General features: G+C 70.3%; 52 protein-coding genes and 1 pseudogene (1 of these 53 running past the window's edge). 29 read left to right on the forward strand and 24 right to left on the reverse strand.

Going from position 1 to position 51,758, the window contains the following annotated elements:
- On the forward strand, positions 1-659 hold the 3' portion of the coding sequence (locus NCCP_RS06210) for an ABC transporter permease (RefSeq protein ID WP_149956383.1). The gene continues 190 nt to the left of window position 1, outside the view; the window shows 659 of its 849 coding nt (coding positions 191-849); its start codon lies off the left edge, out of view; the stop codon is at positions 657-659.
- A gap of 50 nt (positions 660-709) precedes the next feature.
- Positions 710-1,120, forward strand: coding sequence for an acyl-CoA thioesterase (locus NCCP_RS06215; RefSeq protein WP_225873711.1), 411 nt, complete (start codon positions 710-712; stop codon positions 1,118-1,120).
- Between the two features lie 81 nt (positions 1,121-1,201).
- On the opposite strand, the gene NCCP_RS06220 is transcribed toward NCCP_RS06215, so the two are convergent.
- Together NCCP_RS06220 and NCCP_RS06225 are read right to left on the reverse strand one after the other, a co-directional pair.
- On the reverse strand, positions 1,202-1,738 hold the full coding sequence (locus NCCP_RS06220; protein ID WP_216364671.1) for a metallophosphoesterase family protein: 537 nt from the start codon (positions 1,736-1,738) through the stop codon (positions 1,202-1,204).
- A 101-nt stretch (positions 1,739-1,839) separates the two neighbouring features.
- On the reverse strand, positions 1,840-2,502 hold the full coding sequence (locus NCCP_RS06225; protein ID WP_149956384.1) for a dTMP kinase: 663 nt from the start codon (positions 2,500-2,502) through the stop codon (positions 1,840-1,842).
- Positions 2,503-2,796: 294 nt separating this feature from the next.
- Here NCCP_RS06225 and NCCP_RS06230 point away from each other — a divergent pair, with 294 nt between their 5' ends.
- On the forward strand, positions 2,797-4,173 hold the full coding sequence (locus tag NCCP_RS06230) for a glutamyl-tRNA reductase (RefSeq protein ID WP_225873712.1): 1,377 nt from the start codon (positions 2,797-2,799) through the stop codon (positions 4,171-4,173).
- Positions 4,174-4,207: 34 nt separating this feature from the next.
- On the opposite strand, the gene NCCP_RS06235 is transcribed toward NCCP_RS06230, so the two are convergent.
- Positions 4,208-5,194 carry an Lrp/AsnC family transcriptional regulator gene (locus NCCP_RS06235; protein ID WP_149956385.1) on the reverse strand — a complete coding sequence of 329 codons (987 nt, stop codon included), beginning with the start codon at positions 5,192-5,194 and terminating at the stop codon, positions 4,208-4,210.
- Positions 5,195-5,313: 119 nt separating this feature from the next.
- Here NCCP_RS06235 and NCCP_RS06240 point away from each other — a divergent pair, with 119 nt between their 5' ends.
- Both NCCP_RS06240 and NCCP_RS06245 read left to right on the forward strand, forming a co-directional pair.
- On the forward strand, positions 5,314-6,570 hold the full coding sequence (locus NCCP_RS06240; protein ID WP_149956499.1) for a M20 metallopeptidase family protein: 1,257 nt from the start codon (positions 5,314-5,316) through the stop codon (positions 6,568-6,570).
- A gap of 57 nt (positions 6,571-6,627) precedes the next feature.
- Positions 6,628-8,010, forward strand: a complete 1,383-nt coding sequence (locus NCCP_RS06245) for an MFS transporter (protein ID WP_149956386.1) — start codon at positions 6,628-6,630, stop codon at positions 8,008-8,010.
- Positions 8,011-8,034: 24 nt separating this feature from the next.
- Here the strand turns inward: NCCP_RS06245 and NCCP_RS06250 are convergent, their stop codons facing one another.
- From NCCP_RS06250 to NCCP_RS06260, 3 genes are all read right to left on the reverse strand, one after another.
- Positions 8,035-9,849 (reverse strand): alkaline phosphatase D family protein, encoded by a 1,815-nt coding sequence (locus tag NCCP_RS06250; protein ID WP_225873713.1) that lies wholly within the window; start codon positions 9,847-9,849, stop codon positions 8,035-8,037.
- Positions 9,850-9,886: 37 nt separating this feature from the next.
- On the reverse strand, positions 9,887-11,218 hold the full coding sequence (locus tag NCCP_RS06255) for an MFS transporter (protein WP_149956387.1): 1,332 nt from the start codon (positions 11,216-11,218) through the stop codon (positions 9,887-9,889).
- 104 nt (positions 11,219-11,322) lie between these two features.
- Entirely contained in the window at positions 11,323-12,240 is a 918-nt protein-coding gene (locus NCCP_RS06260; protein ID WP_172627318.1) for a LysR family transcriptional regulator, read from the reverse strand.
- 121 nt (positions 12,241-12,361) lie between these two features.
- Here NCCP_RS06260 and NCCP_RS06265 point away from each other — a divergent pair, with 121 nt between their 5' ends.
- The 8 genes from NCCP_RS06265 (at position 12,362) to NCCP_RS06300 (ending at position 20,491) form a co-directional block, all read left to right on the forward strand.
- Positions 12,362-13,216: an ABC transporter permease gene (locus tag NCCP_RS06265; RefSeq protein ID WP_225873714.1), complete on the forward strand. Its 855-nt coding sequence runs from the start codon at positions 12,362-12,364 to the stop codon at positions 13,214-13,216.
- Positions 13,213-13,998, forward strand: a complete 786-nt coding sequence (locus NCCP_RS06270; protein WP_149956390.1) for an ABC transporter permease — start codon at positions 13,213-13,215, stop codon at positions 13,996-13,998. The genes NCCP_RS06265 and NCCP_RS06270 overlap by 4 nt, the downstream gene beginning before the upstream one ends.
- Positions 13,999-14,000: 2 nt before the next feature.
- Positions 14,001-14,843, forward strand: a complete 843-nt coding sequence (locus NCCP_RS06275; RefSeq protein ID WP_149956391.1) for an ABC transporter ATP-binding protein — start codon at positions 14,001-14,003, stop codon at positions 14,841-14,843.
- 38 nt (positions 14,844-14,881) lie between these two features.
- Positions 14,882-15,856, forward strand: coding sequence for an ABC transporter substrate-binding protein (locus NCCP_RS06280; protein WP_149956392.1), 975 nt, complete (start codon positions 14,882-14,884; stop codon positions 15,854-15,856).
- A 102-nt stretch (positions 15,857-15,958) separates the two neighbouring features.
- Positions 15,959-16,747, forward strand: a complete 789-nt coding sequence (locus NCCP_RS06285; protein WP_149956393.1) for an IclR family transcriptional regulator — start codon at positions 15,959-15,961, stop codon at positions 16,745-16,747.
- A 167-nt stretch (positions 16,748-16,914) separates the two neighbouring features.
- Positions 16,915-17,895, forward strand: coding sequence for a PDR/VanB family oxidoreductase (locus NCCP_RS06290; protein ID WP_225873715.1), 981 nt, complete (start codon positions 16,915-16,917; stop codon positions 17,893-17,895).
- 17 nt (positions 17,896-17,912) lie between these two features.
- Complete coding sequence (locus tag NCCP_RS06295) at positions 17,913-19,112, forward strand: cytochrome P450 (RefSeq protein WP_149956394.1); 1,200 nt, start codon at positions 17,913-17,915, stop codon at positions 19,110-19,112.
- Between the two features lie 8 nt (positions 19,113-19,120).
- On the forward strand, positions 19,121-20,491 hold the full coding sequence (locus NCCP_RS06300) for an MFS transporter (RefSeq protein WP_149956395.1): 1,371 nt from the start codon (positions 19,121-19,123) through the stop codon (positions 20,489-20,491).
- A 387-nt stretch (positions 20,492-20,878) separates the two neighbouring features.
- On the opposite strand, the gene NCCP_RS06305 is transcribed toward NCCP_RS06300, so the two are convergent.
- Positions 20,879-21,811 (reverse strand): MBL fold metallo-hydrolase, encoded by a 933-nt coding sequence (locus NCCP_RS06305; RefSeq protein ID WP_149956396.1) that lies wholly within the window; start codon positions 21,809-21,811, stop codon positions 20,879-20,881.
- A gap of 43 nt (positions 21,812-21,854) precedes the next feature.
- A complete protein-coding gene (locus tag NCCP_RS06310) occupies positions 21,855-23,234 on the reverse strand; it encodes an aldehyde dehydrogenase family protein (RefSeq protein ID WP_149956397.1) in 1,380 nt (459 codons plus the stop codon).
- A gap of 181 nt (positions 23,235-23,415) precedes the next feature.
- On the opposite strand from NCCP_RS06310, the gene NCCP_RS06315 reads away from it, so the two are divergent.
- Positions 23,416-24,213 carry an SDR family oxidoreductase gene (locus NCCP_RS06315; RefSeq protein ID WP_149956398.1) on the forward strand — a complete coding sequence of 266 codons (798 nt, stop codon included), beginning with the start codon at positions 23,416-23,418 and terminating at the stop codon, positions 24,211-24,213.
- A 52-nt stretch (positions 24,214-24,265) separates the two neighbouring features.
- Here the strand turns inward: NCCP_RS06315 and NCCP_RS06320 are convergent, their stop codons facing one another.
- On the reverse strand, positions 24,266-24,556 hold the full coding sequence (locus tag NCCP_RS06320; protein WP_149956399.1) for a hypothetical protein: 291 nt from the start codon (positions 24,554-24,556) through the stop codon (positions 24,266-24,268).
- Positions 24,537-25,247: a TetR/AcrR family transcriptional regulator gene (locus NCCP_RS06325; RefSeq protein ID WP_225873716.1), complete on the reverse strand. Its 711-nt coding sequence runs from the start codon at positions 25,245-25,247 to the stop codon at positions 24,537-24,539. The genes NCCP_RS06320 and NCCP_RS06325 overlap by 20 nt, the downstream gene beginning before the upstream one ends.
- A 220-nt stretch (positions 25,248-25,467) precedes the next feature.
- On the opposite strand from NCCP_RS06325, the gene NCCP_RS06330 reads away from it, so the two are divergent.
- Positions 25,468-26,571 (forward strand): NAD(P)-dependent alcohol dehydrogenase, encoded by a 1,104-nt coding sequence (locus tag NCCP_RS06330; protein ID WP_225873717.1) that lies wholly within the window; start codon positions 25,468-25,470, stop codon positions 26,569-26,571.
- Positions 26,572-26,616: 45 nt separating this feature from the next.
- Entirely contained in the window at positions 26,617-26,802 is a 186-nt protein-coding gene (locus tag NCCP_RS15545) for a PaaX family transcriptional regulator C-terminal domain-containing protein (protein WP_149956401.1), read from the forward strand.
- Here NCCP_RS15545 and NCCP_RS06340 read toward each other — a convergent pair.
- The 3 genes from NCCP_RS06340 to NCCP_RS06350 form a co-directional block, all read right to left on the reverse strand.
- Positions 26,799-27,173, reverse strand: coding sequence for a PH domain-containing protein (locus NCCP_RS06340; RefSeq protein WP_149956402.1), 375 nt, complete (start codon positions 27,171-27,173; stop codon positions 26,799-26,801). The two genes, NCCP_RS15545 and NCCP_RS06340, sit on opposite strands and share 4 nt — an antisense overlap.
- Positions 27,174-27,280: 107 nt before the next feature.
- The gene (locus tag NCCP_RS06345; RefSeq protein ID WP_149956403.1) at positions 27,281-27,487 is read right to left on the reverse strand and encodes a helix-turn-helix domain-containing protein; all 207 of its coding nucleotides are present in this window, start codon (positions 27,485-27,487) and stop codon (positions 27,281-27,283) included.
- Positions 27,487-27,960, reverse strand: a complete 474-nt coding sequence (locus tag NCCP_RS06350) for a DUF2975 domain-containing protein (RefSeq protein WP_225873718.1) — start codon at positions 27,958-27,960, stop codon at positions 27,487-27,489. Before NCCP_RS06350 ends, NCCP_RS06345 begins: the two co-directional genes overlap by 1 nt.
- A gap of 211 nt (positions 27,961-28,171) precedes the next feature.
- Between NCCP_RS06350 and NCCP_RS06355 the strand changes: the two genes are divergently transcribed.
- Positions 28,172-28,663, forward strand: coding sequence for a hypothetical protein (locus NCCP_RS06355; protein ID WP_149956405.1), 492 nt, complete (start codon positions 28,172-28,174; stop codon positions 28,661-28,663).
- 77 nt (positions 28,664-28,740) lie between these two features.
- Here NCCP_RS06355 and NCCP_RS06360 read toward each other — a convergent pair whose 3' ends face one another.
- A complete protein-coding gene (locus NCCP_RS06360) occupies positions 28,741-29,373 on the reverse strand; it encodes a uracil-DNA glycosylase family protein (RefSeq protein ID WP_149956406.1) in 633 nt (210 codons plus the stop codon).
- Between the two features lie 345 nt (positions 29,374-29,718).
- Here NCCP_RS06360 and NCCP_RS06365 point away from each other — a divergent pair, with 345 nt between their 5' ends.
- Complete coding sequence (locus NCCP_RS06365) at positions 29,719-30,168, forward strand: TIGR00725 family protein (RefSeq protein ID WP_149956407.1); 450 nt, start codon at positions 29,719-29,721, stop codon at positions 30,166-30,168.
- A 12-nt stretch (positions 30,169-30,180) separates the two neighbouring features.
- On the opposite strand, the gene NCCP_RS06370 is transcribed toward NCCP_RS06365, so the two are convergent.
- Positions 30,181-30,744 (reverse strand): TetR/AcrR family transcriptional regulator, encoded by a 564-nt coding sequence (locus NCCP_RS06370; protein ID WP_225873719.1) that lies wholly within the window; start codon positions 30,742-30,744, stop codon positions 30,181-30,183.
- A gap of 167 nt (positions 30,745-30,911) precedes the next feature.
- Here NCCP_RS06370 and NCCP_RS06375 point away from each other — a divergent pair, with 167 nt between their 5' ends.
- Entirely contained in the window at positions 30,912-31,652 is a 741-nt protein-coding gene (locus tag NCCP_RS06375; RefSeq protein WP_149956409.1) for an SDR family NAD(P)-dependent oxidoreductase, read from the forward strand.
- A gap of 130 nt (positions 31,653-31,782) precedes the next feature.
- Here NCCP_RS06375 and NCCP_RS06380 read toward each other — a convergent pair whose 3' ends face one another.
- Both NCCP_RS06380 and NCCP_RS06385 read right to left on the reverse strand, forming a co-directional pair.
- Positions 31,783-32,451: an alpha/beta hydrolase family protein gene (locus NCCP_RS06380; protein WP_149956410.1), complete on the reverse strand. Its 669-nt coding sequence runs from the start codon at positions 32,449-32,451 to the stop codon at positions 31,783-31,785.
- A 213-nt stretch (positions 32,452-32,664) separates the two neighbouring features.
- Positions 32,665-33,591: an NAD-dependent epimerase/dehydratase family protein gene (locus NCCP_RS06385; protein ID WP_149956411.1), complete on the reverse strand. Its 927-nt coding sequence runs from the start codon at positions 33,589-33,591 to the stop codon at positions 32,665-32,667.
- 161 nt (positions 33,592-33,752) lie between these two features.
- Here NCCP_RS06385 and NCCP_RS06390 point away from each other — a divergent pair, with 161 nt between their 5' ends.
- The 3 genes and pseudogenes from NCCP_RS06390 (at position 33,753) to NCCP_RS06400 (ending at position 37,801) form a co-directional block, all read left to right on the forward strand.
- Complete coding sequence (locus NCCP_RS06390; protein WP_149956412.1) at positions 33,753-36,080, forward strand: S8 family serine peptidase; 2,328 nt, start codon at positions 33,753-33,755, stop codon at positions 36,078-36,080.
- 91 nt (positions 36,081-36,171) lie between these two features.
- Complete coding sequence (locus NCCP_RS06395; RefSeq protein WP_149956413.1) at positions 36,172-36,558, forward strand: VOC family protein; 387 nt, start codon at positions 36,172-36,174, stop codon at positions 36,556-36,558.
- Positions 36,559-36,872: 314 nt separating this feature from the next.
- Positions 36,873-37,801 (forward strand): annotated as a pseudogene (locus NCCP_RS06400) (formylglycine-generating enzyme family protein).
- 92 nt (positions 37,802-37,893) lie between these two features.
- On the opposite strand, the gene NCCP_RS06405 reads toward NCCP_RS06400, so the two are convergent.
- Positions 37,894-38,931: a metallophosphoesterase family protein gene (locus NCCP_RS06405; protein ID WP_149956414.1), complete on the reverse strand. Its 1,038-nt coding sequence runs from the start codon at positions 38,929-38,931 to the stop codon at positions 37,894-37,896.
- Positions 38,932-39,117: 186 nt separating this feature from the next.
- A complete protein-coding gene (locus NCCP_RS06410; protein ID WP_225873720.1) occupies positions 39,118-39,915 on the reverse strand; it encodes a matrixin family metalloprotease in 798 nt (265 codons plus the stop codon).
- Between the two features lie 549 nt (positions 39,916-40,464).
- Here NCCP_RS06410 and NCCP_RS06415 point away from each other — a divergent pair.
- The 4 genes from NCCP_RS06415 (at position 40,465) to NCCP_RS06430 (ending at position 43,015) form a co-directional block, all read left to right on the forward strand.
- Positions 40,465-40,833: a YidH family protein gene (locus NCCP_RS06415; protein ID WP_149956416.1), complete on the forward strand. Its 369-nt coding sequence runs from the start codon at positions 40,465-40,467 to the stop codon at positions 40,831-40,833.
- On the forward strand, positions 40,833-41,180 hold the full coding sequence (locus tag NCCP_RS06420; protein ID WP_149956417.1) for a DUF202 domain-containing protein: 348 nt from the start codon (positions 40,833-40,835) through the stop codon (positions 41,178-41,180). Before NCCP_RS06415 ends, NCCP_RS06420 begins: the two co-directional genes overlap by 1 nt.
- Before the next feature lie 358 nt (positions 41,181-41,538).
- Positions 41,539-41,787, forward strand: coding sequence for an SCO4226 family nickel-binding protein (locus NCCP_RS06425; protein ID WP_149956418.1), 249 nt, complete (start codon positions 41,539-41,541; stop codon positions 41,785-41,787).
- Between the two features lie 229 nt (positions 41,788-42,016).
- A complete protein-coding gene (locus NCCP_RS06430) occupies positions 42,017-43,015 on the forward strand; it encodes a YeiH family protein (protein WP_149956419.1) in 999 nt (332 codons plus the stop codon).
- Positions 43,016-43,198: 183 nt separating this feature from the next.
- Here NCCP_RS06430 and NCCP_RS06435 read toward each other — a convergent pair whose 3' ends face one another.
- From NCCP_RS06435 to NCCP_RS06455, 5 genes are all read right to left on the reverse strand, one after another.
- Complete coding sequence (locus NCCP_RS06435; RefSeq protein ID WP_149956420.1) at positions 43,199-43,417, reverse strand: hypothetical protein; 219 nt, start codon at positions 43,415-43,417, stop codon at positions 43,199-43,201.
- Positions 43,418-43,499: 82 nt separating this feature from the next.
- Positions 43,500-44,549: an NAD-dependent epimerase/dehydratase family protein gene (locus NCCP_RS06440; protein WP_149956421.1), complete on the reverse strand. Its 1,050-nt coding sequence runs from the start codon at positions 44,547-44,549 to the stop codon at positions 43,500-43,502.
- Positions 44,550-44,583: 34 nt separating this feature from the next.
- Entirely contained in the window at positions 44,584-47,904 is a 3,321-nt protein-coding gene (locus tag NCCP_RS06445) for a S8 family serine peptidase (protein WP_149956422.1), read from the reverse strand.
- Between the two features lie 279 nt (positions 47,905-48,183).
- A complete protein-coding gene (locus NCCP_RS06450; protein WP_149956423.1) occupies positions 48,184-49,008 on the reverse strand; it encodes a hydroxymethylpyrimidine/phosphomethylpyrimidine kinase in 825 nt (274 codons plus the stop codon).
- A 9-nt stretch (positions 49,009-49,017) separates the two neighbouring features.
- Positions 49,018-49,650, reverse strand: coding sequence for a TetR/AcrR family transcriptional regulator (locus tag NCCP_RS06455; protein WP_149956424.1), 633 nt, complete (start codon positions 49,648-49,650; stop codon positions 49,018-49,020).
- Positions 49,651-49,901: 251 nt separating this feature from the next.
- On the opposite strand from NCCP_RS06455, the gene NCCP_RS06460 reads away from it, so the two are divergent.
- The 3 genes from NCCP_RS06460 (at position 49,902) to NCCP_RS06470 (ending at position 51,656) form a co-directional block, all read left to right on the forward strand.
- Entirely contained in the window at positions 49,902-50,624 is a 723-nt protein-coding gene (locus NCCP_RS06460) for a queuosine precursor transporter (RefSeq protein ID WP_149956425.1), read from the forward strand.
- A 294-nt stretch (positions 50,625-50,918) separates the two neighbouring features.
- Positions 50,919-51,269 (forward strand): hypothetical protein, encoded by a 351-nt coding sequence (locus tag NCCP_RS06465; RefSeq protein ID WP_172627319.1) that lies wholly within the window; start codon positions 50,919-50,921, stop codon positions 51,267-51,269.
- 126 nt (positions 51,270-51,395) lie between these two features.
- A complete protein-coding gene (locus NCCP_RS06470) occupies positions 51,396-51,656 on the forward strand; it encodes a GlsB/YeaQ/YmgE family stress response membrane protein (RefSeq protein WP_149956427.1) in 261 nt (86 codons plus the stop codon).
- The last annotated feature ends 102 nt before the right edge of the window (positions 51,657-51,758 follow it).

A 51,758-nucleotide genomic window follows, 5' to 3' on the forward strand; every position in this document is an offset into this window, starting at 1 on the left:
TGGACCGGGTCGCCGGCAACGGGCTGTTCGTCGCGCTCGTGGGGATGCTGGTGAGCATTCCCCTGTTCCTGCCGCTGACGGTCGCCGTCGTCGCCGGGGACACCATCGCGGGGGAGGCCGGCAACGGCACGCTGCGCTACCTGCTGCTGGCACCGGCCTCGCGGGCGCGGCTGCTCCTGATCAAGTACGCGGCGGCGGCGGCCTTTTGCGTGGCGGCGACCGCCATGGTGGCGCTGTGCGGCGTGGGCATCGGGCTGCTGCTCTTCCCGGCCGGTCCGGTCGCGCTGCTTTCGGGGGACACGATCCCGCTGGGCGAATCGTTCCTCCGGCTGGGCCTGGTGACCGCCTACGCCGCAGTATCCCTGCTGGGTCTCGCGGCGGTGGGGCTGTTCGTCTCCACCCTGACCGATGTCCCGGTGGGGGCGATGGCGGCCACGGCGGTGCTCTCCGTCGCCGCCCAGATCATGGGCCAGCTGCCGCAGCTGGACTGGTTGCACCCCTGGCTGTTCACCGAGCATTGGATGGGGTTCGCCGACCTGCTGCGCCAGCCGGTCCTGTGGGATTCGTTCGGGGAGAACGCGGCGCTGCAGGCCGGTTACGTCCTGCTCTTCGGCGGGTTGGCCTGGGCCAGGTTCGCCACCAAGGACATCCTGTCCTGAAGCCGTTCCCGGCCCGGGACCGGACGCCGCTGCGCCGTAGGATCGGAACCGTGAGCCACACCGACATCACTGTTGCCCTGCGCTGGTCCGACCAGGACGCCAACGGCCACCTGAACAACGCCCGCATCGTCACGCTGATGGAGGAGGCACGCGTCCGCTGGACCCGGGCCCAGCCCGAGCTGGCCGGATTCCGTGGCGGCATCGTGGTCGCCTCGCTCAGCGTCGACTACCTCGCCCAAGCCGACTACCGGCCGGAGATGGTGGTTGCCGTGGGCATCGAGCGGATCGGCACCAAGTCCTTCACCGTCCGGCACGTGGGCTACCAGGGGGATACGGCCGTGTTCGACGGCCGGGCGGTGATCGTTCCCATGGCGGAGGACGGCCGGTCTTCCCGCGCGCTCACCGACGCCGAACGCGGCCGGCTGGAGGCCAGCCGCTTCATCCAGGCCCCCGGGACCTGACGGGAAAGGTTCCCGGCGCCCCGGGCGGGAAGCGTGCCTGCGCGTGCGGGCCGTGAGGCCGCGGGCGGGTGCACCGCGCGCTTATGGATCTGCCGGCGGGCGCCCGGAGGCCGGGGCCTGCCCCAGCGGCACCAGCACCACGTCCCGCAACCCGCCGTCCCCGATGGTCCCGGTCATGTACGTGCAGGCCGGCTGGCGGCGGCGGTCGGTGGGCGAGCCGGGATTGAGCAGGCGCAAGCCGTTTGGCGCTGCGGTGTCCCACGGAATGTGGCTGTGCCCGAACACCAGCACGTCGGCGTCGGGGAACCGCGCCGCGCACCGCTTTTCGCGGCCCTGCGCGGAACCGGTCTCATGGACCATTGCGAAGCGGACGCCGCCGATCTCCACCCGGGCCACCTCAGGCAGCCTCGCCCGCAGGTCCGGTCCGTCATTGTTGCCCCAGACGCCCACCAGCCGCCGCGACCGCCGCTCCAGTTCGTCCAGCAGCGCGGCGTCCACCCAGTCGCCGGCGTGGAACACCACGTCCGCCGCCTCGATGGCCTCCCACAGCTCCGGACGCAGGGCCCGGGCACGCTTGGGCACGTGGGTATCGGCAAGGAACAGCAGGCGCACGCTCATGCGGGAATCCTGCCATACTGCGCTTTCTCCACCGTGCCTTTCCCCGTATCTTGGCCACCATGCCCGCGGGCACCTGCCCTGAGGCTGCCCTCCCGCGGTCCCTACCGGAGGATGGCGCGCAGCCCCTGGACCACCTGTTCCGGCGTTCCGGATCCGTCCACCACGTGCCATCCCTCGGCTGCGGCCAGCTTCAGGTACGCGGTGCGGGCGGCCCGCAGGTATGCCAGCGACTCGTGGTCCTCCCCGCGCGCGTGGATCCGCGCGTAGGCCTCCTCCGCGGGCACGTCCAGCAGCACGACGTCGTCCGGGGCAGGCAGCAATCCCTCCAGCCAGGCCAGGGACCACCCCTGCGGCAACCCGCGGACCTCCCGCAGCGCCAGCTGGCAGGCCAGGTGGCGGTCCATGACCACCAGTCCGCCGGGCTTTCCGCCGGCGCGGGTCTTCCGGCCGAACAGGGCCCCCCGGAGGTGGGCCACCAGCACGTTCACGCTGCGCACCACGGTCTCGAAACGGTCAGCCAAGAGCGCCGGCACGGCCACGCCCAGCCGGTCGGCCACCCGCGTCAGCCAGCGCCGCCCGGCCGGGTTGCGGACCAGGACCGCCGGCCGCCCCGCCATCCGCTCGGCAGCGACCAGGGCCAGTGCGGCCGTCGTCTTCCCGGCGCCGTCGATCCCGAGCACGACGAGGGTGCGCGCTTTCCGCGCCCCGGGGGCGGGGTCCTGGGTGCGGTGCAGCGGGGCGGCCGGGTCGGGGTCGTCAGGCATGGGTCCCTTCAGGAGATCGGTGGCCCTGCGGCATGTAGCCGCGCGGGTTCAACTACAGAGTCCAACGTACGGGACCTTCAAATCGATGCCGCACAGAAATCAATGCCGCACACTGCTCCGGGCCTGCCGGCGGCGGGTGCCGGGCGGCGACTACAGGTGTCCTGAAGATTTTCCAAAGGTGGCCGGATGATCCTGTAGCCAGGCATTGCGTCCGGATGGCTGTACGGGCGGCAGATGCCGGGCAACTTCTGAGCAGGAAGTTCTGAGCAAGAAGTTTTGAGCAAGGAGGCAGTGTTGTCTGAATATCCTGGTTCCGCCTCTCCCTTGCCCGGCTTCCAGGCAAGGGAACCGGTGCTCCTTGCCCTGGTTGCGACCCACCGGAACACGGGCCTGGAAATCCTGGCCCGGCTCCGGGCGGGGCCCACGCACCTTGCATCATCAGTGGATGCCGCGGCCCGTGCGGCGATCCGCGGAACCGTGGTGCTGGCCACCTGCAACCGCTTCGAAATCTACTGCGAGGTCGCCTCCGCCCAGGACACCGATGCTGTGTTTTCCGCGCTGGCAGCCCACATCCGGGAGCATTCGGGGCCGTTGCCGTCGGATGTCCTGCCATCGTTTGTCCGCCATACCGGACCAGCGGTGGCCGAGCACCTTTTTGCCGTGGCGGCCGGGCTCGATTCCGCTGTTGCGGGGGAGCGGGAGATCGCCGGCCAGGTCAGGCGGGCCCTCATCCAGGCCCAGGCGGCAGGAACCGCCTGCGGCACCCTGGTCCGCCTGTTCCAGGCGGCCTCCCGTACCGCCAAGGACATCTGCGCCCGGACCGACCTGGGGGGTGCCGGCCGCTCCATCATCGCCGTAGCCATTGAACGGGCCATCAGCGGTTCCCGGCATGCCGACCTGTCTGCTGCGTCCGCCGTAGTGATGGGCACGGGAGCCTATGCCGGCTGCACCATAGCCGCGCTCAAAGCGCGGCGGTGTTCAAATATCTCCGTCTACTCCCGCTCAGGCCGTGCAGAGGAGTTCGCGGCCGCCCGCGGCGCCAGGGCATTGACCCGCGCTGACCTGCCGGCGGCAATCGGCGGGGCCGACGTCGTTGTCGGCTGCAGCGGAGCCGGTCCGCGCATCGACGCTGCCGCCCTGGAAGAATTCAGGGCGGGAGCACCGCGCCGCCTGGCCATCATCGACCTGGCCCTGGACCACGACTTCGATCCCGACGTGCGGACCCTGCCGGAAGTCGAGCTGATCACCCTCGATTCCGTAAGGCTCGCGGCGCCCCGCGAAGAGGCGGAGCAGTTTATGCTCGCCAGCGACATGGTCCGGCAAGCCGCCCGCTGCTTTGAGGAGCAGCAGAAGCTGCGTGCCGTCGATGCGGCCGTGGTGGCCCTGCGCGGCTATATTCAGCAGGTCCTCGCCCTGGAAATGTCGCGCGTGAGGGACCGGCATGGGTGCACGGCCACCGCCGAGGAAGTGCAGTTTGCCCTCCGGCGCATGGTTCGGCAGCTGCTTCACGTGCCCAGTGTCCGGGCCAGGGAACTGGCCGCGGCAGGACGGCAGGATCAGTACATAGAGGCTTTGGAGGTCCTTTTCGGCCTCAGCCTGCAACCTGTTGCGGACGAAAGCTCCGACCCCCACCTGCCGGGCTTTCCGGAAACATCGGCCCAGACCGGCTGACGGGAGCGGCCCGGGTTGCCGGCCCGGCAGCCGCTCAGATGACCACTTCTCCGGTCGCCGTCGAATCCTCCCGCAGCATCCAGGCCATGCGCTTGTGGGTCCGCACGCCGACGTCGGATTCGACCACCTGGACCCCGCTCGCGGCGGACTGCAGGCCTGCTTCGATCTCGACGATGTCCGACGGCGTGCGCAGCCACAGGAAGAACGTCAGGTTCGAGTCGCCCGTGGTCGAGGCGCACAGGCGCAGGGTCCGGTACGTGCGCAGGTACTGCACGGCCGCCTCCAGCTGCGCCGGGGGAACCCGCACGTACCACTGGCACGCCACCGGATAGCCCGAGTGTTCCTGCGCCAGTTCGCAGCGCAGCCCCACCAGCCCGGTCTCGATGGCCTCGCGCAGGTGCCGGGCCGCCGTGGTGGGGTGGGTGCCGGCCGCCTCCGCAATCTCCGCCGCGGAGGCCCGCCCGTCGCGGGCGAGCACGGCCAGCATGCGGTCCAGGCGGGGCGGGGTGGCCCCGGGGGGCCGCGTGATGCCCGTGCGCAACGCCGTGACGCGGCGCTGCTGCTCGGGCGAGAGGACGTCCAGCCGCCAGTTGCCGCCGATCGCGTACAGTCGCGTGGCGACCGTGACCTGCGTGCGCAGGATCGCCGCGTCGGACCGCACCCGGGGCACCACCTCGCGCGTCAGCTGTTGCCAGCTGGTGGAGACCACGGTCAGGCGCAGGTCCCACGCGCGGGCCGATTCCTCCACGGTGGCGATGCCGGGGTCCGCGCACAGCCGCTCCAGCACCTCGGCCCGCTGGCCGGGACGGCATTCGACGCCGATGAACGCGGTGTGCCCCTGGGCGCCCGTGGTCCCCAAGTGCGCGGTCACCCAAGCGATACCGTCGCCGCGGAGCCGCTCCCACCGGGCGGCGAGCGTGGTGGGGTGACGGCCCAGTGCGGCCCCCAGTTGCGTCCAGCTGGCGCGCGGTGCAATTTGCAGGGCATGGAGCAGTTCCAAGTCGTGGAGGGGCAGCTCCATGCAGGATCCTTCGCTTTTTCACAGGCTAAGTGCAGTTTTCCAAGGATATGCCCTCCGGGTGATCCACGTCACGGCACTCTCTTGGTAAGACTCCGCAACTGAAAGGACAGCACGTGGCCCTGCCTGCTTCCTCCGCCGACCTGACCGTTTCCCTCCTGGACGATGCGCGCGCCCTTGCAGGCGACATCGCAGACCTGCGCCACCGGCTGCACCGGGAGCCGGAGATCGGGCTGGAGCTGCCGCGCACGCAGGAGAAGGTCCTCGCCGCGCTGGACGGCCTCGGCTACGAGGTTTCCACCGGCGTGGACACCACCTCCGTCACCGCCGTCCTGCGCGGGACCGGCGCGGACGCCGGGGGCGGCGGGGACGCCGGGGAGCGGCCCGTGGTCCTGCTCCGCGGCGACATGGACGCCCTGCCCGTCCAGGAGAAGACCGGCGTCCACTATGCGTCCCGGACCGAGGGGGCGATGCACGCGTGCGGACATGACCTGCACACGTCCATGCTTGTCGGTGCCGCAAACCTGCTCGCTGCCCGCCGCGACCAGCTTGCCGGCGACGTCGTGCTGATGTTCCAGCCTGGCGAGGAAGGCTTCGACGGGGCCGGCGTCATGCTCCGCGAGGGCGTCCTGGACGCGGCCGGGCGCCGGCCCGCCGCGGCCTATGGGCTGCACGTCATGAGTTCCATGGCCGCCGGCGGGACGGTCATGTCCCGCCCCGGAGCGGTGATGAGCTCCTCCGACGGCCTGTTCGTCACCGTCCACGGCGCCGGCGGTCACGGTTCCGCCCCGTTCGCGGCCAAGGACCCGGTGACGGTCGCGGCGGAAATGGTCATGGCCCTGCAGTCCATGGTCACCCGCCAGTTCGATGTCTTCGACCCGGTGGTCGTCACCGTTGGCATGCTCCAGGCCGGGACCAAGCGCAACGTCATCCCCGAAACCGCCCGCCTGGAGGCGACCATCCGATCGTTCTCCCCGGAGGCCAAGGCCCGGCTCAAGGCCTCCGTGCCGCGGCTGCTGGAATCCATAGCCGCCGCCCACGGGCTCGCCGCCACGGTGGACTATTGCGAGGAGTACCCGCTGACCGTCAATGACGGGGCGGAGTCCGCCTTTGCCCGCCGCGCCGTCGACGAGCTCCTGGGAGCCGGGCGCTACCGCGAGCTGGCGAACCCGCTGGCCGGCTCGGAGGACTTTTCCCGGGTCCTGGCGGAAGTGCCCGGGGCCTTCCTGTTCCTCTCCGCCGTCCCGGACGGGACCGACCACGCTGAGGCCGCCTACAACCACTCCCCGTATGCGCTGTTCGACGACGCTGTGCTGCCTGAGGGTACGGCCCTCTACGCGCGGCTGGCGCTCGAGCGCCTCGCCGCCACCCGCCCCTAGGGGCACCTGCTTTGCCTGCCCGCGACTCCGACCCCCCGACACACCCAGGAGACCCCCATGGCCACCACCCTCAACTCCGCACCGTCCGGGCTCCCTGCCGGAGCGGCGCCCGGCACCCCGCGGCGCAACGGCGTCCTCAAGACGCTCCTCGGCACCGGGGCCGGCAACGCCGTCGAATGGTACGACTGGGCCGTCTACGCGACCTTCGCCTCGTTCATCTCCACGCAGCTGTTCAGCAAGCAGGACCCTTCCAGCGCGTTCCTTGCGACGCTGGCGATCTTCGCCGTCGGCTTTGTCGCGAGGCCGTTTGGCGGATTCGTGTTCGGGTGGATTGGGGACCGGGTGGGGCGCAAGGCGTCCATGACCCTGTGCGTGGGACTGGCTTCGCTCGGGTCATTGGCGATTGGCCTCACGCCGTCGTACGAATCTATTGGCGCCGGCGCGTCCCTGATGCTGCTCATTGCCCGCCTGATCCAGGGCCTGGCCCACGGTGGTGAGCTGCCCAGTGCCCAGACCTACCTCTCGGAGATGGCCCCGGCCTCCCGACGCGGGTACTGGGCGTCGCTGATCTACGTTTCCGGCACCGCCGGAATCCTGTTCGGCACCCTGCTGGGCGCGGTGCTCTCCACCCTGCTGGCCAAGAGCCAGATGGCGGAATTCGGCTGGCGCATCCCGTTCCTGCTGGGCGCGGTGCTGGGCCTGGTGGCACTGCTCATGCGCTCCCGCATGGACGAGTCCGAGGTCTTCGAGGCCAGGAAGGCGGCGGAGCAGGCTCCGGCCGCGGCGCACGACGGCGTCGTGGCGGGCCATGCTGCTCCGGCCCGCGGCGGTCTGTTCGCCGACCTGGCCCGGCACTGGCGCCAGGCCCTGCAGGTGATCGGCCTCACTGTGGGCATGACGGTGGTCTACTACGTCTGGGGCGTCTCCACCCCGGCCTACGCCATCAACATCCTGGGCATCGACGCGGCGGGGGCGCTGTGGGCCGGGGTCTGCGCGAACCTTGTGTTCATCGTCGCGCTGCCGCTGTGGGGCCGGCTCTCGGACCGGATCGGCCGCAAGCCCGTGCTGCTCATCAGTGCCCTCGGTGCCGCCGCCGTCTTCTTCCCTGCCACTTGGTTCGTCCGCGACTCCGCCTGGCAGCTGGGCGCGGCGATGGCCGCCATGCTGGTCTTCATCGCCGGATCCGCCTCGATCGTTCCGGCCGTGTACGCCGAGCTGTTCCCGACCTCCGTGCGCACGATCGGGGTGGCCGTGCCCTACGCGATCTGCGTGGCGGCCTTCGGCGGGAGCGCCGCCTACCTGCAGGCCGGCTTCGGCCTGTGGTTTGGGGCCGCCGGAACCACCGTCTTCGGGGTATATACGGTGCTCCTGCTGCTGGTGACTGCCGCAACCGTGCTGGGGCTGCGCGAATCCCGCGGACTGGACCTCGGCGGCAAGTAGCCCCGGGCCCGCTTGCCTCCGGCGTCAGCGCCGGGCCCGCTTTCCGGCCACGGAGTGCCTGGGGCTCCGTGGGGAACGCGGGGCCCCCAGCACCAGCTCGGCCACCGTCTCCAGCCGCGGCTGCCAATGCCGCCCCTCGTCCACGACGCCGGTGTGCCACTTGACCAGCAGCCCATCGGGCACCTCCTCCAGCACGGCCAGGTTGTTGTCGAACCAAGGCCCCTTGACCTTGTGCCACGCGAAGGGCGGGTCGGGGACCTTCGCCGAGTGGGCCAGCCGGGCGCCCACCGCCGCGGCCGGCCCGTAGGACATGAGCGCGGAGAAGAACCGCAGCCAGCGCGGCAGGGGGTTGCGCACCGGCGAGCACACCGCCTGCAGGATGCGGCTGGGCGCACCTTCGGTGCTGCCGGCCCCCTCCCCGCTGGCGCCGGCCGCCTGGCCGCCTCCTGCCGCGTCCTCCCGCTCCACTTCCGCCACGTAGGAGTAGTGCACGTCCCCGGACAGGAAGGTGACGGTCTCCGGGGCCGGCCCGCGCTGGCCGCTGGCCAGCTCCACCACCATGGACGCGACCCGCTGGAAGCTGCGCTCGAACGCCGCCCAGTGCTCCAGGTCGAACGTCTGGCGCAGCCACTCGCCGGCCACCGCCGGTCCGCGGCCCCAGCGTCCGTTGCAGAGCGCCTCGTTCCACGCCTCCAGGTTGTGCAGCCCGGTTGGCAGCAGGAAGGGCAGCGAGCTGCCGATCAGCAGATGCCGCACCCCGCCGCGCAGCTGCCCGTCCAGCCACTGCATTGCCGCGGCGTCCAGCAGGCCCCGCTGCTCTGGTTCCAGCTGGCGCGAGGCCCGGGTGTCCAGCATCACCAGGCGCACGTCCCCGATGTCGTACCGGTAGCTCCAGTGGTAGCTGGCCGGTTCCTTGTCCGCGTGGTCGGCAAACGCGTCCAACTCCCCGGTCAGGTCCAGTTCCCCGGGCCCGTCGTGCGCGGCGACCATCTGCCACAAAGGGTCCTCGGCCCGCGCGGCGGGGGAGAGGTTGCCCAAATGCTGGTACACCCAGTACGTGCCCAGCCCGGCCACCACCCGGTCCTGCCACCAGCCGGTCGCTTCCATCTTGCGCTTCCAGGACAGGGAAGCGTTCCAGTCATCGCGGAGGTCGTGATCGTCGAAGAGCATGGCAGTGGGCAGGGTGGAGAGCAGCCACCGGTTCGCCGGGTCGGACCAGGCCAACCGGTACAGGTGCGCGTACTCCTCGTAGTCCTTCAGTTCCTTCCCGGGGGGCTCGCGCAGGCTGCGGCGGGAGGCAATGAAGTCCCGCATCTGGCTGCTGGTGGAATCCGCATACACCTGGTCGCCCAGGAACAGGGCCAGGTCCGGCCGCGGAGCCCGCGGGTCCGCGGCCAGGTGCAGCGCGAACGCGCGCAGCGAGTCCACCCCGTGGGTGCGGTTCCCCCCGGGATCGTGCGGGACGCTGGTGCGGCAGGACCCGAATGCCAGCCGCAGCGGCCGGCCGGGATCCAGCGTGGCGATGGACGATGGCGGGAACCCGCTCCCGTTGGGCCACACGCGCTCGCCGTTGACATCCACCGTGTAGGCGCGCACGCTGCCCGGCGCCAGCCCGTCAATCCCTACGAGCGCGTAGTGGTGGCCGTGCGCGGCGAACGTGCGTGCGGACCATTCGTCCTGGCCGGAGCGCACGATGACCTCGGCCGCATCCCGGGTCTCCACCCAGATGGTGGCGCTGGTTGCGTCCACATGGCGCAGCATCGGGCCGAGGATGAGGGCCGGATCCGTGGTGCGGGAGGGGGATGAGGGGATGGTCGAGGTGCTGGGGCGCGGGGCCATGGGAACCTCCTGCGGGCGTGCCGGTGCGGTGTGTTCCCTAGCGTGGCGCAGGAGCGGGCGCGGCGGAAGGGCGGGCATCGACCTCCGCCGGGTTCCTGGGAAGCAGCCACGCCAAGGCGCATCCGAGCAGCCCAAAGCCGCACGTCATCCACCATGTAGACTGCCACCCGCCGGTGAGCGTTGCGATGGCCGCCAGCAGCGGTGGGCCCACGAAGTTGCCGACGTTGAAAATCTGCTGCATCAAACCGATCACGGCGGGCACGGAGCCATCCGGCGGCGGGAGGTCGACGGCCACCCGGGTCAGGACCGCCGGCGCCATGCCGCCTACCAGCGAGAAGGCGACGGCGGCGGCGAACTGTCCGGCGACTCCGGCGGCACCGGCGGGCCAGGGGACGGCGAAAACCACCACGGACGAGGCGGCCATCGTGGCAAAGGTGGCCAACAGCAGTCCGCGGGCCCGATAACCGCGTTGCATCAGCACGCCGGACGCGAGCGCACCCAGAGCGTTCACCCCGCCCACCACCGCGGAGAGCAGGCCGGGCCACGGCCCCTGCAGGCCGGCTGAGGCGTAGACCGTGGGCAGGAAGCCCATGATCGCCATCCACTGCACCGTGTAGGCGGCAAAGACGGCCCCGGCGATCCACGGGCCGGGGTGGCGCAGGGTCGTGAGCATGCGCTCCCCGGTCTGGCGTACCGAATCCATGGCGGTCCGCCGATCCGCCGGAACCCAGCACAGCACCGGGGCCATCGGGGCCAAGGCCACGGCGGCCATGACGATCCACCATCCCCGCCAGCCCATGGTTCCCAGTGCCAGGGCGGCGCTCGCAAAGCCCAGCAGCGTCGCGGTTCCCTGGAAGGCGCCCCAGCTTGCCATCGCGATGTTGGTTCGTTCGGGGCGGCAGGTGCGCTGGATCAACGGCGGAGCCAGCACCGTGCAGAGCAGGAACCCGACACCTTCGACGGCGCGGGATGCCATAAGCATCCCCGCGGTCGGGGCGGCCGCTCCCAGCAGTGATCCCGCGGAAAGCAGCGCCAGGCCTGCCACAAGCAGTCGGCGCAGGCCGAACAGTTCCCCGGACCAGGCAACCAGCAGCCCCCCGGCCATGCTGGCGACCTGGATGATACCCATCAGGAGTCCAGCCTCCACGAGCGTGAACCCCAGCTCGGACTGGATGACCGCGAGCGCGTTGGGCAGTTTCCATATGTGCATGGCCGCCGCGATTCCGGAAAGGACGACGACGATCCACCCGATGTCCTGGTGCAGTCCCGGGCTGGTTTCCGCAGCGGCCCGCGGGGCGCCTCCCCCGGCGGCCGATGCGCCCTTCCCGTCGGCCGGGGGGCTGCCCTGGGGCGAGGGACCTGGCGGCATGGCGGGACTCCTTGGGGCGGCTTCCATCCAGCCTGCCCGGCAGAAGGGCGCTTGCGTCCCTCCCTTTCCATCCAATGGAAGGAAAGGTCCGGTTGCGGCACCTGTCAGGGAGTCGCGCCCAGGCCTCCCTCGCGCAGGCAGGCGAGGAACGATTCGACCGCCCTGCTGGGCGGACGCTCGCTGGACCAGATTGCGGCGGCCTGCAGCGGCGGCACGTCCTCGGCCAGGCTGCGCAACACGACCGGCGTCGTGCCCATGCTCCGGACCGACTCCGGCACCAGGGAAATCCCCATCCCCGACGCCACGAGCGGGATGGCCGTCTGGAGCGTGGCCACCCGCCGGATGGTGGGTGGGGTGAGTCCCAGACGCTCCCAAAGCGCGTCGAAGAGTTCGGGGAGGCCCCGGATGCGCAGCGAGCGCCGGGGCATGATCCACGTTTGGGCGTGCAGGTCCGCCAGGCTAAGCGGCTCCGGCGCGTCGGAGAACGACGGCGGCAGCGCCAGCAGCATCCGCAGGTCGCCGGCATGCAGGACATTGAGGGACGAGCGGTAGGACTCCTGCAGCTGGCTCCAGCTGGGGGTGGCGATCAGTCCGACGTCCGCCTCGTGGCCCAGCACCATTTCGATGACCTTGGCCGGCGGCGGGTCAGCGACGGTGACGTCGGTGGCAGGCGACTCCGCTATGAACCTGCGCAGCAGTTGCGGCAACAGGAACCAGGTGATGGTGGGTACCGAGGCGAGGGAGAGTCGGCCCGCGGTGCCGACGGCGTCGTTGCGCATGTCCTCGCGCAGCTGCTGGATGTCCTGCAGGATCCGCTCGGCCTGTTCGGCGAAATGCGCGCCGGCTTCCGTCAGCCTGACGCCCCGGGACTCGCGGGAAAGCAGGGGGCGCCCAAGCTCGGCCTCCAGCTTGGCGATCGAGATGGACAGCGGCGGTTGGGTCATGTGCAGCGATTCGGCGGCCCGGGAGATCGAGCCCTCCGAGGCCACGCGCAGAAAGTACTCGAGCTGACGCAATTCCATACAAGAAATATATGGCACGCCCTTTAAAAAGATAATGGACGAATGCCTGAGGCGCGCATCACACTGATCACTGCAAGACGTACGGGGATCTGTCCCCGCCGCACCCACCGAAGGACATGCAGTGACTCTCTCTGTTGCCGACAGCGCTCCGCAACGCCCTGCGGGCCGGCGTCGAAGCCTCGCCCCGGGTCTGGGCGCCCTGCCACTGCGCCGGCTGCGCTGGCGCGGCGCCGCGACCGTCGCCGTTCTCCTGCTGGCGTGGGAGGGCGCATCGCGCACGGGCCTGTTGCCGGCGGCGTCCATGCCGCCCGCGAGCCAGGTGCTCTCCGCATGGGCCGCCTTCGCCGCCGACGCGGCCTTTTGGACCGCCGTCGGTTACACGCTCTCAAGCGCCCTGACCGGCTTGGGCCTCGTGGTCCTCGTGGCGGTGCCGCTGGCCCTGGCGATCGGCCTGTCCAGGGCCGTGCGGGAATCGACGTGGTTCATCATTGAATTCCTCAAGCCCATCCCGCCGGTGGCCATGATCCCGCTGGGCCTGCTGCTGTGGGGGCCTTCCGAGACGATGAAACTGGCGCTCATCGCCTTCGGCGCCCTGTGGCCGTTCCTCACCCAGATGGTGTACGGGATCGGACAGGTGGACCACGTCGCCTTGGACATGGCCCGCAGCTACCGGCTGCGCGGATGGCTGACCGCCAGCCGGGTGGTCGTGCCGGGCCTGCTGCCGTTCGCGGCCACCGGGCTGCGCGTGTCGGCGTCAATCGCCCTCGTCGTTTCCGTGGTAACGGAACTCATTGGCGGCGCGGCCGGGCTGGGCCGGGAGATCGTTATCGCCCAATCCGCGGGAAACCTGCCCGGCATGTACGCGCTCATCCTCACCACCGGCGTGCTGGGCCTGCTGATCAACGGGGCCTTCGCCGCCGCGGAACGCCCCCTGCTCTTCTGGCATCCCTCCCAGCGAAAGGACACCCAGGCATGAACCGCGCGCTTCCGCTCCTGCGGACCGCCGCCCTGCGGCTGTGGCTTCCGGTCCTGCTGGCCATCGTGTGGTGGTACGCCTCCGCCGGCAGCCAGAACATCTACTTCCCGCCGCTGTCGACCATCCTGGAAACGTTCGCGGCAGACTGGCTGGGAAGCCGGGCGGCGACGGACCTGGTGCCCTCGCTGGGCAAGTTTGTCCTGGGCTTCCTGATCTCCGCCGCCGGCGGCATCGCGCTTGGCACCTGGCTGGGCCTCTCGCCCGCCGCGCGGGAGGCCGCGGAACCGGTGGTCCAGTTCCTGAGGTCGCTGCCACCGCCGGTTCTGCTGCCGATCGGGCTGCTGCTCTTTGGCATCACCGGAACCATGAACGTGGCAATCATCGTCATGGGAGCCATCTGGCCCACCGTCCTGAACACGGCCGATGGCATCCGAAGCCTCGACGGCCAAGTCGCCGACATGAGCCGCAGCTACCGGCTCACCTTCGCCCAGCGGCTCTTCTCCGTGGCGCTGCCCAACGCCGCTCCGCAGGTCTTCGCGGGCCTGCGCACCACGCTGCAGCTGTCCATCATTCTCATTGTCGTCAGCGAAATGGTCGCCGCCGCCAGCGGGGTCGGCTACTACGTCCTCAACTCCCAGCAGACCTTCGCCGTGGCCCAGACCTGGGCCGGGACCCTGGTGCTGGGCCTGATCGGATACTTGTCCACCCTCGTCTTCCTTGCTGTGGAGAAGCGGGTCCTGAACTGGCAGCACGGCATGCGCCGCGCGGCAGAAGGAGCATAACCATGCAACAGTCCATCATCGAAACCCGGACCGGGGACGCTCCGGCCGGCGAGGCCGTCGTCGAACTGGTCGACCTGCGCAAGTCGTACGGCACCGGCCCGTCCGCGGTCCAGATCCTGGACGGGGTGAACTTCGAGGTCCGGCGGGGGGAGTTCGTCTGCGTCGTCGGGCCCTCCGGGTCGGGCAAGACCACCCTGCTCAAGTGCATCGCCGGCCTGCTCAAGCCCTCCGGCGGCCGGACCGACTTCGAGGGCCAGGAGGTCACCGAACCGCCCGCCAAGCTGGCTGTCGTCTTCCAGGACTACAGCCGCAGCCTGCTGCCGTGGATGACCGTCCGCGCCAACATCGCGCTGCCTCTGCGGAACAAGTTCCCCAAGCAGGAGCGCCAGGCCCGGATCGACGAGGCGCTGGAGAGCGTGGGCCTGGCCGGGAAGGGGCACCTGTACCCCTGGCAGATGTCCGGGGGCATGCAGCAGCGGGCGGCGATCGCCCGCGGCCTGGCCTACCAGCCCGACGTGCTTCTCATGGACGAACCGTTCGCCGCCGTCGATGCCCAGACCCGGATCGACCTGGAGGACCTGGTCCTCGAGGTGCGGGACAGGTACGACACCACGGTCCTGTTCGTGACGCACGACATCGATGAGGCGGTCTACCTCGCCGACCGGGTGATCGTCCTCTCTGGCGCGCCCACCACGGTCAGCCACAACATCACCGTGGACCTGCCCCATCCGCGCCACCAGGTTGACACCAAGCGCGAGCCGCGGTTCGCCGAACTGCGCGCCTTCGTCTTCGAGCAGATCCAGGCCGCGAAGTCCAACACCGTCCGCAACCGCGCCGACGCGTGAACTCGCCCCGTCAGACCCCACTGAGAGGAACACTTCCCATGCGAGGAACCAAGACCACGTTCGCGGCCGCGGCCGCGCTGTCCCTGATGCTGGCCGGCTGCGGCTCATCCACGCCCGCAGCGGCGCCATCCGCCCCGGCCGCGGGCCCCGCCGCACTCAAGGTCGGACTCATCCCCGTCGCCGAATTTTTCCCCGTGTACGTCGCGGAGGACCAAGGCTTCTTCGACGCGGCCGGACTGGATGTGACCGTGGAGTCCATGTCCAACGCCGCTTCGATTGTCCCGTCCGTGCTCAACGGGCAGCTCACCATTGGAACGGCGGCCACACCGCCGTTCCTGACGGCGGTCGAAAAGAAGATTCCCGTGGCCGCCGTGGCCAGCGCCGGCAACACCTCGGCCGCCAAGGGCGAAGACACCGGCGCGTTCGTGGTGGGGGCCGACAGCGGCATCTCCTCCCCCAGCGAGCTGGAAGGCAAGAAGGTGGCCGTCAACGCGCTGAGTTCGCTTCCGCACGTCGCCGCCGCCGCGCGCATCGCGGCCGACGGCGGCGATCCGTCGGCGGTGCAGTTCGTGGCCATGCCGTTCGCGGATATGCAGGCGGCCCTGGAACAGAAGCGGGTGGACGCGATCCTGCCGGTCGAGCCGTTCATGTCACAGAACCTGAAGGGTGGGGCCAAGAGCATCTCGCCGCTGTACACCGACGTCTACCCGGCGGGAACCACGCACACCCTGTACTTCGCCTCCCGGCAGTTCGCCGCCCAGAACCCGGATGCGATCGCCAAGTTCCGCGAGGCCATCGCCAAGGCCAACGAACTTGTCGCGAAGGACCCCTCAGTGCTGCGCAAGGCCCTCGTGGAGCATGGCGGCATGGCGGAAGATGTCGCGGAGTCCGTGAACCTTCCCGCCTACAACACCGATTTCAACGTGGCCGGCATGAAGGACATGGCCGCTAAGATGAAGGAAAACGGCTTCCTGACCACCGACATGGATGTTGAGGGCGCGATCCTCAAGTAGCGGCCCTTCCGGGCCGGGTGCCAAAGGGGTCCGGCCCGGAAGGGCTCCTGCCGGCAAGCGGTCCGCTGGGACGTTATCGGGACGCCGTCCGGAGGAGGACCCATGGCCAACCCGCATCCGCGCCAGCCCAAGGCGGAAGGGGAGACGGCGCCCCAGAGCACTGTCACGGCCAAGGCGCTGGCCATGCTCGGTGCCTTCGACGCCGATCACAGCAGGCTCTCGCTCAGTGCCATGGCCCGCAGGGCGGGGCTGCCCGTGGCCACCGCGCACCGGCTTGCCGGCGAATTGCTGGCGTGGGGCGCCTTGGAGCGGGTTGGCGGTACTTTCGTGGTGGGGCACCGGATCTGGCAGCTGGGAATGTTGGCGCCGGTCCGGCAGAACATCGCCGAACTGGCCGCCCCCTACATGCAGGACGTCCTGTTCGTGACCCAGAACGTGGTCAACCTCTTCATCCTCGACGACGGCGAGGCGCTGCTGCTCGAGCGCATTTCCGGAACGCGGGCTGGCCTGCCCTTCCGCCGGGTCGGGGCCCGGATGCCACTGCACGCCAGCGCCGCGGGGAAGGTCCTGCTGGCTTTCGGGCCCCCGGCAATGCTGGAACTCGCCCTGGGCCGCCTCGAGAGGCTCACTCCGCACACCATCACCGACCCACAGGTCTTGGTGACGGAGATCGAGCAGGTCAGGTCCCGCGGCTACGCAACCACGAGCGAAGAGGCCGGCCTGGACAACTTCGCCCTCGCGGTGCCGGTTCTCCTTTCCAACGGCACCTGCCCGGCCGCGGTCGGTGTGGTCACACAGGGTCGGCCCCCCGCCGTCGGCACCGTGGTGCCGGTGCTGCGTATCGCGGCCCGAAGCATCGCCCGCCGCTTGGCAGCAGGCGCCTCCTACTAGCGTCACCACCCGAGGGTCTGCCGGGGTCCCGTCCCATCGAACACCCCGTTCTTTCCATTGGACGGAAGGACGGGAGGGTCGTGTGGCGCCTGACACCTAGCATGGTGAGCACGGCCGCACCATTCCCCCGGTGATGGCGAACCCCTGAGTACTAGGAGCGGTCAAGCATGACAACCACTGCCCCAGTGATGGCCCCCGCGATCATCGACACCACCGTGCACGCGGTGGAGCACGTCGCTGAAGGTGTCGTGTCCCTGGTGCTGCGCCGGGCCGACGGCCGGGACTTCCCCGCGTGGGGGCCGGGCGCGCACATCGACGTGCACTTGGGCGAGGACCTGGTTCGCCAGTACTCGCTGTGTTCCGCTCCCAGCGACCTGTCCACCCTGCGCATTGGCGTGCTCCGCGTGCCGGATTCGCGCGGCGGCTCGAAGCACGTGCATCAGGAGCTTGCCGTCGGTTCGTCTCTGGCAGTCTCGGCGCCCCGCAACAACTTCCCGCTTGCGGACTCGCGCAAGTACCTCTTCCTTGCCGGCGGTATCGGCATCACGCCGATCATCCCGATGATCGAGGCCGCCGAGGCGGCCGGGCGCGAATGGACCCTCCACTACGGCGGGCGCAGCCGTTCCACGATGGCCTTCGCCGATGCCCTGGTCGCCCGGTACGGGGAGGAACGCGTGCGCATCCTCGCGGAGGACACCGAGGGGCGCATGGACCTGCAGGGAATCCTGGGGATGCCGCGCGCCCACATGCAGGTCTATGCCTGCGGTCCGGGCGGGATGCTGAGCGCGGTGGAGGACTTTTGCATGGGCTGGCCCCCGGGTGCGCTGCACACCGAACGTTTCGTCGCCGATGCCCTCGGCGCCGGCGCCAACTCCGAGCCGTTCGAGGTGGAACTGGCCCGCACCGGCGGCACTGTCACCGTCGACACCAACCAGACCATCCTCGAGGCGGTCGAACAGGTGGGCGCGCGCGTGCTGTCCAGTTGCCGCGCGGGACTGTGCGGTACCTGCGAAACCCGGATCGTCTCCGGGGAGCCCGAGCACCGCGATGCCGTCCTTACCCGGGAGGACAAGGAGTCCGGGGAAATCATGCTGGTGTGCGTCTCCCGCGCCGCCGCCGGCTGCAGCCGTCTTGTTCTCGACCTCTGATCCCTCCAGGAGCAACCATGACCACCAGCACGCATGAGCCGGCCGTCCTCGCCGAGGATCCGTTCGACCCGGCCATCATTGCCAATCCCTATCCCTTCCTGGCGCGCCTTCGGGACGCGGGGCCCGTCTCCTGGCTCGAGGCCACGGGAAGCTACGCCGTCGCCGGCTACGAGGAGGTCTACGAGGTCCTCACCGACTTCGAGACCTACTGCTCCTCCGGGGGACTCGGGCCCCGCGACATTCGCAAGGACGCCGGATGGCGCCCGCCCAGCATCCTGGAATCGGACCCGCCCATTCACACGGTAATGCGCCGCGCACTTACCGGCGTCATCAACCCAGGTACCGTGCGCGCCCTGCGCGGCCCCTTCACCCCGCCGGCCGTGGAACTGACCACCGAACTGGCCGGCCGCCCCGGCTTCGACGTCATCAAGGACCTGGCGGAAAAGTACCCGCTGCGCGTCTTCCCGGATGCCGTCGGGATCCCGGACGAGGGGCGCGAGCACCTGCTGCCCTACGGCAACATGGTCTTCAACGCGTTCGGCCCGGAGAACTACATCTTCCAGCAGGCCTTCGCCCACGGCGACGAGCACGCCGCGGCGGTCATGAAGAGCTGCGCCCGCGAGTCGCTGGACGACGCCGGCTTCGGTGCCCGCATCTGGGACAAGGTGGGGGAGGGGTTGATCACCGAACAGCAGGCCACGCTGCTGGTGCGGGCCCTGCTCTCCGCGGGCGTGGACACCACGGTGTTCGGCATCGGCAACACGCTTTCCGTCCTGTCCCGCAACCCCCAAGCCTGGGCCCGGCTGCGCGAGAACCCGACCCTGGCCAAGTTCGCCGTCGACGAAGCCCTGCGGCTGGAGTCGCCGTTCCAAAAGTTCCACCGCACCGTCACGGTGGACACCACCCTAGGCGGCGTGCGGATCCCGGCCGGCTCCAAGGTCCTGCTGTTCATCGGCGCCGCGAACCGGGACCCGCGCAAGTGGGGGGACGACGCCGACACGTTCAGCTTCGAGCGCAGTTCCTCCGGCCACGTGGCCTTCGGGATGGGACTACACCAGTGCGTCGGCCAGCCGATCGCCCGCCTCGAGATGGAGATCGTCCTGCAGGAGCTGCTGCCGCGCATCGCCACGATTGAGCCCGCGGGCGAGCCCGTGCCGATCATCCACAACGTCCTGCGCGGCTTCGAATCCGTACCCGTGCGTATCACCGCCGCCTGAGGAACCCCATGGCTATCGACGCAACTCCACGCCCCGTGAAGGCCCTTCGACCCGCAGACGACCCCGCCGGCTGGTCCCCGCGCAAGCGTTCCGCCTATGGGTGGACTATCACCGTCATGCTGCTGCTGCTGATGATGGTCAGCTGGGCGGATAAGGCGATCCTCGGCATCGTCGCGATGCCGATCATGACCGAACTGAAGATCACCCCCCAGCAGTTCGGCCTGCTCGGCAGTGCCGTCTTCATGCTTTTCGGCATCGCCCAATTCGTTGCCGCGCCCATCGCCAACAAGGTCAAGTCTAAGTGGATCCTGCTGGCCCTGTGCCTGATCTGGTCCGTCGCGCAGGTCCCGATCTTCGTCTTCGCCTCGCTGCCGGCCCTGTGGTTCAGCCGCCTGCTGCTCGGCGCGGGCGAAGGGCCGCTGGCCCCGATCACCATGCATTCGATCTACAAGTGGTTCCCCTCGAAGAAGTCGGCCACCCCGGCCGCCGTCGCGACCTCCGGCGTCACCCTGGGCATTGTCGCCTTTGCCCCGGTCCTGGCCTGGATCAGTGCCGACTTCGGGTGGAGGTCCACGTTCGTCTTCCTGGCAGTGATCGGCGTGGTGTGGTCCCTGCTGTGGGTCTTCATCGGCAAAGAGGGCCCATACTCCTCCATGCAGGTCGAGCGCGAGATCGAGGGCATTACCGAATTTGACGAAGCGGCCGCGGCCGCGGCTGACACCCAGGTCGCCTACCGCAAGTCCTTCGCTACTCCGAGCTGGATCCTTGCCGTGCTGTGCTCCTTCCTGGGCTACTGGACGTTCACGGTGGCGACCACTTGGCTGCCGGCGTACTACCAGACCGTGATGGGAGCCAGCACCCAGCAGGCCGGCTCGCTGATCGCACTGCCCGCCGTCTGGGGCGCCATCGCCACGGTGGGCCTGAGCTGGCTGACCCAGTTCCTGGGCAACAGGGGCATCGCCACCCGCAAGTCCCGCGGCCTTGTGCTGGGCGTTTCGGCGGCGGCAGCCGGTCTGCTGGTCATCGCCGGAACCGTTGCCACCGCTCCGGTGCTGGCCACGATCTGCTTCATGCTGGGCTTCGGCACCGCGCCGGCGCTGTTCGCCCTGACGTACCTCGTGGCGGCGGAAACCACCAGCATCGCCCAGCGTGGAGCGCTCCTGCAGATCACCAACGCCTTCCTGACGGCCGGCGGCCTGTTGGCGCCCATGGTCGTCGGCTTCCTGGTCGGCACTGCGGCGACACCGGCAATCGGCTACTCCAACGCGTTCCTGCTCACCGGCGGGATGCTGGCCGTGACAGGTGTCTTGGGGTGCCTGTTCATCAACCAGCAGCGGGACCGCCGCCGGCTGGGACTGGACGTCGCACCCGCCCCCTGACAGGGGTACGCCCGATTCCGGCGGTGCCGCCGTTCGTTCCGTGAAGGACGCAACGGCGGCACCGCCGGCTTTTTGCGCGTCCGGACTCCTCCGCCTGACCGGGAACCTGCGGGGATCCGCCACCGGCTGCCTGGCACCCGGCAGCCGGACCGGAAGGGCCTGGAACGGCCTCCCTTCTCCTCGCTTCCCTGCCCGTGGCTGGTCCTCCGGCACGCGGGGCGGCGCCCCATGGATTATGCAGCGCCGGGGGCCGCCGCAACGCTGTCGCTGCAACAGGGCCTGCCTTCGGGCCGGGCCCCGAACTGGCAGCACCGCTCAGGCGGCGCAAAAGGGGAGGGGCCGGTCCCGCGGGACCGACCCCTCCCCTTTTGCGGGGGCGGCGCGTGCTCAGGTGGCCGGCGCCAAGGCCGGGACGAGGGCAAAACGGTCGCCGCTGCGCGCCACATCGACCGGGCCTGAGAAGGTGCTCCGGGCGCGCTGGCCCCACTCCTCCACCGTGGCGACGCCGGCCAGGTGGGACAGCACCAGCCGCCCGGCTCCCGCCTTCGAGGCGACGCGGCCGGCGCCCTCGGGAGAGGTGTGCGACTCGCTTTGGTGGTTAATGAACACCGGGTCGAAGCCGCGGCAGGCGAAGAAATCGAGGTTCACGGCCTCGTGGACCAGGATGTCGGTGCCCTCGGCCAACCGGACCAGGGCGTCGCATTCGGCGGTGTCCCCGGAAAAGGTGATCGAACCGGCAGCCGTGTCGAAACGGAAGGCCAGTGCTGGGCGGACCGGCGGGTGCTCAACCAGCACTGCGGTAACGCGGACCCTCGCGTCCTCGTAGACGGCGAAGGGCCGCCCGGCCGCGGCGGAGCCGTGGGCGGGAGTGTCGATCTCCACGGCCTTGACCAGGTCCTTCATGTCTGGGCGCGCCTCGTCCGTCACGCGGATGTCAAGGTCGTAGGAGAAGGCCTCAAGCGTGTGCTCCACCAGCTGGCCGGTGCCCGCCAGTGAGCCGCCGCGCGGATGCGTGGCGTCCCGGCCGGGACCGTAGATCCCGACCTGGTGCGTGTAGCCGTCCACTGGCGCGCCCCAGTTCCACAGGAGGAAACCCGGAAGCTCCACAACGTGGTCGGAGTGCAGGTGGGTCACGAAGCCGGCGACGAAGTCACGGCCTCGGAGGCCGGCCTGGTGGGCCGCGCGGACGCAGCCGAGGCCGAAGTCGATCATGTAGAAGGAGCCGTCGACGACGACGGCGCTGGCGATGCCGCCCTCCGGGCCGCGGATGGCCGGACCGGCGGCCGTGCCCAAGGTGATGAGTTCGGTGGTGGGGTTCATGGGCGTTCCTTTGTGGGCTGGGGACAGGGGCTGGGATGCGGAACTAAGCGTGCGCGCGCATGTTGAGGGTGCGGGTCTCAAGGTATTCGTCCAGGCCCCACCGGCCGCGCTCCCTGCCGAGGCCGGAGGCTTTCCAGCCGCCGAACGGCGCGTCGGGCTCGACGACGGTGTGCTGGTTGACCCATACGGTCCCGGCCTCCAGTTGGGAGGCGACGGAGTGGGCGCGGACCGGGTCGGGCGACCAGACGGAGGCGCCGAGCCCGAACTCGCCGGCGTTGACGTGCTCCACCGTGGCGTCCAAGTCGTCGTAGGCGACGATCGGCAGCGCGCTGCCGAACTGTTCTTCGTCCACCAGGCGCATGCCCGGCTCCGCGTCGACAACCACGGTGGGGGCCAGGAAGTACCCGGGAAGGTCGCAGCCGCGGGAACCGCCAGTGGCGATGCGCGCACCGGAGGCCACGGCGTCGTCCACCATGCTTCGCACGATCCGCAGCTGGGAGGCATTGTGCATGGGACCCAAGGTGGTTCCCTCAGCAATCCCGCGGCCCAGGACGTGGGCGGCCGCGGCGGCGGAGATGGCTTCGGCGAACTCGGCTGCCCGGCGGCGCGGCACGTAGACGCGCTTAACCGCCATGCACACTTGGCCGGCGTTGCGGAACGCGCTGCCGACGATTCCGCGGGCGGTGGTCTCGGCGTCGGCGTCATCCAGGACGATCGCGGGGTCGTTGCCGCCCAGTTCCAGGGTCACGCGCTTGACGGTGGCGGCCGCCTGGGCCGCCACCGAGGTGCCGACCTCGGTGGAACCGGTGAAGGAGATCTTCCGGATACCCGGCAGCGAACTGAGGGCGACGTTGACCGTGCGCCGGCTGCCGGTGCGTACCTGCAGCACCCCGGGGGGCAGCGCGCGGTTGAGGACCTCCACCAGCGCAATCGTGGAAAGGGGAGTGGTCGCCGACGGCTTCGCGACGACCGTGCAGCCGGCGACCAGGGCGGGGGCAAGCTTGACGCACAGCAGCGAAATGGGGAAGTTCCACGGCGTGATGGTTCCGACCAGCCCCACCGGGCGATAGTGCACCTCAAGCGTGCGGCCGCCACGCGGCGGCAGCGGCTCGACCTCGTCCCACTCCAAATCGGCGTAGTAGTCGAACAGCCCGGCCGCGACGCGGAACTCCCCGATCGCCTCCGCAAGGACCTTCCCCTGCTCAAGCGAAAGGATGCGCCCCAGCCGTTCAGTGTCGGCGCGCACCAGTTCGGCCATCCCGCGCAGCGTGGCACGGCGTGCCTCGCGGTCAGCGGCCCACGGCGCGGCGGCGGCCCTGGCGGTCCCGATGGCCGTGCGGACGTCGTCTTCAGTGTGTTCGGGGGCCTGGCCAACGACCTCAAGAGTCGCGGGATCAAGGACGTCGTAGGCGGCGTGTGGCATGGGTGGTCCTTCCGGGGCCGATGATGCGTGGATTCAAGCATCCCTGTCGCTGTGCGGCTGCGCCCGCCCTATTTCCATTGGATGGAAAGAAGGCGGGCTGAGCCATTCCGGGGGCGGCACCATGGACATGAGGAACACCAGCCGACGCGTCCTCGTCGGGACGAAGGAGTATGCGCAAGAGATGACCAACACAGAGCTGCCGATCGCCATCACCGGGGTCGCCTCCGGCATCGGAGCGGCAACCGCCGCGCTGCTCAGCGGGGCTGGAGCCACGCTGATCGGTATCGACCGCACCGTTCCGGCGGCGTTCTCCGGCACGTTTGTCCAAGCCGACCTGTCCACCCCCGGGGGGGCCCGCGCGGCCGCCGCCAAAGTGGCCGCCGCCGCCCCGCAGGGCCTGGGGGGCTTGGCGAACATCGCCGGCGTCCCGGGCACCGCCCCGTGGCGCACCGTGCTCGGGGTCAACGTGTTCGGGCTCCGCGAGCTCACGCGAGCGCTGGCGCCGACGCTGGCGGAAGGCGCCGCCGTGGTGAACCTGGCCTCGTCCGTGGCCTTCCAGTGGCGCGGCCTGGCCGAGGCCTGCGCCCGGTTCTCCCTGGCCGAGGACATGGAGGCTGCCCTCGATTCGGTATCCGGCGACGAGCATGCGACGGGGGAGTCTTACCTGTTTTCCAAACAGTGTGTCCGCTTCCTGACCGAACGGCTCTCGGCCGAGTTGCTGCCGCGCCGCATCCGGGTGAACTCCGTAAGCCCCGGTCCGGTACAGACGCCGATTCTTGAGGATTTCAAGAACGATCACGGGCGGGACAAAGTCGAGGGCGCCGCACAACTGCTGGGCAGGTTCGGCGAGCCGGAAGACATCGCCCGCGTGGTGGCGTTCCTGCTTTCCGACGCCGCAGCCTGGGTGAACGGGTCGGACCTGCGCGTTGATGGCGGCCTGACAGCGTACCGGACCACCGGCGCGCTCGTTGCAGGCTAAATAACGACGTCCACCGCTCTGCAGGCCCTGCCGGCTTTCCACCGGCGGGGCCTCAGGTCTTCTTGCGGTTCTTGCGGCCGCGCCCGAAAAGCCGGCTGAACCAGCTTTGGGAGCCTTGGGAGCCCAAGTGACCCTGGAGTTCCCAGGGATCGGCGGCGGCATCGGTGAGCCGTCCGTCCTCGCCGGCTACCACGCGGCCCACTCCCGGTCCGGGGATCTGCGCTGCGGCCAGGTTGGGTTGCCCCGGACTCGTGGCCGAACCGTGCAGGGGCTTGGGACCGAGCCGCTCCATCGGATGCTCGGAGTCGTAGCTGGGGTGCTCTTCACGCTTCATTGCGCTCACCGGCCCTTCGTTCCGTGTGGGCAATTTTAGGCCTTCCGGGCCCGAAATCCGAGGGCCCGTCCGGCAGCGCGCGGGACAGGGCATCGAGCAGCAGCTCCAGCCCGAACCCGAACTCCCCGGCGAAGTCGTAGCCGGGACGCATGACGTGTTGCGTGGCCAGTTCGAGCAGGTGCGGGTACTCGCCCGATTCGAACAATGCGGCGATGGGCCCGGCGACTTCGGCAGCGGAACCCGGGCCGTCGAAGGGGAGGGAATTGGCCTGCACGGCGGCGCCGTAGACGTAGGCGTCCAGCAGGGCGTAAGCGTGCGCAGCCATGGGGACGGAGAAGCCGGCCCCGCGCAGGACCCCCAAGATCGCGTCATGGTGGCGCAGTGTCGCGGCACCGGGGGAGGTGCGCGACTCCATGAGGGCCACGGCCCACGGGTGGCGGCGCAGCACGCTGCGGGCGGACACGGCCCGTCGGGTGAGTTCCGCACGCCAGTCGCGGCCGGGCACCGGGAGTTCGATTTCGGCGAAGACCAGGTCCACCAGGCCGTCGAGGATCTCCTCCTTGTTGGCCACGTGGTGGTAGAGAGACATCGGCTTGACCCCCAGTGCCCGGGCCAGCGAACGCATGGTCAGCGCGGTGATGCCGGATTCATCGGCCAGGTCGACGGCGGCGCGCAGCACCCGCTCCCGAGTCAGGGGCACACGGGTCAGGGGCGCACGGGTCAGGGGCGCACGGTCCAGAGGTACACCGCTCAGTGGCGAGGGTGTGGCGGCGGGTTTGGGGTCCTTCTGCGTGATTCCTTTATCCGGCATGGTGCGTCTGACCCTAGCACTTCCGTACTTTGTACGTTAGTGTCCGTACTAAGTACGGGAACTGTTTTTCACTCGTGCTCCCCGCTCAACACCTCTGGAAGGAAACCCCATGGACAGCGCCAGGCAGCACCCAACCATCGGCCAGCATCAGTCCCGGAACGCCGCCGTCCCGGACACCGCGGGCCTGGACGCCGCCGGCGCCGGGGCCGGCGGCCCCGGCGTCGTTGCGTCAGCCCCGGAGGGCACGATGCGGGCCGTCATGCAGGAGGAATACGGTTCCGCCGACGTCCTGCACCTGGGGCGGGTGCGAAGGCCCGTTGTTGCGGCGGACCAGGTCCTGGTGGAGGTCCGCGCCGCGGGCGTGGACCGCGGGACCTGGCACGTGGTGACCGGAACGCCGTACGCCATCCGGCTGGCCATGGGGCTGCGGCGGCCGCGGAACCAGGTGCCCGGGATGGACGTGGCCGGAACCGTGGCTGCCGTGGGCTCCAAGGTCACGCGCTTCGCCGTCGGCGACGAGGTGTTCGGCTATGGGCGGGGCAGTTTCGCCGAGTACGCGGTGGCATCCGAGGCCAAGCTGGCCCGCAAGCCCGCGGAACTGAGCTTCGAGCAGGCGGCGGCGCTGGCGGTCTCCGGCTCCACGGCCCTGCAGGCACTGCGCGACGCCGGGCGCGTCCGGGCCGGGCAGCAGGTCCTGGTGATCGGAGCCTCCGGCGGCGTGGGCAGCTACGCCGTCCAGCTGGCTGCGGCCTTTGGGGCGGAGGTTACCGGCGTGTCCGGCACCGCCAAGCTTGACCTGGTGCGTGCGCTGGGCGCCCGCCGCGCCATCGACTACACCCGGGAGGACTTCGCGGACGGATCGTGCCGCTACGACCTCATCCTCGACATCGGAGGCAACTCCCCGCTGGGCCGCCTGCGCCGGGCACTGGCCCCCGCGGGCACGGCCGTGATCGTCGGAGGGGAGGACGCGGGGCGCTGGACGGGCCTGGGGCGGCAGTTCAGGGCGCTGGCGCTCTCGCCGTTCATCCGGCAGCGGCTGGTCATGATGTTCGCCCGCGAGGGTGCCGCGGACCTGGAGCGGCTCGCCGAAATGGCCGCAGCGGGCCAGGTGGTCCCGGCGATCGGCCGGACCTACCCGCTGGAGCGGATGCCGGAGGCGCTGCGGGACCTTGAAGCGGGGAAGGTCCGCGGCAAGGCCGTGGTGGTCCCGTGAGGCTTGGGTGAACGCTGCCTGAGCTGTGCCTGCTTGCGGGCGTCCATGCCCGGCACAACTCCGGTCTCGTTGGGAGCCGGCGCCTCCCGGTGGGCGCCCTGCCGGGACGCGTTCCGTTACTGCATCCTCATGCTGAGGCTCTGGCGGCGAGTGCCCTGCCGCGACCCGAACCTGCCGCTGGAGTGCTTCCCCCGCGGGATGGGGGTGCCCGGATGCCGGCTGGTTCCTTAGAGGACGTGCGAAGCGATCAACTGTGAAAGCCAGCGAACGTCCACCTGTCCCTTGAATTCCAAGCGGACCTTCCCCAGGCCGCTGAACCAGAGGTCAAGCTCGGCATCAAGGTCGAAGGTTCCCGCTGTTTCCACCGAGAACGCCTGAATCTTCGAGTAGGGCAGGGAGGTAAAGTCGCGCTTCCTGCCCGTCATGCCCTGGATATTGACGGCGATGAGCCGCTTGTTGGTAAAGGCGACGAAGTCCCGGACGCCCTTGAAGGCGGCCAGAAGATTTTCCTCCGGGACGAAGAGCGGAGCCACCTCGCCGGCGACGTCGCCCGGGTGGCAGGGGCTGAGCTTGAAAAGGGAGCCGTTGTTGAAATCAATCATGGTGCCGACGTTACTGACCGCCGCTGACAGCGTGGGGATCTTGCCCTTCGGCACCGCTCCGATCTGCCGGAGCGGTGCCCCTTGACTGGTGCGTTCATCCGTGGCGGCTAGTCCTCCACCCACTCGAGCAGGTCACCGGGCTGGCACCCCAGCACCCGGCAGATGTTCTCCAGGGTGCTGAACCGGATGGCCTTGGCGCGGCCGTTCTTCAGCACCGCCACGTTGGCCGGGGTCAGGCCGACCCTGTCGGCAAACTCGCCCACGCTCATCTTCCGCTTGGCGAGTTCGACGTCGAGGCGCACCACGATGCCCATCAGATCACCGCCTCCATGTCGCTGCGCAGGGTGGTCGCCTGGCGCAGCAACTCCCGCAGAACCAGCATCAGCAGCCCGATCACGGCCCCGCCGACGACGAACACGAAGAGCATGAGCGGCACGCCCGGATCGTCGGCCGTGAAGCCCACGGCCAGGAACAGGGCGAACAGCAGGGCCCAGGCGACCAGGACCGCCCATACGATCGCGTCCACCCAGGCCGTGGCGGCGCCGCTGAAGATGCGGTCCCGCCTGACCAGTGTCAGGAGCTTCCACGTGCTCACGATCACCACCTGCACGCACAGCAGTTCCACCACCGCGAAGGCGGTGAGCGGCCACTGCAGGTAGGCCCGCTCGGGCGACTCCTGGGCCATGTGGGCGAACTGGCCGGGGAAGGACATCGTCTGCAGCAGCAGCAGCAGAGCGAACGCGGCCACCAGCAGGATACGCAGAGCGGCGACCGCGAAGTGCGTCATTTTCATATATTGAGTGTCGCTCGAAATCTATCGAAAATCAATTGATACCAAGGGTGCCTGCGCCGCGTTTTCCCGAGCGGCGGGGGCATGGGGGCGGGGAAGGGCCGGTGCCCTGTATCTGACCCGGGCGCGCGGCATCAGCGGGCGCGCCGGTGCGGGGCGGCCGGGACACCCGTTCCCGCCCGGTGGGGCGGGGCAGTAGAGTCCGGCCATGGAAAGCACCGCGGGGGAGTGGGCGGATTTCAACCTTGCCATTGCCGGTGCCGGCGCGGCACTGGCCGGCCTGCTGATCGTGGCCATGTCAGTCAACATCGCCCAGATCCTGAGGACGGCCACGCTGCCCTCGCGTGCGGGCGCTGCGATCGGCGCGCTGACGCTCGGCATGGCTGCCTCCTGCCTCGGGTTGATCCCCGGCCAGCCGGGGTGGCTGCTGGGCCTGGAGGTCCTGGCCGGGGTGGTGCTCCTGTGGCTGCTCGAGGTGTTCGCCGCCCGAGCGATCCTGCGCGAGGAGGGGCAGCATGCCGCCCGGCGCGTGCTGAAGGTGCTGGTAGGAATCCTGCCGCCGGTGGCGTTCACCATTGGTGCGGTAATGCTGGTGGCGGGGGCGGATAGCGGCTACGGGTGGATCGGCGCCGGCAGCGTCCTGGCCATCGTCGGCGCGGTGCTGTTTTCCTGGGTCGCGCTGGTGGAGATCCTGCGCTGATGCTGCGTGGCCTGGGACAGCACTGCAGGTGCCACCCCGCCGCCACTTGGAGATAAGGCGTTTCCGGCAGCCCTTCCCTACCGGGCGGGCCGGGCGAGTCCGGCCCGCCCCATCGCATCGGTGTAGGCGTCGACCATGTCCACGAACCATGCCTCCTGCTGGGTGCCGTTTCCGGCGAAGGCGCGGGTGCCGGCGGAGCGGACCTTGTATACCTTGATGCCCCGTTCGCTCAGGATGAGGTCTCCGCCGCTCTTGGTGAATTCCGCAATGAGGTTCTGCGCATAGCCCCCGTGCGCCACGATGGCCGAGACCCGCGGTAGTTCGGCAAGGAACCTGCGGAAGGGCCGCACGCCCTTCTTAATTTGGGTGGGGGTCAGCTTCATGCCGGTTTCCGCCGGCAGTTCCCAGGGGTAGGCGTTCCAGGGGATGCCGTGGCGGGGCTGCAGGCCAGCGGCCGCGTAGGCTTCGGCAAGCCGGACAGCGGCAGGATCATCGTTTTCCAGGGACAGGAATCCGGAGGATGCACCCGGGCCGGGCGCGGTCTGCAGGGAAATGATCCGTGCCTCGCCGACGTCGTGCACCGGATCCACCAAGGGGACTTTGGACCCGGGGACGCCGTCCTGCAGCTCCCGGCACAGCCGGGTCACAGCCTCGATGTTTTCTTCGTGGATGCGGGCTTCCGCGTCCTTCACGTGCGACGGCGATGACATGTTGCGCATTTTGGTCCCTTTTCTGCTTCGTCATGGTGCATTCGTCAAGGTGCATTCGTCATGGTGCATGTCTGGCTCGACGCCGGGGCCAGTGTGGCCAGGGTGTTCCGCCCCGTGGCGGGCATGTCCTTACGACGACGGCGCCCCCAAAGCAGTCCGTCATGCCTCCGAGCCTACGCCGGTTCCACCGCGGCCCGGGAGCCGCCTGAATCAGAAGGCGCTTCGCGGTTTCGGCGGCCCCACCGCTGGAAGTATGGCGAAGAGGTTCCTAAGCTCGGCTTCCAGGGGTTCGCGGGTCGGGCTCGCGGAGCGGGTCAGGTGGGGCGGAACCGGAAGGGGCCAGGAATGTATGCAGGCATCGTTGGCCCCGGCGAGGGCGCCACCGATGCCGAGTGCGCCATTGCCTACGAGGCAGGCAGGCTGCTTGCCCGGGCCGGCGCCGTCGTCGTGACCGGCGGCCTGGGCGGGGTAATGGCGGCCGCCAGCCAAGGTGCCTTCGAGCACGGCGGAATGACGGTCGGGCTGCTGCCGGGCAGTCGCCGGGAGGGAGCGAACCCGTACCTGAAGGTGTCCATCCCGACCGGGCTGGGGGAGATGCGCAACGCCCTGCTGGTGCGCTCCTGCGGCGGCGTTATCGCCGTGGGCGGCAGCTGGGGGACCGCCAGCGAAATCGCACTGGCCTGCCGGACCGGCGTGCCGGTGTTCGCGATCGGCGGCTGGGAGTTCCCGGCGGAGGGCCCCATCCGCATGGACTCCGTGGAGAGTGCCGTACGCCGGCTCCTGGCGGCCGCATAGCCCGGTGCGGCTTCAGGTGAGCGGCCACCAGCCGGGCATCAGGGCGCGCAGGTCCGCGGCCACCTCCGCGGCCGGTTCGGGGTCATCGGCCAGGACCCAGGCCTCGATCGCACCAACCACTCCATAGGCGATGAAGCGCGCCGCCATGGCCGCCGGAACCGGCCGGCCGGCACGCCGCGGGATCCTGACCCGGCGGGAGTCGAAGACCATCCGCACCGACGCCTCGAAGTGGCTGCCGAGCATGGCCTGCAGTCCGGGGGCCTCGCCAAAGCCGGCCAGGCCGCGCCGGTAGATGCCCCAGTGGTCCTGGATGTGCTCCATCACGGCCAGCATCACCTCTGCCAGGGCCGCTCGGATGTCCCCGTCCGCCGCGGCCAGGTGCCGGTCGCGGAGGGCGTCCAGTTCCGCGGAGAGCACCGTGCACAGCAGCGCGGCCGGGGAGGGGGCGTGCTGGTAGAACGTCGACCGGTTGACTCCGGCCTCCGCGGAAATCTCCGCGACGGTCAGCGTCGGGACGTCGCGCTCGGCGGCCAGCCGCAGTACCGCCCCGGCCAGTTTCGCGCGGCTGCGTGACATGCGTGGATCCATGCCTCCATTCTTTCGCGAAAACCGCATCGCCTTTTTCCGGGGACCGGAGTAGGGTCAAACTATCCAACATATGTTGGAGAATTGGCCGGACCGCCAACGGGCACCCGGCAGGCATCCGCAGCAGGACCCGCAAAACACAGGACAAAGGAGTACCCATGGCCCGCTTTGACGGACGAGTCGGCATCATCACTGGTGGAGCAAGCGGGATCGGCCGGGCCACGGCCCTCCGCTTCGCGGCCGAGGGCGGGACGGCGATCATTGCTGACCTGCAGGATGACAAGGCGGCGGAAGCCGTGCGGGAGATCGAGGCCGCCGGCGGCACTGCCCGCGCCTTCCACCTGGACGTCACCAGCGAGGCCGGCTGGGCCGACGTCGTGGCCTTCGCCCTGTCCGAGTTCGGGCGGCTGGACGTGCTGGTCAACAACGCGGGTATCGGGGACACCGCTGCGATCGAGGAGACCGCCTACCAGACCTACCAGCAGGTCATCGCGGTCACCCAGACCAGCGTGTTCCTGGGGGAGAAGGCCGCAGCCGAGGCGCTCAAGGCCTCGGGCCGCGGCGCCGTCGTCAACGTGTCCTCAATGTTCGGGATCGTCGGCGGATTCGGCACCTCCCCGGCCTATGCCGCGGCCAAGGGCGCGGTCCGCACGCTGACCAAGAACACCGCCCTGGGCTGGGCGGCCGAGGGCGTGCGCGTGAACTCCGTGCACCCGGGCTTCGTCGAAACCCCCATCCTCGGCGAGACCGACCGCGCCCTCCTGGTCGGCACCACTCCTGTGGGCCGCATCGGCCGCCCTGAAGAGGTCGCCGCGGTGATCCTCTTTGCCGCCAGCGACGATGCCTCCTTCATGACCGGTTCCGAACTGGTGGTCGACGGCGGCTACACCGCCCGCTGACCGCACAACGACGCCGCTGCGGGGGTTCCTGTTGCCGTGGAACCCCCGCAGCCGCGTCGTACGCGGGCCCGTCGTACGCAGGCTGGGAGACGGGACGTGACCGGCAGGCTCCCTGCGTCGGGGCCTGCGGTCAGGCCGGGGCCGCCGCGAGGAACCCAGTGACGGTCCCGGCCAGGGAAGCGCCGTCCTCTTCCGGGGAGCGCCTGGACCGGGCGACGTGGAAGGAGTGGTCTCCGCCCTCGAACCATTCGACGGCGGCGTGCGGGCCGATGCGTTCGGCCACAGCCTCCAGCTCCCCGGGCTGCGCGAAGGGATCGCGGGTGCCCTGCAGGAACAGCATCGGCAGGCTCAGCCCGTAGAGGTGCTGATCACGCAGCTTCTCCGGCTTGCCCGGAGCGTGCAGGGGATAGCCGAGGAACACCAGGCCGGCCGCGGGCATGCCCTCGGCCACGGCCATGGACGCCATGCGTCCGCCGAAGGACTTCCCGGCCGCCCACACCGGCCCGCCCTCTTCCAGTCCCAGGGCCGTCTCCATCGCAGCCCGCCAGGCGGCGAGCGCCACGGGAGGGCGGTCAGGGAACTTTTTGCCGGCGGCCATGTAGGGGAAGTTGAAGCGCAGGGTGGCGACGTGCGCGTCGTTCAGGGCCCGGGCGAAACCGCTCAGGAAAGGGTGGTCCATGCCGGCTCCGGCCCCGTGGGCCAGGACGACCGTGGCGGCCGGATCCGCCGGGCGCGCGTAACGGGCCGGGACCGTGGCATCTCCGGTCTTGATGGTCAGCTCTGTCTCGGTGGTGGGCATGTCCCCAATCTAGGTCACCGCTGCCCTCCCCGCGGCTGGCTCCGCCCCGAAATGGCTCCGCCCCGAAATGGCTCGGCCCCGGAACGGCCCCAAAACCATAGTGCAGGAGTTGCGGGAATGACCGAGCCATTCCCGCAGCTCCTGCACTATGGTTGTCCAGCCCGCGTTGTCCGGCCGGCACGCAGGACCCGGTGAAATCCCCGGGGAGCGTTTCTAGGGGTGGCGCACGCCCCGCCCGGCGAGCATCGCCCGATACCCCTCGCGGTAGGTCGGGTACTCCAGTCCGAGGCCGGTGCCCCTCAGCCGGGCGTTGGAGAGCCGGCGATTCCCGCCGCGCCCGGGCGTCCCGGTGGGGACCGCCCCGGAAGCGGGCGCACCGCCCTGCCCGGCCGGAGCCGGCTCCGGCAGCCCCGAGCCGCGCAGTTCCGGGTCAGGCGGCTCTGAGCCAGGCAGGCCCAGCTCCGCGGCGAGGAAGTCCAGCACGTCGGCGAGCTCCGCGGGCTCATCGTCGGTGCCGAGGTACAGGGGGTCCGGATCCGTGACGGCGGTGGTGAGGTGCACGATCGCGGCCGCCGCATCGTCCCGGTGGATCCGGTTGGTCGGCTGCGGGCGTCCCGGGCGCGCTGCGGTCCCCGAGCGCACCTGGTCGATCAGCCGGGTCCGGCCCGGCCCGTAGATCCCGGACAGGCGCAGCACAATCCCGTCTGGCCGGCGCACCCACAGCAGCTCCTCGGCCTCGCGCAGGATCGCCCCGGTCGCGCTCGCCGGCCGGGCGGGGGTGTCCTCGTCCACCCAGCCGCCGGCCGCATCCCCGTAGACCGCGGTCGATGAGACGAGGAGGATCCGGCGCGGGTGGATGCCGCCGCGCTCCAGCGCGTCCAGGACATGGGCTACTCCTCCGAGGTAGGTGGCCCGGTACGCCTGCTCGGTGCGGTTGGGCGCCGCGGGGGTGATGACGACGACGCCGGTGTCCTCAGGCGCGGCGGGCAGCTCGCCGGTGAGGTCGGCGGCGACGCCTTGGATGGGGGCGGGGAGCTTTTCGGGGGAGCGGCGCCACCCGGTCACGGTGTGTCCCGCGGCGGCAAAGCGCAGCCCGGCTTCGGTGCCGAGGTCCCCGCAGCCGGCGATGAGTACATGCATGGCCCCACTCTACGGCCGGGCCGGCCCGGGGAAGGCGCGGTGCCGTGTAGCCGCAGGCCAGCCGCACATTGTTAGAATGGCGGCGGGAGTGCGGTGCCGTTGGCTCCCCTCCCTGCGCGCCCACGGTTCAGCCTTCCGGCGCCCGTGCCAGAAAGCTGAACATGCCTTTGCTGCGTTCCCGTGTCCTGTCCGCGACCGCTTCCCTTGCCGCGGCCGTCCTGCTCGGCACCACGGTGGCCGCCACCCCGGCGTCCGCGGCCTCACAAAACGCCACCTCCCGGGACGCCACCTCCCAGTCCGCCGGGACGGGGACACCGGAAGCGGCCGCCGTCGACCGCTTCATCGTCAAGTTTGCCGACGGCGCCGGGCGCCGGGCCGCCGAGCGGGCCGACGCCTACGAAGAGCCGGCCGAGGGACTGTCCACCGAGGTCCAGGAGGTACGCTCCACCGCCACCGGGGCGCGGGTAGTCACCACGGACCGGGAACTGGATGCGGCTGAGGCGGCGGATTTGGTCGCCGAACTGGAGGCCGACCCCGCGATCGAATACGCCGAGCCGGACCTGATCCTGAGGCCGGCAGCGGCCAGCCCGAACGACACGTACTACGGGTACCAGTGGAACTTCACCGATCCCGATGCGGGGTCCTATGCCTTCGCCGGCATGAACGTGCCTGCCGCTTGGGACGTGTCCCGCGGCCGGGGCATGGTGGTGGCCGTCGTGGACACCGGCATCACCACCCACGGCGACCTGAATGCCAACGTGCTGCCAGGCTACGACATGATCAGCCAGTCCGGCGTGAGTGGCGACACAGTCAACCCGCGGGACGGCGACGGCCGCGACGCCGACCCGTCGGACGAGGGCGACTGGTACGCGCAGGACGAGTGCGGTACGGACACGGGAAGCTCCGCCTCCTCCTGGCACGGCACCCACGTGGCAGGAACCATTGCCGCGGTGACCGGCAACGGACTGGGCGTCGCCGGTGTTGCGCCGGAGGCCGCGATCGTGCCGGTGCGCGCGCTGGGCTCCTGCGGCGGCTACGCGTCGGACATCAGCGACGCCATTATCTGGGCCGCAGGCGGCACGGTCCGCGATGAACGGAACAACCCCCTTCCGGCCAACGGGCACAGGGCCCACGTCATCAACCTGTCCCTGGGCGGATACGGAGAATGCTCGGCCACCCTGCAGGGCGCCGTGGACGCCGCGGTCACGGCCGGGTCAGTCGTGGTGGCGGCGGCCGGCAACGAAAGCATGGACGTCCGGTACTCCACCCCCGCAAACTGCGGCCACGTCGTTGCGGTGGCTGCCAGCGGCCCCGACGGCTCCCTCGCCGGGTACTCCAACTTCGGGGAATCGATCGACGTGACCGCCCCCGGCGGCACCTTCGACGCCGGGGCCGCCGGGGGAATCCTTTCCACCACCAACTTCGGTGACACCGTTCCCCAGGACGGGGGCGATGGCTACAGCTACGCCGAGGGCACGTCCTCGGCCGCCCCGCACGTGTCCGGGGTGGTTGCCCTGCTCCTGGCCGCGCACCCGTCGATGACCCCCGCGGAGGTGGAGGCGCGCCTGGAGGAAACCGCGCGTCCGCTCTCCCGAGCCTGTGCCGAAGGATGCGGCGCCGGCCTGGTCAATGCGGCCGCCGCACTGGGGTCGGCTTCCGGCGGGGAACCCGACCCGGCTGTGGTGGCCGGAACGCCGGCCATCGACGACGCCACACCGGCCGTTGGCCAGATGCTCACCGCGCAGGCGGGGAATGGGTGGTCCCCGTCCGGGCTGACCTTCGCCTACCAGTGGAAGCGCGACGGGACCCCGATCCCGGACGCGACCGGCTCCACCTACACCCCCACCCCGGAGGACCTCGCCACAGCCCTGAGCGTGACGGTCACCGGCCATCCCGCCGGCACGCCCGGGGCTTTCGCCTCAGCGACCTCGGCGGCCACCGCCGCGGTCGCTGAGGGCACGCTGGCAGGCTCCATCCCGACCGTCGGTGGCACCCGAAAGGTCGGATCCACCCTCAGGGCCTCGTCCGGGACCTGGACCACGGGCACCACGCTGGCCTACCAGTGGTACCGGTCCGGCACGGCAATCAGCGGCGCCACGAAGTCCGCCTACGGGCTTGCCGGGGCGGACGCCGGCCATCGGATCACCGTGAAGGTCACCGGGACCAGGACCGGTTACACCAGGCTTTCACGCACCTCTGCGGCCACCACCGCCATTGCCAAGGGCACGCTGCGCGCGGGGACCCCGACCATCAGCGGCACCGCGAAGGTTGGTTCCCGGCTCACGGCCAAGGCGGGGACGTGGACCACGGGCACGCGGCTGACCTACCAGTGGTACCGCTCGGGGACCAAGATCAAGGGCGCCACCAAGTCCGTCTACCGCTTGGTGGCCGCTGACCGGAAGGACACCATCAAGGTTCGGGTCACCGGGGCCAAGGCCGGATACACCACGGCCTACAGGTACTCCAAGGCCACCGCCCGCACCCGGTAGGCGCGGCTCCCGGCACGGCACACCTGACCCCCAGTGGTGCAGCGGAACGGCCAACTTGCTCCCGCCTGCGCCGCTGGCCAAGATGGGGGGCGTGGAAATACTCTCCAGCCGCGTGCTGCTGCATCCCGCCGACCACCAGGCCACTCTCGCGTTCTACCGCGACGTGCTGGGCCTGGGCATTGCGCGCGAGTTTGGCACCGACGACCACCCCGGCACGGTGTTCTTCCTCGGCGGCGGACTGTTGGAGATCTCCGGCAGCCGCCCGGCGGCCGAGCCGTCCTCGCTGATGCTGTGGCTGCAGGTCCGCGACGTCCACGCCGAACTGCAGCGCCTGGCCGGCCTCGGCGTGGAGGCCATCCGGGAGGCCCGCACCGAGCCGTGGGGCCTGGTCGAGGGCTGGATCGAGGACCCGGATGGCACGCGGATCGTGCTGGTGCAGGTCCCCGCGGAGCACCCGCTGCGCAGGGACCAGCGCTAGGTGTGCCCGGCCCTCACGCTGGTTGAGGGCGGCTGGCCGGGACTGGCCTCCGGACGCGGAGAATCCGCCGTCGTGCGCTATGGAACCGGGCATCAGGAGTAAGCCGGCGCGCCGAATGCCCGCCTGCTGCGATACCTTGGGGCTGGACCTGTCGAGGAGGGGCGGTCCCGCGCCGCTGCCCCCACCCAGCGGCCTGCCCGGGGCCGCCAACCTGCCCCAGCCCGCCAACCTGCCCCGGCCCGCCACCCTGACCGAGGAGGCAAACGTGACCTGGCTGCGGAACCCCCTCGCGTCCCGACCCGCGTCCGGAGGCCTTGCCGGCAGCTGCGCCGCTCCCTGTGCCGCCCGCTGCCGGGAGCCCCGGTGCCGCCGCCCACGACGACGTGTCCCTGCCCGGCGGCCGGTTCCGGATGGGCGATGCGTTCGACGAGGGGTACCCGCAGGACGGGGAAACGCCCGTGCACGAGGTCCGGCTGGATGCCTTCCGCATTGATGCGACCGCCGTGACCAACGCGCAGTTCGCACGCTTCGTGGCGGCCACCGGCTACCGCACTGAATCCGAACGTTACGGTTCCTCCGCGGTCTTCCACCACCATGTGCAGGCTGCGCCGGAGGATGTCCTGGGGCCGGTTCCGGGCACGCCCTGGTGGACCAATGTCCGCGGCGCCGACTGGGCCCACCCGGCCGGACCGCTTTCCTCCTGGGAGCGGATCCCGGACCATCCGGTGGTCCAGGCCTCCTGGAACGACGCCCTGGCCTGCTGCGGCTGGGCCGGGCGGCGGCTGCCCACCGAGGCCGAGTGGGAATACGCGGCCCGCGGAACCTGGACGGGAACCGGTACGCCTGGGGGAACGACCTTTATGGGCCGGAGGGGGAGCACCTGTGCAACATCTGGCAGGGCGATTTCCCCCGCACCAACACCGCCGCGGACGGTCACCTGGCCACGGCCCCGGTGCGCAGCTTCCCGGCGAACGGGTTCGGGCTGTACGAGGTCAGCGGAAACGTGTGGGGATGGTGCAGCGACTGGTTCCTGCCGAAGTACTACCGCAACGCGCCCGCGGACAACCCGCAGGGGCCCACCATCGGCCGGGGGCGCGTGATGCGCGGCGGGTCTTTTCTCTGCCACGATTCCTACTGCAACCGCTACCGGGTGGCCGCCCGAAGCTCCAACAGCCCCGAGCCGGCCAGCAGCAACTGCGGCTTCCGCACGGTCGTCCAGCGGGCACGGGGCAGGATCGCCTAGCGGGTAAGGTGGCGCGGCACCGCGGCACGGCACAGCCCCGCGGCGGAGCGGCCCGGCCCCAAACGTGACTGAGCCGCTCCATGCGGACAGGGCTATTCGGCGCCCTCGTAGGCTACGCGCTCCCAAGAGAGGACGTCGTCTGTCCGAGTGTTGTTGGGGGAGACGGTGACGCGCAGCCACTCGTTGGACGTCGCAGCCCCCTCGACGGTGACGCGCTGCAGGTTCTCCCTTGCATCCACCCCGTAGATCTCCAGCCAGGGGGAGCCGGCGGCGAGCGGAGAGTCCTCGTTGAACGCGTGGCTGTCGCCGTTGAAGAGGTAGACCGGGCCGTCGAAGGAGGCTGCGCCGTCCGCAAGCGCCTCGACGATCGGCGCGAAACCGGAGACCTGCGCCGGGTTCCGCTCGACTCCGCTGGCCAGCTGCCACGGATCGAACATGTCAGCTTGGGTGAGCACGACGACGGCGCGCGCGTTGGTGCGTTCGGCGTCCTCGAACGTCTGCCGCAGCTGGGCGATGTCCGCGGCGGTGCGGGCGGTGACTTCTTCCCGCTGCTCGACGGTGGGGCCGGAGTTGCCGGTCCAGGGGGCCAGGGAGTTATTGGATCCCTGGACGTTGACGGCCGTGAAGGCGATGCGGTTCTGCGCAAAAGTGACGTTTTCCGGCAGGCCCAGGCCGGCCTGGGACTTCACCGGCATGGTGGTGCCGAGAGTTTTGCCGGGAATGGCAAAGAAGAGGGCACGCAGGGCATCGAGGCGCTCAAGGGGGTTGTAGGAGCCGTTATTGGCACGGTGGCAGTCGACCCATTCGTTGTCGCCGGGGGTGTAGACCAGCGGGATCTCAAACCGGTCGAACTGGGCCTTGATGCCTGCGAAGTAGGCGTCGGTGCACTGGGCGGAGCCGGCCTTGATGTCGCCCACGTGAGCGATGAATTCAAGGTCGTCCTGCTGGTTGAGTTCGGTGACCATCTCCGGGAACTGTGCCACCTGCGCGGCGCCGTAGGGGACGTCGCCGATGACGCCAAAGGTGAAGGCATCTTTTTCCGGCTGCACGGCGGTGGCGGGAGCGGCTGAGGAGGCGGCCGCGGCGGCGATGGCCAGGACGGAGGCTCCGGCCAGGATGCGTGACTTCAAGGGTGTGCTCCTAGGAACTGCTGGTTTGGGATAACCCGGCCAGCCTAGAAGTGCCTGGTAACGGGACAGCCCGGCGTCGATGACCCACAGGTGAACACCCTTCCACGCAGGCGTCCTTTGGCTCATCCCCGTTTGAGGGGACTACGCCAGGGGCTACCGACCCAGGAGCGGCTGAAGTGCCGCCGGCTACAGCTGGGGCACGCAGGCGCCGGAGCCCAGTACCGCCAGTCCCGCGCGGTCTCCGTCCTGCAGTTCCGTCACGCTGTTCGGGCCTCCGTACATGAGTTGGTCCGGGTCTTCGACGTGGCCCAGCCCCAGCACATGTCCGAGTTCGTGCATGATCACGGCCTGCACCCGGTCCGGGCCGTACGGTTCCACCAGGATTTCGGCCAGGTCGGGGCCGTCCAGGTCGATCTGGCCGTTGACGCGGACGTAGGGTGTGCCCGTTTCCCTGACGGTCGAGCTGCCGCCCAACCCCGCCACGTCCCCGGCCAGCCGGGGGCTTTCCGCAGGCGAGGACCAGGCGATCAGCACGGGGGCCCAGCGCTTGCCGTAAAGATCCGGCTGGTAGGGCTCCCGCGAGTTCGAAGGGGCCTCGTCCGTGGGCCCGTCGTAGACGAACTGCAGGCCGCTGGCCGCCGAGACCTCCGCGACAGCCTTATGGACCAGCGCCTCTGAGTCCGGTGGGGCGCCGTCGGGGCGAATGACGTAATGGATGGGCCTGCACGGGTCATAGGCCGTGAATGGCTGGGATGAATCCGGCGGCTCCAGCAGTTTATAGGCCTCGGATTCCTCCGCGACGGGCGGCGTTCCCAGCGGCTGGGCGGCGGCCTCGATGCCCTGCGGCGGAACGGCCGACCACGGCAGGGATGCTTCTACGACGGGTGCGACGTGCCGGTCCAGGAGCGCCGTCCCGAAATAGAGGCCCAGCAGGACCGCGACCGCCACGGCGGTCCGCAGCACCATCCGGGGATGAAGCACCACCGGGCGCTTCCTTTTCCGGGAGCTTCTTTGCCCCGTCCCAAAGGGCAGGAAGCGTGACGACCGGGCCGGAGGCGTGGCGGCCGCGGGCCGAATTCCCAACGCCTCATCAACCGCCCACTGCGGAATCCGGCCGGTTCCGGATTTTCGGACCCTCCGCGGCGCCAGCAGGACCGGTGGGACCGAAAGGTCCGCCTGCCCCGGGAAAGAGTTCTCAAAATCGCCATGACTGTATCGCGGCATGTTCCCCCAATGTGCCGAGCATGGCGGCCGCCCCCTGGCCGGTCCGGTCAGAATAGCGGACGAAAATCCACTGCGGGAGGGGGGAAATGTACTGCAGCGGCCCGTAAAAGATCTAAGGGCCCTGCCCGGGGCTTCCGCCCGCGGGCAGGGGGAAACCTTTCCGGGGTAACACTTCGGCCCGGGCAGGTTCGCCCGGGCAGGGCCGGTGCGGATCGCGGTACTGTCGGCGGAGGAGTGCGCGGCAGCCAGGAACGGCCGGCTCATGCACGACCGGGACGTTTGAAGGAACACAGGAAGCGCAGGTAACGGATGGCCCCCTCTCGATCACGCCTTTCGGAGGCGTTGCTGCCCGGTGGCGAGGAGCCGGACCCGCGCTTCACGCTGGCCAACGAACGCACCTTCCTGGCATGGATCCGCACCGCGCTGGCCTTCATCGCCGGCGGCATTGCCCTGGAGGCTTTCGCCGGCACAGCCATCGCCGATCCGTGGCGCACCGTGCTGTCCCTCTTCACCGTCCTCGTGGGCCTGCTGCTCAGCGTGGGAGCCACCGTGCGCTGGCTGCGCGTCGAGGCCAGCATGCGCCACGGGCGCCCGCTGCCGCTGCCGCTGCTGGCTCCGCTGCTTGGCTTGGGTGGGGCGGTTGCCGCAGCCGCCGTCGTGGCCGTGATTATCACCTGATGGGCGGCTCCGAACCGGCCCTGCGCCTCCACGAGGACCCGGGGCTGCAGCCGGAACGCACCGTGATGGCCTGGGGACGGACCATGCTGAGCCTGTTCGTGGCCTCGGCGGTGTTTCTGCGGTGGCTGCCCCACTATGGGCCGGCAGTTGTGCTTCTGATGCTGCTCTCGGGCCTCGCCGCCGCTGGAATCTACGCCTCGCAGCAGCGCCGGTACCGGAATGGATCCGAAGGCATCCGCGCCGGCCGCGTCGAGGCGGACATCGTTGCCGTCGTGTCTACGGGGGCCTCGGTCGCGGTGCTCGGCGTCCTTGCGCTGTGGATTCTGGCGGCCAAGGTCCTGTCCTGAATGGTCCTGTCCTGCGTGGTCCTGTCTCAGACGCGCGCAGCCGGTGCCGCGCAGAGGACAGAGGACAGAGGACAGAGGACAGGGGCATGCTTCTCCTGCCTTCGAGTTGAGCAGGCCGGGCCGGCGCCCCCCCCGGGCACCGGGCCGGCCCATGGATTAAGTGAAGCGCTGGCGCGTTTCAGGTGCGCACGCGCTGCGTTTCATCGCGGTTACGGCTGAGACGGGGTGTGTGGCCCCTGCCTGCCGGCGACCCCAAAACGGGGGGCTCTTTGCTGTGTCCGGCCGCATTGTTGGCCTGCGGAGGCGGACTTACGCTGAAGCGGTCAGAGAAGGTCACGAGGATTTCTGGGAGGCCGCCATGCCGGAATTCATGGACGTTCACCGCGGGATGGTCGGGATTACACCCGAGGCCCTGCATGAGGCGCACAACGCCGACCTGGCCATTCAGGAGGACGAGAAGGTCCAGTTCAAGAAAGCGTGGGCGGACCCCCAGTCCGGCGTCGTGTTCTGCCTGTCCGAAGCACCGTCCGCGGATGCCGTGCAGCGCATCCACGAGCGCACCGGACACCCCGCCGACGAGATCCATCCCGTCCCGCTTGCCGTTTAGGCGCGGCACCTGCCAGCGCCGGGGGCGCTTTTCGTGAGACGCTCAATCCCATGAGACATCATGCACGGACCGGGTCCGGGGGACCCTGCCTCCTGGTGGGTGGCCTGCCGGCTGGCCTGGCAGTGAACCTGGCGGCCGGCACCGCGCTGCCCGCCCCGTGAGGCCGGTTCCGGCCCTGCGGAAAGCGGCGGGGGAGGAAAGGCGCCGGGCGCCGGGCCTCCTCCGGCGGATGGCCACCGCCCGCCTTGTGCCGGGGATCGCCGCGGCCGCCGCCGCGGCCGTGCTTGCATGGCTGGCCCACCTGCTGGCCCCCGCCGTTCCGGCCCTGACGGTGGCCGTGGTCCTCGGTATCGCGGCAGCGAACTTCCCCGCCACCGCGCGGCACGTCGGCGGCGTCCTCGGGCCTGGGCTGCGCTTTGCCGCGACAAAATTCATGCGCTTGGGCATCGTCCTGCTGGGCCTCAAACTCAGCATCGTCGACGTCCTGGGGCTCGGGTGGCCGGTGCTGGCCGCCGTCGTCGGCATCCTGGTGATCACGTTCTGCGGAACCTACGGGATGGGAAGGGCGCTCCGGCTGCCTGGCAGGCAGCCGCTGCTGATGGCTGCCGGGTTTTCGATCTGCGGCGCCTCCGCCATCGGGGCCATGTCCGCGGCGACCGGAGCCACGCGGCGGGAGGCCGCAGCCCCGGTGGCCATGGTGACCCTGTGCGGAACACTGGCCATCCTGGTGCTTCCGGTCGCCGGGACGCTCCTGGGACTTGCGCCGGAGGACTTCGGCTTCTGGGCCGGCGCCAGCGTCCATGACGTGGGGCAGGTGGTCGCGACCGCCCAGACCGCCGGGACGGCCGCGCTGGCGGCCGCCGTCGTCGTCAAGCTCACCCGGGTGCTCATGCTGGCGCCCATGGTGCTGGCCGTCTCGGCCGCAGGCCGCCTCCGGTCCCGGCGGGCCGGGCCTGCCGGGGAGGCGAAACTGCCTCCCGCCGTACCGCTGTTCGTGGCGGGGTTCCTGGGGGCCGTTGGGCTGCGCAGCCTCGGGGTCCTGGATGCGGGCACGCTGGAAACCGCCGGACACGTCCAGGACTGGCTGCTTACCCTGGCACTGTTCGGGCTCGGCACCGGAGTCCGGGCGCGGGACTTCACGGGCAAGGGCTCGCGGATCGTGGTGCTGGCGGTGGTTTCCTGGATCCTTGTTGCGGGGTTGTCGCTGCTGGCCCTGCTGGCGCTCTGACGCCGCCCGCGCCGGACTCCACCCGTTCCAGGGTTCTGCAATGCGGCACTGCGCGAAGCAGGTTTTCCGCAGGCCGCCGCTCCCGGGCCTCCTGGCCCGCGGCTCCCGCCACATCCGGCCCGACGGCGGGTGCCTCCTTCCAGGGAAGGGGCGCCCGCCGACGCCGGCTGTTGATGATCCGCGCTACCCGGGGAACTGGACGTTGGGGACGTCCGGCTTCCCGTCGTGGTCCTTGTCGCCATAGGCTTTCATGGCGAGTTCGTCGGCGAGCTTCTCATCCCCCCGGATCGGGACGACTCCCTCGTTGACTTCGCCCTTGTGATGCTTTTTGTGCGGCGCCTTGCCCTCGTGGGATCCTTTGCCCCCGTGCGGGCCGCTGTCCTTTTCGTTGCTGGTGCCCATGCAACGACGGTACGCGCCTGCGGCGTGCGGATGAAGGGGGGAGGGGTCGGGAGGGCAGGCGCGGGCCGTGTCTACGGCGGGCCTACGCCGGGTCCCCCTCCGGACGCAGCAGCGGCGAGGCCTCCACGCCGTGGCCTTCTCCCAAGCCCGCCACCACCTCGCGCAGGGCTTCAAGCGAACTCTTCCGCGGCGACCAACCCAGCTCCTGGCGGGCCCGGGTGGTGTCCACCAACGGGGCCCCGGCGGCCATGTCCACCCATCCCGGGTCCGCGGCCAGCACCCGCAGGTGCCATGCGGCCGCCACGGCCCCGCGGACCAGCCCCGTGGGAAGCGGCAGCCAACGCCTGGCCCCGAACAGGGAAGCCACCGCGCCGGGACCCAGCACCGGCTCGCCGGCGATGTTGAAGGCTCCCGTGGCGCCGCGCTCCACCACACGCCAATAGGCCTCCGCCGCGTCCTCGGCATGCACGGCCTGGAAGATGAACGCTTCAGGGTACGGCAGCAGCGGAAGGCGCAGCCGGTGCACCCCGCGCACCGGCAGCCACGGGCCCACGAAGAACCGGCGCACCTCGCTGCCCGCCCGGGCCTGGAAGATGAGGCCCGGCCGCAGCCGTGCGACCTTCACCGAGGGGTGCCGTACGGCGAAGCGGTCCAGCAGCGCCTCCTGCTCGCCCTTGAAGCGGCTGTAGGACGAGGCCGGGATCCCGTCGACGGGCCAGGACTCGTCCACCCGCCGGTCCTTGGGCCCGGGGCGGTAGGCCCCCACGCTGGAAGCGCACACCACGTGGCCGACGCCGGCCCGTGCCGCCGCCTCCAGCATGGCCGCGGTGCCGTCCACGTTGATGCGCCGCATCGCGGTTTCGTCGTGGCTGGGCTGGACCACCCACGCCAGGTGCACCACGGCGTCGCACCCGGCGAACACTTCGGCGAGCCGGTCCACGGCATCGGCGGCTGAGACGTCGACCGCGCGCCAGCTGGCGGCGTCGTAGGGCGCGGCCGTGGCATCGGGCAGGCGGCGCGCCACGCCCACGACCTCCAGGTCCCCGGGATGCCCGGCCCGTTGGGCCGTGCGGATCCGGTGGAGCAGGGCGGTCCCCATGTTGCCGGTGGCCCCTACGACGGCGATGCGCATGGCTTCGAGGGTACGCCCCCGCGCCCGGATGCTCCTACGGGATCTTGATCTTCAGGACCTCGGCCTTGCCGCCGTCGTCGTTCTTCCTCCCGTCGAGGTTGCCGGTGGCGTTGTGGTAGTGCAGGAACAGGGCCCTGGCCTCGGTCTCGCCCGACGCGCGGTGGGCGGTCAGGGTCTGGCCCGGGAGGTCGGCGAAGACGGTTCCGGCGCCCGAGCCCTTGAACCACAGGTCCGGGGTGATCGCGTCGTAGCCGATCCACTTCGTGGAATCGACGGGCACCAGGTTCCCGCCGGCGTCGCGGTTGAAGTAGCTGTAGGTGCTCACGCGGTAGCTGACGGGCGCGCTGGACTTTCCGGCCAGGCCCAGCGCCTTGAGGGAGACCGGCAGCGAGACCACGTTGGTGTCAAAGGTATTCGTGTCCACCTCGCCGGTCTGGGTGTTGACCGGCCGCAGGTCCACCAGTCGGGAGGTCGCCAGGTTCACCGTGACGGCCACGTCCAGGTCGGCGTTCCCGTACGGGGAGCTGAACGTGAGGTAGTCGGGCTGCCCGTCGCCGTTGGTGTCAATCTCCACGTCGATCTCGGTGGCCCCGGCCAGGTGCGCCCAGTTGCCCCAGGTGCTGACGCCGAAGCTGAGCGTGCCGTCGGCCGCTCCGGCCACGGGCGCGTCGCTGGCGGCGCCGACGTACTGCAGGTCCATTTCGCGGCCGCCGGCGACGGCGTCGAGCTTCCGGTTCTGGCGGGGGCTGGAGGCGCCGAGTTCGAACGCGGAGACCAGCGACAGGTACCGCGCATCGGACGTGCCCTGGTTGAGGGCGCGTCCGGAGAACGTGACGGTGGACTTGGTGCCGTCCGCCGTGAAGGAGAGCGCCTTGCCGGCGCTCATGGCGGAGGTCGGCTTGGGGGCCGCATGCACGGGCACCCGCAGTTCGGGCAGCCCGTCGGCGGTCAGCCTGAGGCGTCCGGAGGCTTCCGCCACCCACTGGCGCGGAATCCCGGCCTGGTAGCGCTCGCTGGCGGCGGAGAGTGTCTTGGCCATCTGCGCCGGGTCGACCGTCAGGGTCACCTTGACCTTCGCCGTGCCGTGGGCGGGCACCTTCACGCTGGAGCGGTCCAGGGCGTAGCTTGCGCCGGGCAGTTCGACGGCGGGATCGTAGGCGACCGCGTAGGTGCGGTCCGTGCCGGTCAGGTTCCGCACGGTGACCCATCGGGCCTCCGTGTGCTTGGAGGTGGCCAGTTCGTCCACGCCAAAGGACAGGGACACCAGGTCGGGTGCGTCGGTCGCGTAGGCGATCGCCGGCGTCGTCAGGGCGGCGGAGCCGATGGTGCGGCCGGAACCGACGCGGGCGGGTCCGTGCACGTCGCCGTCGGCGTCCGTGACGTCGGCGGCGGCAGTGTTCATGACGATTGCCTTGACCTCCAGCGGGCTGCGGGTGCCGGCGGCGGCAACCAGCGCGGCCAGGCCCGCGGTGTGCGGGGTGGCCATGGAGGTGCCGGTCTTGGAGGTGGCGCCGGCGCCGGTGCCGGCCGCGGCGGAGCCGATGCCGGTGCCCGGGGCCGCAACGTCGGGCTTCACGATGCCCTCGGAGCCGTGCACGCCGCGCGAGGAACTGGTGTTCAGGACGTCCTGGCTGCCGGTGTCCCCGGAGGTCGCAGCGACCAGGTCGGGGGAGAGCCTCACCTGGAGGGTTCCGGCCTCGGCCGCCGGGCGCAGGGCGTCGGAGGAGGTTTTGTTCAGCTGGACCCCCGGGATGGTGCTGTTCCCGCCGACGCTGCCGGTGAAGACCAGGCGCGGGGAGTCGAGCACGACGCCGAGCGCCCCGGCTGCGGCCGCGTTGTTGAAGCGGGGGCCGGAACCGCAGGGGAAGGATCCGTTCTCCTCCCACTGCAGCCAGACCCACTTGCCCTCCAGCGAGCCGGGTGCGAAGGCGTCACAGCCGTACTTGTTGGACGGGGGAGCCGTGACCACCGTGCCGGTGGGCGCGCCGGCGTTGGCGTAGTTGTAGTTCAGCGAGTATTGGCCGGCCGCGGTGCCCGCGTTCGCAGCCGGGGCCAGGACCTCGACGGCGTCGAGGGCGATCTGGGACCCGATGGTGTTGGCAACGGTCAGCGCGGAAGCCGCGTTGCCCGGGCCGCCGCCGACGTCGGTGATGTCCCCGGCGTTGCCGGCGGCGACAACGGAGAGCACGCCCTGCCGGGTGAGCGCGTTGATGATCGCGTTCTCCGGGTCGTCAACGGGGGTGTGGTTCGCGCCGAGGGACATGTTCACGATCTGCGCGCGGTCGGAGAAGTCTCCGTCGCCGTTGGGGTCCAGCACGCGGTCCAGCGCTTCGCCGGTGACCTCGGTGGCACCATTGCAGCCGAACACGCGCAGGCCGACGACGCCGGCGGCCGGGGCGGTGCCCGGGCCCACCCTCATCGCGGCGACCTGGGCGGCGGTGAGGGTGGTGTGGTCTCCGGTGAAGGTGGTGCCGTCGGTGTTGACGCCGTATCCGGCGGCGGTGCCGGCCACATGGGTGCCGTGCCCCTTGGTGGTGCCGGTGTTGCAGTCCAGCGGGTTGGAGTCCGGGCGCGGAACCGGCTGGTAGGCGGGATCCCGTTCGTCCGCGTTGTAGCTGTCGCCGACCAGATCCCAGCCGCCCTTGAATTTCGCCGGGTCATAGAGTCCGGAAGAAGCGGAGGGCAGCGACACGGACTCCCGGGCCTCGCGGTACGCGGCGGCGGTGCCCGGCCCGCCGAAGGTGGCATGGGTGTAGTCGATGCCGGTGTCCAGCACCGCGATCGTCACGCCCTGGCCCGTTGCTCCGAGGGACACCCAGGAGGAGAGCGCAGCCGTGTCGATGACGGCGCCCTTGTTGTCCGGGGTCTTCGGGACGATCGGGGCGACGGAGACGACGTCGGCGCGCCCGGCCAGTTCGCGCAAGCGCTGGGCGTCGCCGCGCAGGGCCACGCCCGGGATGGTGTTGGTGGTGGTGTAGATGACCTCCGCACCGGCCTCCCGGGCGGCGGACCTGCCCTGGGCGGTGATGTCCGCGCGGATCCGCTTCACCCTCGCGGTGTCCTTGGACGGCTTGGCGCGGCCCTTCCGCACGGCCTCGGACTGCGTCTGTTCGAACGCGCCCCCGCCGCCAAACTGGACGAACACGCTGACCTCGCCGCTGGCGGTGGAGAGGGGGCCGGAGACCTTTCCGCCGGTCAGGGAGGAGCCCTGCAGCGCTTGGGCGGTGTTGCCGGGGGTGGGCTCGGGGTCCAGCGGCGCTGCGGCGGAGGGGAGGGCCATGGAGGCGGCCAGGGCCAGCCCCGACGCGGCTGCCACGGCTGCCCGCGCCAGGCGGGGGGGATGCGAGGTGAACATGAGGCTCCTAGAATTCCTGCTGACGGAACGAGACCAGGCAGGTAGAAGATGCTCCCCCGGCTGCTTCCCCGGCGCTGGCTCGCTGCCCAGCCTAGGCGAAGCGCTCCACGAGTTCCGCCATCCGGGGGCGGAAAGCGTGGGGCGTGTTCACCGGACCGGCGGGTCCAGGGCCCCTGAGGCGGCGCCGGCAGCCTTCAGGGCACAGGCCGCCGTCGTTGCGGCCTTTCGCGTCCTCAGGAAAATGCGCAGCCAGCCCGCCAGCCGGACCGCAGGACGGGGCTAGCGGGCGCCGCCCTGCCACAGGGCGTCGAACGGAGCGCTGGAGGAGACGCGGTTCCTGATCCCCTCGGTCACGAACGCCTTGGCGGTGCGGGCGGCATCCAGCGGGGCGGCCCCCTTGGCCAGTTCGGCGGTGATGGCGGCGGCCAGCGAGCAGCCGGCGCCGGACACGGCGGCCTCGCCCACCTTGGGGGCGGAGAGCACCTCCAGTGTGGTGCCGTCGAAGAACACGTCCACGGCCTCGGACCCGGCCAGGCGCACGCCACCCTTGGCCAGCACGGCCGCGCCGGACACCGCGTGGATCACCCGTGCGGCCTCCTTCAGGTCCTCCACGTCCTTGATCCCGATTCCGGAGAGGGATTCGGCCTCGAAGTGGTTGGGGGTAACGAAGGTGGCCAGCGGCAGCAGGCTGGCCTTGAGCGCCTGGTCCGTGTCCAAGGCATGGCCGGGCTCCTGGCCCTTGCAGATCAGCACCGGGTCCAGCACGATGTTGCGCCACTGCCGGCCCTTGAGCGCTGCGGCGACCGTGTCGATGGTGGCCGGGGAGCCCATCATGCCCAGCTTCACGGTGTCCAGGCTGCCTTGGTAGCAGGCCTGCACCGCCTCAAGCTGGTCGGCGATGACCTGAGCCTCGACCGGGACGAAGCGGTGGTTCCAATTGTCCTTCGGGTCGAAGGACACGATGCAGGTCAGGGCGGTGATGCCGTAAACGCCCAGCTCCTGGAACGTCTTCAGGTCCGCTTGCGCTCCGGCGCCGCCGGTGGCTTCCGAACCGGCGATGGTCAGGGTGATGGCGGGGCGGGCGGTGTTTTCGGGGGAAGTCATACACCGATTTTAGGCGGCGGCGCGGACCAGCCCGATGAGGTCGTCGAAGATGGTGCGCACCACCGGCAGGCGGGAGAGCACCACCAGGCGTGCCACGAGGGGGGCGGCGTGGGCGATCAGGCGGCGGCTGCGCCGCTGGCCCGGGGAGGGGTCGTGCGCCCAAAAGAGGACGACGCCGCGCTCGAGCAGCCACAGCAGTTCCGGGAGGTCCTGGCGCAGGGACAGCGGGGGCTGGGGGCGGGCGGTCTCCACGGCCTGCCGCCAGAGCGCCAAATCGCGCCCGGGTTCGGGGGGGCCTTCGGCGCCCGTGAGGGCGGCCCGGACGAAGGCCGGGCCGAAGTCGTGGAAGGGCTCGAGTACCTCAAGCACGGTGTCCAGGACGGCCCGGACGTGGGCCTCCAGGTTGTTGCCCGCCGCGAGCTTGGGCCAGGCGCGGGCACAGTGTTTTTGGCGCAGGCTGCGGTAGAGCTCCCCGGCCAACTCTTCCTTGGAGGCGAAGTAGTAGTAGGTGCTGCCCAGCGACTGGCCGGATTCCGCCGCGATGGCGCGCATCGTGGTCTTCTGGAAACCGTCCTTGGCGAACAGGCGCAGGGAAGCACTTAAGACGCTTTGCCGGGTTCCGGCTGCTTTGGCGGTCTGCATGGTCCTGCTTTTCCTTGCTGCGACGGGGATCCGAAGCAGTTTACCGGCTCTTGAACGCGTTCAAAAACCGGGCGGGCCCGGCGACAGGCCGGGGATCCGGTGGACCCGGAGCCCCGCCGTGGGGCAATGTAGGGTCAGGTGCTGATGCAGCGGGCGCGGGGGCGGAGTTCCACCCCCGCCAGCGACCTCCAAGGGACCGTTCCTCCAGGCCGGGCCGCTTGGCGAACCACTTCCAGATTGGGTGATCCTCGATGGCCGAAACCTCCGCCAGACCGAATGTTCCTCCGCTCCGGCGCGCCGCCTTTGCCGCGGCCGGCAGCCCCTACTTCTCGACCGTGCTGGCCCTGATGGCCGTCGTGGTGATCCTTTCCAACATCGGTGCCTCCAAGGGCGTGACCTTCGGGCCGATCGTCACCGACGGCGGGTTCTTCCTTTTCCCCCTGGCCTACATCCTCGGCGACGTGGTCAGCGAGGTTTACGGCTTCCGCGTTGCCCGCCGGGCAATCGCCACCACCTTCCTGCTGGCGGCCTTCGCGTCCCTGTGCTTCTGGATTGTCATCGCGCTGCCCGCGGCCGAGTGGTACGACGGGCAGGCCGCGCTGGAGCGCACCCTGGGCCCGGTCTGGCAGATCGTCGCCGCCTCGCTGGCGGGCTTCGTGGTGGGCCAGACGCTGAACTCCCTGGTGCTGGTGAAGATGAAGGAACGCTTCGGCGAGAAGGGCCTGATCGCCCGCCTCATGAGTTCCACTGGCGTGGGGGAGTTCGCGGACACGCTGATCTTCTGCGCCATTGCGGCCCCGGTCATTGGCATCGCTGACCTGCCGACCTTCGCGAACTACGTGCTGGTCGGCTTCCTGTACAAGACCGCCGTCGAGTTTGCCCTGGTCCCGGGCACCACCGCGGTGATCCGCTGGTTCAAGGGCCGCGAACCCAGTTACGGTGCCGCAAAGGACGCCGCGGCCGCGGAGGCCTAGGAGGCCTCACCCGGCCGCCTGATGCACTTCCAGGCTACTTCCCGGTGCCGTGGCCGGCGCTGCCCGCGCCGGGAGTGGAGTTCACCCACCCTTCCCTTGCGCGCCGCCACGCGGCCCCGAAGCGTTTGTTGACGATTCTCGTCAAGTCCGCAATAGTGGTGCTCACGACGTTGGGAAATTCCCAACAATGCGTGAGCTGGACCTGAGCATCTCACCTGACCGCCAAGGTGGCTCCTCCCCGTGACGGGAGGCCGCCGTAACTCGAAGGGGATCACCATCCGTATTCTCACTCTTTTGGCTGGAGGGCTGGCCGGATACCTGCTCGGCGCCCGCGCTGGCCGTGAAAGCTACGACCGGATCGTCGACTCCGCCCGGACCGTGATGAAGGATCCGCGGACCCGGCAGACCCTCGGCGACATCGGCAAGACTGTCAAGGAAAAGGCCCCGGAGGCCTCGGAGGCAGCCGTCGCGGCGGCCGCTTCCCTGAAGGACAAGATCCATCTCCGCAAGGGGGGCGCGCCGGACGCGTCCGTTGCCCGCGAGTCCGATGTCGAATCGGACCCGGCGCTGGCTGCGGAGCCGGGCCGCGACTGGACGGACGAGGGCGGAGCAATGCCGGCGGAACCGGCCACCGCTTCCGCCTGACCGGACGCGCGCGCCTTATCCGCGCCCGTCATACCAACTTCACTCGCAAGGTGGGGCTGCGGTGCACCGCAATGGGCGCAGGGCGCCCGGTGCCCCGGGGGCTCCACGGAAAAAGAGGTAATAAAAATGGGAATCATCGGTTGGATCGTTCTTGGCCTGATTGTCGGCGCCATTGCCAAGGCCATCGTGCCCGGCGAACAGGGCGGAGGCTGGTTCAAGACCCTCCTGTTGGGCGTCGTTGGCGCCGTGGTGGGCGGCCTGATCGGCGGCGGCATCTTTGGCATCGGGCTTGAGGAATTCTGGTCCCTGCAGACCTGGCTCGTCGCTCTTGCCGGCGCCGTGCTGGTTCTGCTGGTCTGGGGGCTCGTGACCCGTCGCCGGGCCTGAGCCGGTTTCGGCCGCGGGCCGTTGAAGACAAAACGCGGAAGGGGGGGTGCCGCGTAATGCCCGGACCCCCCCGACCCCGGCGATGGGGCGGTTTACGGCCGG

The sequence above is a fragment of the Zafaria cholistanensis genome, from assembly GCF_008580665.1.
Lineage (GTDB): Bacteria > Actinomycetota > Actinomycetes > Actinomycetales > Micrococcaceae > Zafaria > Zafaria cholistanensis.

What these genes read in the sequence shown, in the direction of transcription:
- NCCP_RS06300 (WP_149956395.1), top strand. Translation starts at nt 19,121, where the DNA reads ATGGCTATCGACGCAACTCCACGCCCCGTGAAGGCCCTTCGACCCGCA.
- NCCP_RS06450 (WP_149956423.1), bottom strand. Translation starts at nt 49,008, where the DNA reads ATGACTTCCCCCGAAAACACCGCCCGCCCCGCCATCACCCTGACCATC.
- NCCP_RS06295 (WP_149956394.1), top strand. Translation starts at nt 17,913, where the DNA reads ATGACCACCAGCACGCATGAGCCGGCCGTCCTCGCCGAGGATCCGTTC.
- NCCP_RS06310 (WP_149956397.1), bottom strand. Translation starts at nt 23,234, where the DNA reads ATGCCACACGCCGCCTACGACGTCCTTGATCCCGCGACTCTTGAGGTC.
- NCCP_RS06235 (WP_149956385.1), bottom strand. Translation starts at nt 5,194, where the DNA reads ATGGAGCTGCCCCTCCACGACTTGGAACTGCTCCATGCCCTGCAAATT.
- NCCP_RS06455 (WP_149956424.1), bottom strand. Translation starts at nt 49,650, where the DNA reads ATGCAGACCGCCAAAGCAGCCGGAACCCGGCAAAGCGTCTTAAGTGCT.
- NCCP_RS06375 (WP_149956409.1), top strand. Translation starts at nt 30,912, where the DNA reads ATGGCCCGCTTTGACGGACGAGTCGGCATCATCACTGGTGGAGCAAGC.
- NCCP_RS06285 (WP_149956393.1), top strand. Translation starts at nt 15,959, where the DNA reads ATGGCCAACCCGCATCCGCGCCAGCCCAAGGCGGAAGGGGAGACGGCG.
- NCCP_RS06385 (WP_149956411.1), bottom strand. Translation starts at nt 33,591, where the DNA reads ATGCATGTACTCATCGCCGGCTGCGGGGACCTCGGCACCGAAGCCGGG.
- NCCP_RS06360 (WP_149956406.1), bottom strand. Translation starts at nt 29,373, where the DNA reads ATGTCATCGCCGTCGCACGTGAAGGACGCGGAAGCCCGCATCCACGAA.
- NCCP_RS06470 (WP_149956427.1), top strand. Translation starts at nt 51,396, where the DNA reads ATGGGAATCATCGGTTGGATCGTTCTTGGCCTGATTGTCGGCGCCATT.
- NCCP_RS06440 (WP_149956421.1), bottom strand. Translation starts at nt 44,549, where the DNA reads ATGCGCATCGCCGTCGTAGGGGCCACCGGCAACATGGGGACCGCCCTG.
- NCCP_RS06290 (WP_225873715.1), top strand. Translation starts at nt 16,915, where the DNA reads ATGACAACCACTGCCCCAGTGATGGCCCCCGCGATCATCGACACCACC.
- NCCP_RS06390 (WP_149956412.1), top strand. Translation starts at nt 33,753, where the DNA reads ATGCCTTTGCTGCGTTCCCGTGTCCTGTCCGCGACCGCTTCCCTTGCC.
- NCCP_RS06280 (WP_149956392.1), top strand. Translation starts at nt 14,882, where the DNA reads ATGCGAGGAACCAAGACCACGTTCGCGGCCGCGGCCGCGCTGTCCCTG.
- NCCP_RS06430 (WP_149956419.1), top strand. Translation starts at nt 42,017, where the DNA reads ATGGCCACCGCCCGCCTTGTGCCGGGGATCGCCGCGGCCGCCGCCGCG.
- NCCP_RS15545 (WP_149956401.1), top strand. Translation starts at nt 26,617, where the DNA reads ATGCCCGGCACAACTCCGGTCTCGTTGGGAGCCGGCGCCTCCCGGTGG.
- NCCP_RS06460 (WP_149956425.1), top strand. Translation starts at nt 49,902, where the DNA reads ATGGCCGAAACCTCCGCCAGACCGAATGTTCCTCCGCTCCGGCGCGCC.
- NCCP_RS06260 (WP_172627318.1), bottom strand. Translation starts at nt 12,240, where the DNA reads ATGGAATTGCGTCAGCTCGAGTACTTTCTGCGCGTGGCCTCGGAGGGC.
- NCCP_RS06305 (WP_149956396.1), bottom strand. Translation starts at nt 21,811, where the DNA reads ATGAACCCCACCACCGAACTCATCACCTTGGGCACGGCCGCCGGTCCG.
- NCCP_RS06355 (WP_149956405.1), top strand. Translation starts at nt 28,172, where the DNA reads ATGGAAAGCACCGCGGGGGAGTGGGCGGATTTCAACCTTGCCATTGCC.
- NCCP_RS06275 (WP_149956391.1), top strand. Translation starts at nt 14,001, where the DNA reads ATGCAACAGTCCATCATCGAAACCCGGACCGGGGACGCTCCGGCCGGC.
- NCCP_RS06270 (WP_149956390.1), top strand. Translation starts at nt 13,213, where the DNA reads ATGAACCGCGCGCTTCCGCTCCTGCGGACCGCCGCCCTGCGGCTGTGG.
- NCCP_RS06315 (WP_149956398.1), top strand. Translation starts at nt 23,416, where the DNA reads ATGACCAACACAGAGCTGCCGATCGCCATCACCGGGGTCGCCTCCGGC.
- NCCP_RS06435 (WP_149956420.1), bottom strand. Translation starts at nt 43,417, where the DNA reads ATGGGCACCAGCAACGAAAAGGACAGCGGCCCGCACGGGGGCAAAGGA.
- NCCP_RS06345 (WP_149956403.1), bottom strand. Translation starts at nt 27,487, where the DNA reads ATGGGCATCGTGGTGCGCCTCGACGTCGAACTCGCCAAGCGGAAGATG.
- NCCP_RS06365 (WP_149956407.1), top strand. Translation starts at nt 29,719, where the DNA reads ATGTATGCAGGCATCGTTGGCCCCGGCGAGGGCGCCACCGATGCCGAG.
- NCCP_RS06340 (WP_149956402.1), bottom strand. Translation starts at nt 27,173, where the DNA reads ATGATTGATTTCAACAACGGCTCCCTTTTCAAGCTCAGCCCCTGCCAC.
- NCCP_RS06350 (WP_225873718.1), bottom strand. Translation starts at nt 27,960, where the DNA reads ATGACGCACTTCGCGGTCGCCGCTCTGCGTATCCTGCTGGTGGCCGCG.
- NCCP_RS06225 (WP_149956384.1), bottom strand. Translation starts at nt 2,502, where the DNA reads ATGCCTGACGACCCCGACCCGGCCGCCCCGCTGCACCGCACCCAGGAC.
- NCCP_RS06255 (WP_149956387.1), bottom strand. Translation starts at nt 11,218, where the DNA reads ATGCCGCCAGGTCCCTCGCCCCAGGGCAGCCCCCCGGCCGACGGGAAG.
- NCCP_RS06425 (WP_149956418.1), top strand. Translation starts at nt 41,539, where the DNA reads ATGCCGGAATTCATGGACGTTCACCGCGGGATGGTCGGGATTACACCC.
- NCCP_RS06415 (WP_149956416.1), top strand. Translation starts at nt 40,465, where the DNA reads ATGGCCCCCTCTCGATCACGCCTTTCGGAGGCGTTGCTGCCCGGTGGC.
- NCCP_RS06330 (WP_225873717.1), top strand. Translation starts at nt 25,468, where the DNA reads ATGGACAGCGCCAGGCAGCACCCAACCATCGGCCAGCATCAGTCCCGG.
- NCCP_RS06380 (WP_149956410.1), bottom strand. Translation starts at nt 32,451, where the DNA reads ATGCCCACCACCGAGACAGAGCTGACCATCAAGACCGGAGATGCCACG.
- NCCP_RS06220 (WP_216364671.1), bottom strand. Translation starts at nt 1,738, where the DNA reads ATGAGCGTGCGCCTGCTGTTCCTTGCCGATACCCACGTGCCCAAGCGT.
- NCCP_RS06250 (WP_225873713.1), bottom strand. Translation starts at nt 9,849, where the DNA reads ATGGCCCCGCGCCCCAGCACCTCGACCATCCCCTCATCCCCCTCCCGC.
- NCCP_RS06420 (WP_149956417.1), top strand. Translation starts at nt 40,833, where the DNA reads ATGGGCGGCTCCGAACCGGCCCTGCGCCTCCACGAGGACCCGGGGCTG.
- NCCP_RS06445 (WP_149956422.1), bottom strand. Translation starts at nt 47,904, where the DNA reads ATGTTCACCTCGCATCCCCCCCGCCTGGCGCGGGCAGCCGTGGCAGCC.
- NCCP_RS06370 (WP_225873719.1), bottom strand. Translation starts at nt 30,744, where the DNA reads ATGTCACGCAGCCGCGCGAAACTGGCCGGGGCGGTACTGCGGCTGGCC.
- NCCP_RS06245 (WP_149956386.1), top strand. Translation starts at nt 6,628, where the DNA reads ATGGCCACCACCCTCAACTCCGCACCGTCCGGGCTCCCTGCCGGAGCG.